This window comes from Bacillus sp. CH140a_4T (genome assembly GCF_008923725.1).
Classification (GTDB): domain Bacteria; phylum Bacillota; class Bacilli; order Bacillales; family Bacillaceae_G; genus Bacillus_A.
This window is the reverse complement of the sequence record NZ_WBPF01000014.1, coordinates 25372-81419: the sequence shown is the minus strand read 5'-3', so window position 1 is coordinate 81419 and position 56048 is coordinate 25372. Positions and strand designations below refer to the sequence as shown.

At 36.3% G+C, this 56048-nt stretch carries 53 protein-coding genes and 3 riboswitches; of the genes, 20 read left to right on the top strand and 33 right to left on the bottom strand.

From position 1 onward, the window contains the following. On the bottom strand, nt 1-436 hold a 436-nt coding region (locus tag F8162_RS15345; protein ID WP_192797631.1), incomplete at its 3' end, for a fatty acid desaturase family protein. A gap of 582 nt (nt 437-1018) precedes the next feature. On the opposite strand from F8162_RS15345, the gene F8162_RS15340 reads away from it, so the two are divergent. After that, nucleotides 1019-2545, top strand: coding sequence for an FAD-dependent oxidoreductase (locus tag F8162_RS15340; protein WP_151633983.1), 1527 nt, complete (start codon nt 1019-1021; stop codon nt 2543-2545). 143 nt (nt 2546-2688) lie between these two features. Then, nucleotides 2689-3990, top strand: coding sequence for an MFS transporter (locus F8162_RS15335; RefSeq protein WP_151633981.1), 1302 nt, complete (start codon nt 2689-2691; stop codon nt 3988-3990). 15 nt (nt 3991-4005) lie between these two features. Here F8162_RS15335 and F8162_RS15330 read toward each other — a convergent pair whose 3' ends face one another. Further along, a complete protein-coding gene (locus F8162_RS15330; RefSeq protein ID WP_151633979.1) occupies nt 4006-4788 on the bottom strand; it encodes a nucleotidyltransferase domain-containing protein in 783 nt (260 codons plus the stop codon). Between the two features lie 120 nt (nt 4789-4908). Continuing rightward, complete coding sequence (locus tag F8162_RS15325; protein ID WP_151633977.1) at nt 4909-6018, bottom strand: PRK06851 family protein; 1110 nt, start codon at nt 6016-6018, stop codon at nt 4909-4911. Nucleotides 6019-6168: 150 nt separating this feature from the next. Next, a riboswitch (SAM riboswitch) is annotated at nt 6169-6281 on the top strand. Between the two features lie 85 nt (nt 6282-6366). Between F8162_RS15325 and F8162_RS15320 the strand changes: the two genes are divergently transcribed. Beyond that, a complete protein-coding gene (locus F8162_RS15320; protein ID WP_151633975.1) occupies nt 6367-6999 on the top strand; it encodes a cyclase family protein in 633 nt (210 codons plus the stop codon). Nucleotides 7000-7026: 27 nt separating this feature from the next. Here F8162_RS15320 and F8162_RS15315 read toward each other — a convergent pair whose 3' ends face one another. Together F8162_RS15315 and F8162_RS15310 are read right to left on the bottom strand one after the other, a co-directional pair. Continuing rightward, nucleotides 7027-7407: a hypothetical protein gene (locus F8162_RS15315; protein ID WP_151633973.1), complete on the bottom strand. Its 381-nt coding sequence runs from the start codon at nt 7405-7407 to the stop codon at nt 7027-7029. Between the two features lie 353 nt (nt 7408-7760). Next, on the bottom strand, nt 7761-8000 hold the full coding sequence (locus tag F8162_RS15310) for a helix-turn-helix domain-containing protein (RefSeq protein WP_192797630.1): 240 nt from the start codon (nt 7998-8000) through the stop codon (nt 7761-7763). 181 nt (nt 8001-8181) lie between these two features. On the opposite strand from F8162_RS15310, the gene F8162_RS15305 reads away from it, so the two are divergent. Then, entirely contained in the window at nt 8182-8550 is a 369-nt protein-coding gene (locus F8162_RS15305; protein ID WP_151633969.1) for a hypothetical protein, read from the top strand. A 195-nt stretch (nt 8551-8745) separates the two neighbouring features. Here F8162_RS15305 and F8162_RS15295 read toward each other — a convergent pair whose 3' ends face one another. Next, nucleotides 8746-9795 carry an NAD(P)/FAD-dependent oxidoreductase gene (locus F8162_RS15295; RefSeq protein WP_151633967.1) on the bottom strand — a complete coding sequence of 350 codons (1050 nt, stop codon included), beginning with the start codon at nt 9793-9795 and terminating at the stop codon, nt 8746-8748. A 332-nt stretch (nt 9796-10127) separates the two neighbouring features. Between F8162_RS15295 and F8162_RS15285 the strand changes: the two genes are divergently transcribed. Genes F8162_RS15285 through F8162_RS15275 form a run of 3 tightly spaced genes read left to right on the top strand, consistent with a single transcriptional unit; the run spans nt 10128 to nt 13138 of the window. Beyond that, nucleotides 10128-11045, top strand: coding sequence for an iron-hydroxamate ABC transporter substrate-binding protein (locus tag F8162_RS15285; RefSeq protein WP_000732569.1), 918 nt, complete (start codon nt 10128-10130; stop codon nt 11043-11045). Between the two features lie 48 nt (nt 11046-11093). Continuing rightward, nucleotides 11094-12134: a FecCD family ABC transporter permease gene (locus F8162_RS15280; protein ID WP_151633965.1), complete on the top strand. Its 1041-nt coding sequence runs from the start codon at nt 11094-11096 to the stop codon at nt 12132-12134. Continuing rightward, the gene (locus tag F8162_RS15275) at nt 12131-13138 is read left to right on the top strand and encodes a FecCD family ABC transporter permease (protein ID WP_151633963.1); all 1008 of its coding nucleotides are present in this window, start codon (nt 12131-12133) and stop codon (nt 13136-13138) included. Before F8162_RS15280 ends, F8162_RS15275 begins: the two co-directional genes overlap by 4 nt. A 41-nt stretch (nt 13139-13179) precedes the next feature. Here F8162_RS15275 and F8162_RS15270 read toward each other — a convergent pair whose 3' ends face one another. Genes F8162_RS15270 through mtnK form a run of 3 tightly spaced genes read right to left on the bottom strand, consistent with a single transcriptional unit; the run spans nt 13180 to nt 16161 of the window. Further along, on the bottom strand, nt 13180-13821 hold the full coding sequence (locus F8162_RS15270; protein ID WP_000926561.1) for an L-fuculose-phosphate aldolase: 642 nt from the start codon (nt 13819-13821) through the stop codon (nt 13180-13182). A gap of 54 nt (nt 13822-13875) precedes the next feature. Beyond that, nucleotides 13876-14919, bottom strand: coding sequence for an S-methyl-5-thioribose-1-phosphate isomerase (gene mtnA / locus F8162_RS15265; RefSeq protein ID WP_151633961.1), 1044 nt, complete (start codon nt 14917-14919; stop codon nt 13876-13878). Nucleotides 14920-14931: 12 nt separating this feature from the next. Next, complete coding sequence (gene mtnK, locus F8162_RS15260; protein WP_151633959.1) at nt 14932-16161, bottom strand: S-methyl-5-thioribose kinase; 1230 nt, start codon at nt 16159-16161, stop codon at nt 14932-14934. A 580-nt stretch (nt 16162-16741) separates the two neighbouring features. On the opposite strand from mtnK, the gene ahpC reads away from it, so the two are divergent. Further along, entirely contained in the window at nt 16742-17305 is a 564-nt protein-coding gene (gene ahpC, locus F8162_RS15255) for an alkyl hydroperoxide reductase subunit C (protein WP_097840583.1), read from the top strand. 14 nt (nt 17306-17319) lie between these two features. After that, nucleotides 17320-18846, top strand: coding sequence for an alkyl hydroperoxide reductase subunit F (gene ahpF, locus F8162_RS15250; protein ID WP_151633957.1), 1527 nt, complete (start codon nt 17320-17322; stop codon nt 18844-18846). Between the two features lie 40 nt (nt 18847-18886). Here the strand turns inward: ahpF and F8162_RS15245 are convergent, their stop codons facing one another. The 3 genes from F8162_RS15245 to F8162_RS15235 all read right to left on the bottom strand — a co-directional run bounded on the left by F8162_RS15245 (nt 18887) and on the right by F8162_RS15235 (nt 21575). Continuing rightward, nucleotides 18887-19633: a hypothetical protein gene (locus F8162_RS15245; protein ID WP_151633955.1), complete on the bottom strand. Its 747-nt coding sequence runs from the start codon at nt 19631-19633 to the stop codon at nt 18887-18889. A 3-nt stretch (nt 19634-19636) separates the two neighbouring features. Continuing rightward, entirely contained in the window at nt 19637-20245 is a 609-nt protein-coding gene (locus F8162_RS15240; RefSeq protein ID WP_151633953.1) for an SAM-dependent methyltransferase, read from the bottom strand. 214 nt (nt 20246-20459) lie between these two features. Continuing rightward, nucleotides 20460-21575 (bottom strand): M20 peptidase aminoacylase family protein, encoded by a 1116-nt coding sequence (locus tag F8162_RS15235; protein ID WP_151633951.1) that lies wholly within the window; start codon nt 21573-21575, stop codon nt 20460-20462. A gap of 278 nt (nt 21576-21853) precedes the next feature. Between F8162_RS15235 and nhaC the strand changes: the two genes are divergently transcribed. Next, the gene (gene nhaC, locus F8162_RS15230; RefSeq protein WP_151633949.1) at nt 21854-23275 is read left to right on the top strand and encodes a Na+/H+ antiporter NhaC; all 1422 of its coding nucleotides are present in this window, start codon (nt 21854-21856) and stop codon (nt 23273-23275) included. Here nhaC and F8162_RS15225 read toward each other — a convergent pair. After that, complete coding sequence (locus F8162_RS15225; protein WP_151633947.1) at nt 23264-24535, bottom strand: transcriptional regulator; 1272 nt, start codon at nt 24533-24535, stop codon at nt 23264-23266. The genes nhaC and F8162_RS15225 overlap by 12 nt on opposite strands. A gap of 92 nt (nt 24536-24627) precedes the next feature. Here F8162_RS15225 and F8162_RS15220 point away from each other — a divergent pair, with 92 nt between their 5' ends. Then, nucleotides 24628-25737: a mandelate racemase/muconate lactonizing enzyme family protein gene (locus F8162_RS15220; RefSeq protein WP_151633945.1), complete on the top strand. Its 1110-nt coding sequence runs from the start codon at nt 24628-24630 to the stop codon at nt 25735-25737. 14 nt (nt 25738-25751) lie between these two features. Beyond that, complete coding sequence (locus F8162_RS15215; protein ID WP_151633944.1) at nt 25752-26447, top strand: GNAT family N-acetyltransferase; 696 nt, start codon at nt 25752-25754, stop codon at nt 26445-26447. 162 nt (nt 26448-26609) lie between these two features. Here F8162_RS15215 and F8162_RS15210 read toward each other — a convergent pair whose 3' ends face one another. The 5 genes from F8162_RS15210 to rlmD all read right to left on the bottom strand — a co-directional run bounded on the left by F8162_RS15210 (nt 26610) and on the right by rlmD (nt 32972). Next, a complete protein-coding gene (locus F8162_RS15210) occupies nt 26610-27317 on the bottom strand; it encodes a M48 family metallopeptidase (protein ID WP_151633943.1) in 708 nt (235 codons plus the stop codon). 94 nt (nt 27318-27411) lie between these two features. Continuing rightward, complete coding sequence (locus tag F8162_RS15205) at nt 27412-27930, bottom strand: DUF1456 family protein (RefSeq protein ID WP_151633942.1); 519 nt, start codon at nt 27928-27930, stop codon at nt 27412-27414. 385 nt (nt 27931-28315) lie between these two features. Next, nucleotides 28316-30331 carry an ATP-binding protein gene (locus tag F8162_RS15200; RefSeq protein WP_151633941.1) on the bottom strand — a complete coding sequence of 672 codons (2016 nt, stop codon included), beginning with the start codon at nt 30329-30331 and terminating at the stop codon, nt 28316-28318. A gap of 178 nt (nt 30332-30509) precedes the next feature. Beyond that, entirely contained in the window at nt 30510-31499 is a 990-nt protein-coding gene (locus tag F8162_RS15195; protein WP_000566688.1) for a tRNA dihydrouridine synthase, read from the bottom strand. 96 nt (nt 31500-31595) lie between these two features. Next, nucleotides 31596-32972: a 23S rRNA (uracil(1939)-C(5))-methyltransferase RlmD gene (gene rlmD / locus F8162_RS15190; RefSeq protein ID WP_151633939.1), complete on the bottom strand. Its 1377-nt coding sequence runs from the start codon at nt 32970-32972 to the stop codon at nt 31596-31598. A gap of 121 nt (nt 32973-33093) precedes the next feature. After that, a riboswitch (purine riboswitch) is annotated at nt 33094-33195 on the top strand. A 202-nt stretch (nt 33196-33397) separates the two neighbouring features. Between rlmD and F8162_RS15185 the strand changes: the two genes are divergently transcribed. Continuing rightward, nucleotides 33398-34594, top strand: coding sequence for a NupC/NupG family nucleoside CNT transporter (locus tag F8162_RS15185; RefSeq protein WP_151633937.1), 1197 nt, complete (start codon nt 33398-33400; stop codon nt 34592-34594). Between the two features lie 46 nt (nt 34595-34640). Here the strand turns inward: F8162_RS15185 and F8162_RS15180 are convergent, their stop codons facing one another. After that, nucleotides 34641-35348: a hypothetical protein gene (locus F8162_RS15180; RefSeq protein WP_151633935.1), complete on the bottom strand. Its 708-nt coding sequence runs from the start codon at nt 35346-35348 to the stop codon at nt 34641-34643. A gap of 541 nt (nt 35349-35889) precedes the next feature. On the opposite strand from F8162_RS15180, the gene F8162_RS15175 reads away from it, so the two are divergent. Next, nucleotides 35890-36972, top strand: a complete 1083-nt coding sequence (locus F8162_RS15175; protein ID WP_151633933.1) for a polysaccharide deacetylase family protein — start codon at nt 35890-35892, stop codon at nt 36970-36972. Between the two features lie 116 nt (nt 36973-37088). Then, nucleotides 37089-38318 carry an aminopeptidase gene (locus F8162_RS15170; protein WP_151633931.1) on the top strand — a complete coding sequence of 410 codons (1230 nt, stop codon included), beginning with the start codon at nt 37089-37091 and terminating at the stop codon, nt 38316-38318. Nucleotides 38319-38358: 40 nt separating this feature from the next. Here F8162_RS15170 and F8162_RS15165 read toward each other — a convergent pair whose 3' ends face one another. The 10 genes from F8162_RS15165 to F8162_RS15120 all read right to left on the bottom strand — a co-directional run bounded on the left by F8162_RS15165 (nt 38359) and on the right by F8162_RS15120 (nt 49023). Beyond that, a complete protein-coding gene (locus F8162_RS15165) occupies nt 38359-38682 on the bottom strand; it encodes a DMT family transporter (RefSeq protein ID WP_048529395.1) in 324 nt (107 codons plus the stop codon). Between the two features lie 47 nt (nt 38683-38729). Further along, nucleotides 38730-40181, bottom strand: coding sequence for an NADP-dependent succinate-semialdehyde dehydrogenase (gabD, locus tag F8162_RS15160; protein WP_151633929.1), 1452 nt, complete (start codon nt 40179-40181; stop codon nt 38730-38732). After that, nucleotides 40174-41541 carry a sigma-54 interaction domain-containing protein gene (locus F8162_RS15155; protein WP_151633927.1) on the bottom strand — a complete coding sequence of 456 codons (1368 nt, stop codon included), beginning with the start codon at nt 41539-41541 and terminating at the stop codon, nt 40174-40176. The genes gabD and F8162_RS15155 overlap by 8 nt, the downstream gene beginning before the upstream one ends. A gap of 115 nt (nt 41542-41656) precedes the next feature. Beyond that, nucleotides 41657-43021 (bottom strand): 4-aminobutyrate--2-oxoglutarate transaminase, encoded by a 1365-nt coding sequence (gene gabT, locus F8162_RS15150; protein WP_192797629.1) that lies wholly within the window; start codon nt 43019-43021, stop codon nt 41657-41659. A 154-nt stretch (nt 43022-43175) separates the two neighbouring features. Then, nucleotides 43176-43922 (bottom strand): HAD family hydrolase, encoded by a 747-nt coding sequence (locus F8162_RS15145; RefSeq protein WP_151633924.1) that lies wholly within the window; start codon nt 43920-43922, stop codon nt 43176-43178. Between the two features lie 138 nt (nt 43923-44060). Next, nucleotides 44061-44966 carry a diacylglycerol kinase gene (locus tag F8162_RS15140; protein WP_000977668.1) on the bottom strand — a complete coding sequence of 302 codons (906 nt, stop codon included), beginning with the start codon at nt 44964-44966 and terminating at the stop codon, nt 44061-44063. A gap of 473 nt (nt 44967-45439) precedes the next feature. Continuing rightward, the gene (gene gatB, locus F8162_RS15135; RefSeq protein WP_046958896.1) at nt 45440-46867 is read right to left on the bottom strand and encodes an Asp-tRNA(Asn)/Glu-tRNA(Gln) amidotransferase subunit GatB; all 1428 of its coding nucleotides are present in this window, start codon (nt 46865-46867) and stop codon (nt 45440-45442) included. A gap of 14 nt (nt 46868-46881) precedes the next feature. Further along, a complete protein-coding gene (gene gatA, locus F8162_RS15130; protein WP_000051449.1) occupies nt 46882-48339 on the bottom strand; it encodes an Asp-tRNA(Asn)/Glu-tRNA(Gln) amidotransferase subunit GatA in 1458 nt (485 codons plus the stop codon). Between the two features lie 15 nt (nt 48340-48354). Further along, nucleotides 48355-48645 carry an Asp-tRNA(Asn)/Glu-tRNA(Gln) amidotransferase subunit GatC gene (gene gatC, locus F8162_RS15125; protein WP_000086999.1) on the bottom strand — a complete coding sequence of 97 codons (291 nt, stop codon included), beginning with the start codon at nt 48643-48645 and terminating at the stop codon, nt 48355-48357. Nucleotides 48646-48786: 141 nt separating this feature from the next. Beyond that, nucleotides 48787-49023 carry a YiaA/YiaB family inner membrane protein gene (locus F8162_RS15120; RefSeq protein ID WP_076541991.1) on the bottom strand — a complete coding sequence of 79 codons (237 nt, stop codon included), beginning with the start codon at nt 49021-49023 and terminating at the stop codon, nt 48787-48789. A 231-nt stretch (nt 49024-49254) separates the two neighbouring features. Between F8162_RS15120 and F8162_RS15115 the strand changes: the two genes are divergently transcribed. The 4 genes from F8162_RS15115 to F8162_RS15100 all read left to right on the top strand — a co-directional run bounded on the left by F8162_RS15115 (nt 49255) and on the right by F8162_RS15100 (nt 51707). After that, nucleotides 49255-49737, top strand: a complete 483-nt coding sequence (locus tag F8162_RS15115) for a MarR family winged helix-turn-helix transcriptional regulator (RefSeq protein WP_151633923.1) — start codon at nt 49255-49257, stop codon at nt 49735-49737. A gap of 75 nt (nt 49738-49812) precedes the next feature. Further along, nucleotides 49813-50994: an ArsA family ATPase gene (locus F8162_RS15110; RefSeq protein WP_192797628.1), complete on the top strand. Its 1182-nt coding sequence runs from the start codon at nt 49813-49815 to the stop codon at nt 50992-50994. Further along, complete coding sequence (locus F8162_RS15105; RefSeq protein WP_151633922.1) at nt 50987-51178, top strand: DUF3926 domain-containing protein; 192 nt, start codon at nt 50987-50989, stop codon at nt 51176-51178. Before F8162_RS15110 ends, F8162_RS15105 begins: the two co-directional genes overlap by 8 nt. A 58-nt stretch (nt 51179-51236) precedes the next feature. Beyond that, a complete protein-coding gene (locus tag F8162_RS15100) occupies nt 51237-51707 on the top strand; it encodes an HXXEE domain-containing protein (RefSeq protein ID WP_192797627.1) in 471 nt (156 codons plus the stop codon). 167 nt (nt 51708-51874) lie between these two features. Here F8162_RS15100 and F8162_RS15095 read toward each other — a convergent pair whose 3' ends face one another. The 3 genes from F8162_RS15095 to F8162_RS15085 are packed head-to-tail and all read right to left on the bottom strand — an operon-like array spanning nt 51875 to nt 54425. Beyond that, nucleotides 51875-52729, bottom strand: coding sequence for a MetQ/NlpA family ABC transporter substrate-binding protein (locus F8162_RS15095; RefSeq protein ID WP_151633921.1), 855 nt, complete (start codon nt 52727-52729; stop codon nt 51875-51877). A 21-nt stretch (nt 52730-52750) separates the two neighbouring features. Further along, a complete protein-coding gene (locus F8162_RS15090) occupies nt 52751-53416 on the bottom strand; it encodes a methionine ABC transporter permease (RefSeq protein WP_151633920.1) in 666 nt (221 codons plus the stop codon). Beyond that, a complete protein-coding gene (locus F8162_RS15085) occupies nt 53406-54425 on the bottom strand; it encodes a methionine ABC transporter ATP-binding protein (RefSeq protein WP_151633918.1) in 1020 nt (339 codons plus the stop codon). Before F8162_RS15085 ends, F8162_RS15090 begins: the two co-directional genes overlap by 11 nt. Before the next feature lie 123 nt (nt 54426-54548). Next, nucleotides 54549-54653, bottom strand: a riboswitch (SAM riboswitch). 392 nt (nt 54654-55045) lie between these two features. On the opposite strand from F8162_RS15085, the gene F8162_RS15075 reads away from it, so the two are divergent. Then, a complete protein-coding gene (locus F8162_RS15075; RefSeq protein WP_151633916.1) occupies nt 55046-55609 on the top strand; it encodes a cysteine hydrolase family protein in 564 nt (187 codons plus the stop codon). 232 nt (nt 55610-55841) lie between these two features. Here the strand turns inward: F8162_RS15075 and F8162_RS28735 are convergent, their stop codons facing one another. After that, the gene (locus F8162_RS28735) at nt 55842-55991 is read right to left on the bottom strand and encodes a hypothetical protein (protein ID WP_192797626.1); all 150 of its coding nucleotides are present in this window, start codon (nt 55989-55991) and stop codon (nt 55842-55844) included. Nucleotides 55992-56048: the final 57 nt, after the last annotated feature.

Genomic DNA, 56048 nt, shown 5'->3' with positions numbered 1-56048 from the left:
ATACCCAGCTCAAAAACTTACTCTTTTTAAGCTTCTCAAGTGTCGGCCATGCATCTGGATCATTCTCTTCATGTTGTGTATGAACGTGATGCGTTGCATTGTGCCACTTTCTCCAAAGTTTAGGTCCTGTTGATAATGGCATAAACGCAATTGCTCCTAAGAAATCTCGAAGCCATGCCTTTCTTACAACAGTTCCATGTAAAATTTCATGCCCTAAAAACCCAAGTGAAGCAAAACATAATCCAAGAACAATCGCAATTCCTAGATTCGCCCACACATTCAATTCAAATACACCAATCGATATTAACCCCGCCAATGCCACAAGCAAATAAGCCAGTCCACCAAATAAACGAGTAGGAACTGGTTTAAATGCTTTTTTCGGCAAATGTGGTGATACACGTGCTGCATACCACCCAAACGTATGAAGCTCCTTCATCCTTTTGCCCCTTTCTTATGCCGCGCCTTGCGCAACTTACATACATCAATTCTTGCTTCCAGATTGATTTTACTAGGTGATCAAAAAAGCATCTATTATAAGGAAAATATACTCACTCTATCGTCACTTATTTTTTCGCTTTTATTATCAATGAAAAACATTTCTCTTTTTACTCTCTATCAACCTTTCCACATGATGAATCATATCAATAGAATTTCTATATTGTCAACAACTTTTATGACCTAGTAATAAAAGTTGGTTATATTTTTATAATCATACTTTATTTCACTAAAGAAAAAACATAGGATTTATAAGGTTTCGCCCATTATGCATCTACATACACTGACATACTATAGACTCTAACTTATTCAAGAATTCTCTATGTAAACAACAAATAAACTCACCTTGATCTAGCTTTACACAACTCCTACCTCTTCATACCGACGACATTAAATAATTATATTAAAATAATTTTATCTTTCTTTTAATAAAAATAGACTCCTTCTAAAACAGCACACATGAAATTCCTATCATATGGAAATATTAAAAGAAAAATTGTTCTAAAATCGGGAGGTTTCTATAATGACAAGCGATACATTTCCACAATTCCCATTATCTTATTGGATTGAATCTACTCAAATCCCTGCTTTTCCCCATTTATCTGAAAATATAAAGACGAAAGTTGCTGTTATCGGTGCTGGTATTACAGGTATTACTACTGCCTATTTACTTGCGAAAGAAGGAATCGATGTTGCTTTAATTGATTCTGGTCTTATTTTAAATGGAACGACTGGGCATACAACTGCAAAAGTAACAGCGCAACATGATCTTATTTATGATGAATTAATCAATCATTTCGGTTTGGAAAAAGCGAGGCTTTACTATGAATCAAATAATCATGCTCTACAATTCATCAATGAGACTGTGCAAACATATAAAATCGACTGTAATTTCTCAAGTGAAGATTCATATTTATATACAACTACTGATAATGGATTAAGAAATTTATCGAAAGAATATGAAGCCTATCAAAAATTAAATATACCTTGTGACTATGTTCAATCTCTATCGATTCCGATTCCCATACAATCCGCACTTGTCATGAAAAATCAAGCACAATTCCATCCCATCCTTTATTTGAAAACACTTTTAGAAAAGTTTGTTGAGATGGGCGGAAGAGTTTATGAACAAACAACAGCTATTGATGTGGAAAAAGGGGATGATCCACAAGTCATTACAAAGGGCGGACATCGCATCACTTGTGAATATGTTGTCTCTTGTTCACATTTCCCCTTTTATGATGCGAATAGCTTTTTCTTTACGCGAATGTATGCAGAACGCTCTTATGCTCTTGCAATCAAAGCAAAAACGAATTATCCAGGTGGCATGTATTTAAGTATTGATGATCCAAAACGCTCCTTACGCTATACAACAAACAATGGTGAAAAGTTAATTTTAATTGGCGGAGAAAGTCATAAAACAGGACAAGGAATAAACACGATGCTTCATTACGAAGCACTGTATTCTTTTGCGGAAGCAACGTTTGGAGTAGATGAAGTTCCTTATAGATGGTCAGCACAAGATTTAATCACGCTAGATAAGCTACCTTATATCGGACATATTAACGAAAGAAATCCAAATATATTTGTTGCAACTGGATATCGTAAATGGGGAATGACAACTGGAACTGCTGCTGCTCATTTACTGAAAGATTCCATTCTAAAAGTACACAGTCCATATAAAGAACTGTATGCACCATCACGCTTCCATGCAAATCCAGATATAAAAACGTTCTTCTCCCAAAACATTGATGTTGCGAAACATTTAATTGAAGGAAAGATTGAAACCGCATTACGCAAGCCAGAAGATCTCGAAGTTGGCGAAGGATCTGTCGTACATGTTAACGGGAAACGAGCAGGTGCTTATAAGGACAAAGATGGAAAATTACATCTTGTCGATACAACTTGTACACATCTCGGCTGCGAAGTTGAATGGAATAATGGCGATTGTACTTGGGATTGTCCTTGCCACGGTTCCCGCTTTTCAATTGAGGGCGATGTTATGGAAGGTCCAGCAGATCAACCGTTAAAACGAGTTGATAATGAGTAAACAAATAAAGAAGTTCACCAGGTTTCCTGTTGAACTTCTTTATTTGTTATAAAACCTTTTCAGATAAATTTCGATACAAGAAGGAAAATATTAACATAAAATAAAATAATATATTCATCTACAAATTAAAAGGGGGGAATATTATGCAACCTTCAGCTCCACCTCATCTAGAATCTACAGAAACTATCTTTTCAAGCTCTATTACAAAACTTGTTGTTTTTATTTGTTGGCTAGCCATTCTAGCTGATGGATATGATTTAGGTATTTACGGTGCCGTTCTGCCAAAGCTCCTAGAAGACAAAAGCTGGGCACTTTCACCGGCACACGCTGGTACAATTGCTAGCTATGCTTTATTTGGGATGTTTATTGGCGCTATTCTAGTTGGAACCATTACAGATCTAATTGGGCGAAAATGGACACTTATATGCTGTTTAGCACTTTTTTCTATCACAATGGGTCTAGCTGCACTTGCGCCTTCTCCCGAATTATTTGGTTTATCTCGGTTTATCGGAGGAATCGGATTAGGCGGTGTTATTCCAACAGCTTCAGCACTTACCGTTGAATATTCACCAAAAAAGCGGCAATCTTTTATTTATGCCCTTATGTTTACTGGCTATCCTTTAGGTATCGTATTAGGCGCTATTTTGTCTATGTTTATGTTAGAAGATTTCGGATGGAGAACTATGTTTGGCATCGGAATGATTCCACTGCTCCTCATTCCTTTCATTATCCGTTATTTACCTGAATCCATTCAATTTTTATTATCACGTAATCGCCAAGAAGAAGTAGACAAAATCCTTCATCGTTTTCAAATTGAATTCCATAAAAACGATGAAACTCATCAACCCCCACCTAATATACGAAAGAAAAATGGATTCCTTACTTTATTCTCAAAAGAATACATAAAAGCAACGCTACTTTTTTGGATCACTTATATAATGGGAATGTTTTTAATATATGGTTTAAATACTTGGTTACCTCAGATGATGCGCCAAGCAGGATACCCTCTTGGATCTAGCTTATCATTTCTACTTATGCTAAACATTACTGCCGCTATCGGTGCATTATTTGCTGGAGCAATCGCGGATCGTATTGGAGCTAAAATTGTTATTAGCATCTCTTATCTTATGGCAGCAATATGTATTGGACTATTAACAATTAAACCATCTGTTACAATTATCTATCTTTTAATTGGTCTTGCTGGAATTGGATCAGTCGGCATTACTCAAATATTAAATGCATATGTAACACAATACTTCCCATCCCATATTCGGGCTACTTCCTTAGGCTGGGGACTTGGACTTGGCCGAGTTGGTGCAATTGCTGGTCCTATTCTTGTCGGTATTATTATGACAATGCAATACGACTTAGCATGGAATTTTTACTTATTCTCATTTGCCGGTCTTCTTGCAGCAATATCTGTTTTTTTTATTCCTACAAAATAAAAAAAGAGCACAAACTTACTTGTGCTCTTTTTCATATACTGCAAACAACATATCTCGAAACAATGTATTTAAACTCTCAATCTCGATCCCTGATCCCTTTTCAATTCCTTTTACATATTGCTTATAGTAATGAATTTGTTCTTCTAAAAATTGATTCAAAACCTCAATTTTTAATCCAATATCTAATTCAGTACCTGCCTTTTTCTTTATTAACAACTGTTCAATTTCATCTAATACGCTACGTTCTAACGATAATTCTGTAATCAATCGATTGAATTCTACAGGAGGCAAAGTTGTTTTTTCCTTTAGCCACTTACAAGCTAAAATAGGACGTAATACGTAGAAGTACTTTTTCAGCTTTACATTCTCACCTTGCAAAAATTCCCGATAATTTTTTGATGCCATATGTAAGTAATGATATATCGTTGCTTTTGGATCAAAATCCTTTTCACTCATTTGTTGAAGTTGCTCTGGAAAATTAGAGTTTTTTGAATAAAAAATTGGTGATCGAATCCATTCAAGTAAAGCTGGGTTTGACTTCGTGAATAGTTGTAATGCCTTTTTAATATCCCATCCGCTTATATCTAAATCATCACTAATCGGATATTCAATTACATCTCGTTTATCATGAATTGATAAATACCATTCGACCGGGTGCATATAAACGAATCTAACATCATAATCACTATCTTTCGATGGAAATCCCCAAGCACGACTCCCTGATTCCACTGCAAATAAAATTTTCACTTCATTCTCTTTTTCAATTCTTTCTAGCTCTGCTCTAATTTTCTCTCTCATTTCATACCCTCTCCATTTTTTGATTATTTCCTTGGAAATTCGACAAATATACTACTAAGTTTACTACATACTAAAATAGCTGTCAGAAAATTCCCGACAGCTTGCCACCCCTCCTTATTTTTACTTATTCTTTTCTGTTACACTAACCGCAATTCGTTCAAACTCCTTTTGAATCTCCTCTTTATATGCGTCTACTTTTGAAAAATCCATAGCAGCAATATAAATTCGTTCTAATTTATCACGAACTGATTTTGCTTTCGCTAAGAAAGACATCGCCTCATTCATTTTTGCTTTATATTGAATGGAGACGTCGCGAATTTCCGCCTCGTACTTCTCATCTGTCCCTGGTGTCACGATCAGGGCATACATATCTATAATCTCATCACCTTCGCGGCTCGGAAAATATTCATGTGGCGCAGTGCTATCAAAAATTGCAAACCCTAATTCTCTTACGATAACCATATCAAGACTATTTGGATCAAATCCACAATGATATACTTCAACTTCAAATCCTTTTTCTTCTGCTGCCTTAGCTAATTTTTTGAGCATTGTTGATTTCCCAGAGCCTGGGCGTCCTTTTATAAAATAACGATGTGGTAATCCTTCTGTTAAATTCGGAACAAAATCAACTGCTCCTTTCGGTGTAGCTGCTCCTAAAAACCGATGTTTCACAAGCGATTGTTTCCCGCCTTTATCTGTAAATAACTTCTGAATTAGCTGATTGGTTAGTTCATTCGCTTTATTAAAATCAATATTACTAATATATATTTTCTCCCACTCATCATGTATAATCAGCGCCTCATGGAAACGAGCGTAAGCCGCTTGAAAAGCTTTGCTTGCTTCTGAAACAAATCGTTCAATTTCCACCTTCTGCTTTCTTAATTTATCTGAGTCCCAGGCAACTCCTAAATTGATATACTCCTCGACAACTCCTGGCATTTTCGGCTCAATAACATGCGGTGATGTTCCATCAACAATTCCTACTTTTAACTTCGGGATAATGACACCATCAACCGATTTATTATCAGAAGAACAGTGTAAAAATTCAATATCATATCCTTTTTCAACCCACTCACGACCTATTGACTTGATTAAAGAAGATTTCCCGGTTCCAGGCCCCCCTTTTAAAATAAATAATCTGTTGAGTCCTTTTAAGTTCTCTTCGTATAAATTATGAAACCCTCTAGCTGTATTTCCACCAGCATAATAATTCAGTACATTCCCTTTCACTGCACTCACTCCTTCGCAGCATTCTATTTACATAAGCTACAATATGCGAGTAGCTTTATTTGGGTGAATACCTATTTGTTATTGCACAAAAAAAGGAAATTAATTACAATTTTATTGTAATGAATATTCAGAATACAAAAACTTAATATATCTTTATCAAGAGAGGCAGAGGGACCGGCCCTTTGAAGCCCAGCAACCTCAGTTTATATAAACTGAATAGGTGCTAATTCCTGCAAAATGCACTGCATTTTGAAAGATACAACGTAACTATTGTGTACAAAACTCATCTGTCTTGATTATGAAAGGTGAGTTTTTTATATTTCAAAACATATATTGGAGGTATTTAAAGTGAAAGTAATTGACCTATCACAAACATTTGAAAACAATATGTCTCAATTTCCTGGCACACCAAAAATCAATTTAGAAGCCATTACAAGTGTTAAAGAAACAGGTTATCAAGTTACAGATTTTCATTCTGTCGTTCATGTTGGTACGCATTGCGATGCTCCTGCCCATTTCATTTCAGGCGCAACGACTATTGATCAATTACCCCTAGATCAATTTGTAGGTGAAGCTGTTCTTATCGATGTAACTCATATTCAAGAACGAAAGTTACCTAAAGAAGTATTGCACAGTGCTGACATAAAAGAAGGTGATATTGTCATTTTCCATTCCAATCTATCTACTAAATGGAATACAGAGGCGTATGAGAAAGAAGCATTTTATCTTTCTGAAGAATTAGCTGAAGAACTAGTTCACTTAAAAGTAAAATCAGTCGGTTTAGATTTCATCTCTCCTGATGAGGTAACGACAGTAACATCACCGATTCATCACATACTACTTGGGAATAATATTTATTTAATCGAAAATTTAACAAACTTAGATGCCATACACACGAAGCGTTTCTTTTTCTCAGCGGCACCTTTAAAAATTAAAGATAGCGACGGTGCTTTCGCAAGAGCATTCGCTGTAATTTTTTAAACAAGCTATACAAAAAAGCAAAGATCATCATTGACCTTTGCTTCTATTTTTTTTATTTAAATTAAGAAAGAATTGCTCAACACGAGGACGTAACCAAGCTAAATAATCTTTCTCTTTCTTCTTTGTACAAGCTATTTCTTCCCCATCTACCATTTCGACAAGCTCTAGCTCTAACAGTTGCCTCGTAAATGCTAACATATTTATTTCTTCGTCAGGATACTCTTCTTTTAATTTCTCCTCAATTTCCCCCAATAAAAAACCGTCACGCATCATTGCCAATGCATCAATCCAAAGTGGCGGCATTTCATATTTTTCTCCTGTAATTGTATCTTTTACAATATAATTCTTTTGCTCTTTTCTAAATTGAATCGTGTGTAAACATACAGTCGAATTTAATGTTAATTCCATCAATACCACCTCTTTTATAATATCTGCATAGAAAAAAGGATGCGTGTGCACCCCTTCTTTTTCTAACACTACCGAACCGTTACATGAATAACAAATCTCATGTCGATATTTTCCTCCATTATAAACGAAGTATTTTATAAAAAAAACCCTTCTTGAAACATTTTATAAAATGTTTATATTTACACAACAAGAACACTTTTCTGAAAAATATTTTCTTCTAGCCCATTATACTTTCGGTAAAAAAATCTCTACTTTCGTTCCTATTTCCATCTACTTGCAAATGAAATCGTACTCTATATTTTACTGCATAACTTTCCATTAGTTGTACAACATATAAAAGGATTTCCCATCGTTTAATCTTCGTCTTTAACATCCATATCTTCTGGAATTGGTTCGTTTAATATTTCTTCCACTAATTGCTTATATTTCTCCATTTGTTCTAAATGTGTATTGAATTGTTCTTTATTTAATAAATATTGCTCTCCATCAAATATTGCGCGAACTTTCTTTTGCTGAATTAGTTCTTCAATATACGACTTTGGTAAATTCAAATAATCCGCAGCTTCTTCTATTGTTATATACAACGCGTTCATTCCTTTATTATTTTTTCCTATATACTGTATCTTACTTTATTTTTGTAAACAAATAAAAAAGATTTTGTAAATGCAGCTTAAAAAGCAGGTAGATGCATTCCATATATTGTATACTAATATATAGTAAGAATTTTTTAAATATAGAATGGTATTACCCATTTACACAAAGGAGAGTTAACATATGGCTACTCGTCACATCATTACAATGTTAGAAAAAACATTACAGGTTGAAACAGCAACCACAATGTCTCATTTAACTACATCTTTATCTGATCGCATTCTTTCTCAAAGCGCAGCAATACATGAAAACAATTGTTACCATACAATTGGGGAATGGTACAGAAATCACTTTTTATTCCAACAAGATGATTTCCTTTGGGCTAAATACGCTTTCTATGACGCATATTGTGAAGCTATAAAGGAACAAGGACATCTTACAAAACGCGTCCGTCAAATATTAGAATCATTAGCTCGAATGCATGGAAAACAGTACATTGCTTCTATATTAAATATGCCATTTCCTAACGAACGAGCTAAAGGGACAGCATAATGTACTACTGCTCTGCGGCAGCAAAACATAGATTCATTGTTTTATAGATAGATTTACAAATAAAACGTTCATATTACATGAACTGATGAAACCGGTGTCATTATAATGATTGAAAATATAGTAAACAGGAAAACCCCCATTTACCTCTCTCGTCACTCGAATAGAGAAGTAAATGGGGGTATACTTGTTCCTTTCTTATTTCATCATCTGCTTAATCAATTCACGATTTCTCTTCTTAAATACTTCATTATGCGAAGAAACCATTCCGTACTCACTTGCATCTGGTTGAATAAATTGTTTCGCTTTATTTACAGCATTTCCAGCATCTTGGAATGCCCCCGCAATTAAGTGTAATTTCCCTTCATGCTTTAAAATATCTCCCGCAGCATATAATCCATCTACAGAAGACTCACTATTCGCATTACCTGCAATATAATAATTATCTATAATCGCAACGTCTAACTCACTATTTTCTAATAACGTAATGTCACGTTCATATCCATGATTAATAATAACTTCATCGATAGCTAACTGAGAAACCTCTCCTGTTTCGTGATTTGTTAATTCTACATATTCAATCGCTTCATGATTATCGCCAGCAATTAATGTTGTAATCGATGTATTAAAGAAACATTCTGCTGAACTGTTCATAAGTTGTTTTACTTGTGCCTCATGACCGGATAATTCTTCTTTTCTATATGTTAAATAAACTTTTTTCGCAATTGGTTCTAACTCATTTGCCCAATCAATTGCAGAGTTACCTCCGCCTGAGATAATGACCGTTTTATCTTTGAAACGTTTCAAAGATTTAACTGTATAATTTAAGTTTGATACTTCAAATCGCTCCGCACCTTCAATTGATAACTTTTGTGGATTCAATATACCACTTCCAGTTGCAACGATCACTGTTTTTGAAAAGTGTTCTTCTCCAGTGCTTGTTTTTAACGTAAAAATACCATCTTTATTACGAATAATTGATTCTATTTTTGTATTCAATACAACTTCCGGCTGAAAAGTTAACCCTTGTTGTACAAGTTGCTCAATTAACTTTTCACCAGTAACCGGTAATAATCCGCCAATATCCCAAATCATTTTCTCCGGATAAACATGTATTTTTCCACCTAACTGTGGTTGAAATTCGATTATTTTTGTTTTCATCTCTCTGAGTCCACTATAAAAAGCTGAATAAAGCCCTGCAGGTCCCCCGCCTATCACGGTTACATCAAACAATTCTTCTCTATTCATCCACCTTCACTCCTCAGCTACTAATCATTGATTATCATTCTCAATAAAATATAACCTGTTTCTGCAAAATTTACAATTAAAATTACTATTGACAATACAACTAGATAAAATTATATTATTTAATGAATCAGTAGTGATAATCATTATCAATTTGTTAATAATTAGCAAATTTGAGATTACATCTTCTTTTATTAATATGGTTAATACTATATTGTAGAATCTCATATTCAAGATTTTCAATAAGCATTTTGCATTACCACTACTCTCTCAAAAAGATTACAGTTAAACAAATTATTGTATACACATATCATCTATGTTAAAGGAGAAAGACAATGAAAAAGTTATTTATTTCACTAACAGTTCTTTTCGTTCTTGTTATGAGCGCTTGTAGCAATGGCTCTACAGACAAAAAGAACGATGCAAAAGGTAGTAAATCAGAAACAATTACATACCAATCTGAAAATGGTAAAGTAGAGGTTCCTGCAAATCCAAAACGCGTTGTTGTTTTATCATCATTCGCTGGTAACGTAATGTCATTAGATGTAAATCTTGTTGGGGTAGATTCATGGTCTAAACAAAACCCACGTTTTGATAGCAAACTGAAAGATGTTGCTGAAGTATCAGATGAAAACGTTGAAAAAATCGCTGAACTAAACCCAGATTTAATCATTGGATTATCAAATATTAAAAATGTTGATAAGTTAAAGAAAATCGCTCCTACTGTAACATACACTTACGGAAAAGTTGATTACTTAACACAGCATTTAGAAATCGGTAAGTTATTAAACAAAGAAAAAGAAGCAAAAACTTGGGTTGATGACTTCAAGAAACGTGCACAAGATGCTGGTAAAGAAATTAAAGCAAAAATCGGTGAAGATGCAACAGTTTCTGTTGTAGAAAACTTCAACAAACAGCTTTATGTATACGGCGAGAACTGGGGCCGTGGAACAGAAATTCTGTACCAAGAAATGAAATTAAAAATGCCTGAAAAAGTAAAAGAAAAAGCATTAAAAGAAGGTTACTACGCATTATCTACTGAAGTATTACCTGAATTTGCTGGTGATTACTTAATCGTAAGTAAGAACAAAGATACTGATAACTCATTCCAAGAGACAGAATCATATAAAAACATCCCAGCAGTAAAAAATAATCGCGTATACGAAGCAAACATGATGGAATTCTATTTCAATGATCCACTTACATTAGATTTCCAACTAGACTTCTTCAAGAAGAGCTTTCTTGGTAAATAATACAAACATGAGGAATTCTTAATTTAAGAATTCCTCTTCCTTTATTCTATGAACAGAAAAGATGTGAAACGAATGACAAAAAATCACGACAATCCACGTTCTATAGCTTTTACATACAAACTCATGTTGAGCATAATTGCATTCTTTCTTATTTTTATGGTGGCAATGGTATTAGGTGCTGCAGATACTTCAATAAAAGACGTATGGTTAGCGCTCACATCCTCCGCTAAAGGAGACAAAATATCTATTATTCGCGAAATTCGTTTACCACGTGAAGTAGCTGCTATTTTTGTAGGAGCTGGACTTGCTGTTTCTGGAGCAATTATGCAAGGATTAACACGAAATCCACTTGCAGATCCTGGATTATTAGGATTATCTGGTGGAGCAAATGCTGCACTTGCGTTAACGCTAGCCTTCAACCCCTCCATCAGCTATCTTTACTTAACATTTGCTTGCTTTATTGGTGCTGCAATTGGCGCGATTATGGTATTTGGCATTGGTATGGTGAAAAAAGGTGGGCTGTCCCCCCTTCGAATTGTATTAGCTGGTGCTGCCGTTTCAGCATTTCTCCTTGCAATTTCAGAAGGCGTCGGCATTTACTTTAAAATTTCACAAGAGGTATCACTTTGGACTGCTGGCGGCGTAATTGGAACAACTTGGGGCCAATTGAAAATTATTATTCCAGTCATTTCAATTAGTATCTTTATCGCTATCTTACTAGCGAAAAAATTGACAGTTCTTAGTTTCAGTGAAGAAGTGGCTATTGGGCTAGGTCAAAAAATTATTGTTATTAAAACCATTCTATTTATCATTATTATCTTACTTGCAGGTGCTTCTGTAGCGCTTGTCGGAAATATGGCATTTATCGGTTTAATGGTACCTCACATGGTACGCCCAATTGTCGGTCCAGATTACCGATTTGTTATACCGATGTCAGCAATTGCTGGAGCTTCCTTTATGCTACTTGCAGATACAATCGGACGTACTATTAACGCTCCGTATGAAACACCAGTTGCCGCTATTGTCGCAATTGTAGGGCTACCATTCTTCCTATTCGTTGTACGTAAAGGAGGAAAAACATTCTCATGATGCAATCTATTCTAAGAAAACAACGTCTTATTATACTCGCTTTACTAATACTGACCATCACCACCATTGTAGTTGGAATGGGACTTGGTGCAGCATCTTTATCTTATGATCGACTACTCCCAACCTTAATGGGACAAGGGACTTTTAAAGAGGAGTTTGTTTTATACTCTTTAAGACTACCTAGAATTGTTATTACATTATTAGCTGGTATGGCTCTCGCTTTATCAGGGGCTATCTTCCAAGGGATTACCCGAAATGATTTAGCAGAACCTGGTATTCTCGGTATCAACTCTGGGGCCGGTGTTGCTGTCGCTATTTTCTTTTTATACTTTCCAATAGATGTAGGTTCATTTCTTTACTTACTACCTGTCGTTGGATTTGTCGGAGCATTTCTGACAGCTGTTCTAATTTACGTATTTTCATATAGCAAATCAACTGGGCTTCAGCCAATTCGACTAACATTAACTGGTATTGGTTTTTCATTTGCACTATCTGGAATGATGATTGTCCTTATTTCATCCGCTGATCGTATGAAAGTGGACTTTATCGCCAAGTGGATTGCCGGAAACATTTGGGGAGATGACTGGGTCTTCGTTTTAGCAATGCTGCCATGGTTAATCGTATTAATTCCGTTCGTTTTCTATAAAGCAAATCGATTAAACATTCTAGCATTAAACGAACCAGTCGCAATCGGTGTTGGAATTGAAATTGAAAAAGAACGCAGATACTTATTAGTTGCAGCCGTTGCGCTTGCTGCTGCAGCAGTTTCCGTAACAGGAGGAATTAGCTTTATCGGGCTAATGGCTCCTCATATCGCGAAATCTTTAGTAGGTCCAAGACATCAAATCTTCATGCCTATCGCCCTTTTAATCGGCGGATGGCTATTGCTATTAGCAGACACAATCGGACGAAACATCGTTGAACCTAATGGCATCCCCGCAGGTATTGTCGTTGCTTTAATTGGCGCTCCTTACTTTATGTATTTGTTGCTTAAAAAGGCGTAAGAAACACCCTCAAGAGTCAAATCTTGAGGGTGTTTTTTCATTTACTGCTGCCCATACCCTTCAAACTTCTTCGCCAAATTCGCCATCTCATCTTCTGGCAATAGCTTCGGCTCTCCGACGCTTTTTGTTTGATAATAAATTTGCGCACAAAACTCAATTTCTTCCGCAACAGTAAACGCCATTTTTATGTTATTTGCACCTGCAATTAAACCGTGGTTCTCAAGTAAAACGGCACGACGATCAATCATGCCTTCAAAAGCAGCATCTGCTAATTGCTTCGTACCAAATGTTTCATACGGTGCACAGCGAACATTCGGGCCTGCAAAAGCAATTAAATATGAAACGGCAGGAAGCTCCCATCCTAATGACGCAATCGTCTTCGCATAAGGTGAATGTGTATGCACAAGCGCATTTATATCTTCACGATTTCTATAATAAATAAGATGCATATCTAGTTCGCTTGATGGTTTTCTCTCTCCCTCTACCACTTCACCATCTAAGTTTAATATAACTACATCTTCAGGTTTTGTTTCATAATACTCTAAACCACTTGGGCTAATTGCAACAAGACCTTGCTCGCGATTGAAAATACTAATATTGCCGCCTGTCCCCTTTGTTAAACCGCTAGAAATCATTTTCTTTCCATACGCTACAATTTCTTCTCTTTCTTTTTGTAATAACATATACATCCCCCTAAGTATGAAGCTTATGATGACTGACTTTTTAAATCTATCTACTTATTGAAATAGCTTTTTTAAGTTCTCCGTAAACGGTGCTTTTACAATCCCTTTTTCCGTAATAATCGCTGTTACATTTTCATGTGGCGTGACATCAAATGCCGGATTATATACTTTACTTTCTTTCGGAGCAGAATATTGCCCGAAGCGATTAATCACTTCAGAGGCATCTCTTTCCTCGATCGGAATTTCTTTTCCTGTCGATGTTTTTAAATCGATTGTCGGTGTTGGTGCTGCTACATAAAACGGAATGTTGTAGTATTTCGCTAAAATAGATACGCCTAATGTCCCAATTTTATTTGCTACATCACCATTTGCTGCCACACGGTCGCATCCAACAATTACCGCATCAATTTTCCCTTGTGACATGACCATAGCGGCCATATTATCCGTAATGACAGTAACATCAATTCCCGCTCGTTTTAGTTCTAATGCTGTTAACGTTGAACCTTGTAATCTAGGGCGTGTTTCATCCGAAAAGATTTTTAAGTCCCATCCTTTTTCTTTCGCTAAGTACATTGGAGCTGTTGCGGTACCATACTTAGTCGTCGCTAACGCACCTGCATTACAATGTGTTAATACTCCCATTCCATCATGGAATAACGTTAATGCATGCTCTCCAATTTGACGGTTAATTTCTTCATCTTCTCTATGAATCTCTTTTGCCTCTTCTAGTAATCTATCTTTCAACTGAGCGATTGATAAGTGTGCGTTCTCTGTCGCGACTGCCTCCATTCTTTCAAGTGCCCAAAATAAGTTTACTGCTGTCGGTCTTGATGTTGCTAAGTATGCACATACCTTTTTTACTTCCTCTATCAATTCTTCCACCGTATTTTGAGTAACTTCCTTGGCTCCTAAATACACACCATAAGCTGCCGAAACACCAATCGCTGGCGCCCCTCTTACTTTCATTACTTGAATGGCATCCCACACACTTTCAGCTGTCTTGAAAGATTCATAAACAACCTCATTCGGTAGTAATGTTTGATCTAATAAAACTAAAGCATCATCTTTCCACTGAATTGGTATTAATTGTTCTTCCATCATCTTCTCCCCTTACTTCGCATAGTGCATGGACTGTTCTTTTAACGTTTCTACAAAGCTTGTGCCTGTTTTATATTGATTCGCCTGTAAAATAAATTTCTTCGCTACTTGAAGACAAATGCGTTCCGCTCTAGCACGTGCTTCCTCGTTCTCGATACAAGTCATATCTTTTACTTTTGCTAGCCCAACAATACGACGAATTAACTCAAGGCCCGTCACTGCAGCCGTATCCTCTAATACAGATTGTAAATATACTTCGTTAAAGCCTTCTTCCTTTGCCATAATCTCGGTAACATGAATATTCCAAGCATCTAAAAACTTCTTCTTAAATAAATCAATTACCTCTACCATTGTCGATTGTAGCCAATCCATATACGTATCTTTCTCAGCACCGGGCGGCATGGTTGCATCTGCATTTACCCAAGCAAACATTAAATTCGCCATTATATTCCCAACGTCATATCCCATCGGTCCATAAAAAGCAAACTCAGGATCAATAACTTTTGTGGAATCATTTTTCACAAAAACAGAACCAGTATGCAGATCACCGTGAATAAGCGCCTGTGCATTCGTCATAAAAGAAAACTTAAGTTTTACTACTTCCATACGAAGCTCTTTATCACTATAAATATGCTCTCTAATCCATCCTTCATTTAACAGAAACAACTCATTACGCTTATTATGATTTGTAAATGGCTCAGCGTATACGAGGTCTTCTGTAATCTCACATAATTCAGGATTAATATAATTCTTCACAAGTTCCTTCTTCTTTTTATGGTTCATTACAACATCCGATGTTAATAAGAGTGTATTTACCAAAAAGGTCGTTAAATCATCTGCAAGCTTTGGAAACATTTGATGATTTATAAGTGCTGTACGTAATATTGTGTGGTCTGATAAATCTTCCATTACGCAGCAATTCATCACACTATCAAACAAATATACATTTGGAACAAGCCCAGGTGCTAACTCCTCCTCTAACTGCAAAACATCTGATTCTATACGAATACGATTCGTCGACAACTTAAACTCATCTGAAATACGTGCTGTATCCCCAGCTTGCTTTACAATGACAGAAATATTCTTTTGTTCATCCCAAACGCGGAATACATAATTTAAATTACCATCGCCTATTTCTTTACACTGTAACCCCTTTGCATCCTCAAACTTGGAGAATTTCTCTTGCACATATGCAATCACATCGTTAGCTTCCATTAAAAAATACTTCGTGAACTTAGACATGGTTTCCCCTCCACACTAATTGTAAGCGTTTTCTAAAAGCTATAAAAAATAATAGGTTAAACAGCCTATATTATATCTTCTTTTTGAAAGGTATATCTAGGTTTTATTATATCTTGTTTGCCCTTTGAGTCAATGCTTCTATATCCACTGCAATATACTTCCTAGTTGTATATTTGAGATGACAAAAATTGTTCAAAAAGATTTTAATTCATTTTATTTTATTTATCACACAATTCTTTGTAAAATAGAAATAAGCAATCCCTTTTCAAATCCACAACTTCTAAGAATTATTCCCTTCCTATCAATTTATACTTACAACATATCTCTAACATACACACTACTCTTTTACATACTCATTGAAAATCTATTATATGAAAACTACCTTTTCATTCCTTAACAACCTTAATTGAGAATAAATATTAATTAAATCGATATAAAGTTGGTTTATTCTCTTGACAAAATAACCAATTCTATATGATAATTAATATCGAATTAGAATTATTATAGTTAATTAAAAAATATATTTTATGAGCACACTATTTTTTGATGCTCAAAACCAACATTTAGGAGGAATTTTAATATGTTATTAATCGGCACAGAAGTAAAACCGTTTAAAGCTAATGCTTACCATAATGGAGAATTTATCCAAGTTACTGACGAAAGTTTAAAAGGAAAATGGAGTGTAGTTTGTTTCTACCCAGCTGACTTCACATTCGTTTGTCCAACTGAACTTGAAGACTTACAAAACCAATACGCAGCTCTTAAAGAGTTAGGCGTTGAAGTATACTCTGTATCTACAGACACTCACTTCACTCACAAAGCATGGCATGATAGCTCAGAAACTATCGGCAAAATCGAATACATTATGATTGGTGACCCAACTCGCACAATCACTACAAACTTCAACGTTTTAATGGAAGAAGAAGGTCTTGCTGCTCGTGGTACATTCATCATCGATCCAGACGGCGTTATCCAATCTATGGAAATCAATGCTGACGGTATCGGCCGTGACGCAAGCATTCTTGTTAACAAAATTAAAGCAGCTCAATACGTACGTAACAATCCAGGTGAAGTTTGCCCAGCTAAATGGCAAGAGGGTTCTGCAACACTTAAACCAAGCCTTGACCTTGTAGGCAAAATCTAAGGAGTTCGATCAAAATGATACTAGATGCAGATATAAAAACACAATTATCCCAATACCTTCAGTTAATGGAGAACGATATTTTACTTAAAGTAAGCGCTGGAGACAACGACGTATCTAAAGATATGTTAGCTCTAGTAGACGAATTAGCTACTATGTCATCTAAGATTACAGTAGAAAAAGTTGAATTAGAGAGAACACCAAGCTTTAGCGTAAATCGCCCTGGTGAAGACACTGGTGTTGTATTCGCTGGTATTCCATTAGGACACGAATTTACTTCATTAGTGTTAGCTTTACTACAAGTAAGTGGACGCGCTCCAAAAGTTGAACAAAAATTAATCGATCAAATTAAAAACATTCAAGGCGAATATCATTTTGAATCTTATATCAGCCTAAGTTGTCATAACTGTCCTGATGTTGTACAAGCTCTTAACGTAATGAGCGTTCTAAACTCTGGTATTACACATACTATGATTGATGGCGCTGCATTCAAAGAGGAAGTAGAAAGCAAAGACATCATGGCAGTACCAACAGTTTTCCTAAACGGCGAATCTTTCGGAAGCGGTCGTATGACACTTGAAGAAATTTTAGCTAAAATGGGTAACGGTCCAGATGCATCAGAGCTTTCTGATAAAGATCCATACGATGTTCTTGTTGTTGGTGGCGGCCCTGCTGGTGCAAGTGCAGCGATTTATGCAGCACGTAAAGGCATCCGTACTGGTATCGTTGCTGAGCGCTTCGGTGGTCAAGTAATGGATACTATGGGTATTGAGAACTTCATCAGCGTAAAACGTACTGAAGGTCCTAAGCTAGTAGCAAGTCTTGAAGAGCACGTAAAAGAATACGACATCGATGTAATGAATCTACAACGTGCAAAACGTTTAGAGAAAAAAGAACTTATTGAAGTGGAACTTGAAAACGGCGCTATTCTGAAAAGTAAGAGCGTAATCGTTTCAACAGGTGCTCGCTGGCGTAACGTTGGCGTACCAGGTGAAGCTGAGTTCAAAAATAAAGGTGTCGCATACTGCCCACACTGTGACGGTCCATTATTCATTGGAAAAGACGTAGCAGTTATCGGCGGAGGTAACTCTGGTATTGAAGCGGCTATCGACTTAGCAGGTATTGTTAAGCACGTAACTGTTCTTGAATTTATGCCAGAATTAAAAGCTGATGCCGTATTACAAGAGCGTCTTAACAGCTTACCAAACGTAACTGTTCTGAAAAACGTTCAAACGAAAGAAATCACTGGTACTGATAAAGTAAACGGTATTTCTTACATCGATCGTGAAACTGAAGAAGTTCATCACGTTGAATTACAAGGTGTATTCGTACAAATCGGTCTTGTTCCAAACACAGATTGGTTAGGCGAAACAGTTGAACGCGCTCGCGGTGAAATCGTAACAGACAAGCACGGCGCTACAAACGTACCAGGAGTGTTTGCTGCAGGTGACTGTACAAATAATCCGTACAAACAAATCATCATCTCTATGGGGTCAGGTGCAAACGCAGCTTTAGGTGCATTTGATTACTTAATCCGTAACTAATAAAAAAGACGCGCTACCAATAGGTAGCGCGTCTTTTTTATTATATTTCATGTAAATAGTTATCAAGTTCCTTCCCACTCATTACTGTATAAGGTGTTCCTATATTCAATACTACTTTTACATTTTCTGCTACTACTTGCATTCTCTTAGTTGGATTATCTCTTTTTCCTGAAGGATAAATAGCAAGTTTCATCATTTCTTGCTTTCCACCTTCATAAATCCTTTTCTTTAAACCGAATTGGTTAATTTGTTCCTTTGAAGGAACTTCTCTTCCTTCCCAGTCACATATTTCAAATAGAGGATACCGATCTCCGTGCCATTCCTCAATAATCTCAATGACTTTAAGAATAATATAACTCCCTGATACTAATTCATAACTAACAGCATCACCTGCTTTTAAAGAAGTATTAGCTATAAATCTCTTCGGCACTTTTTTAGCTTCTGGCTGCGGAGAATGTAACTGTTCTCTTAGTTTATTTAAAACTACTTCACGTTTCTTCTGTAATTTAGGTTCTTCTTCCCAGCTGGCTAAATCTGCACCACTCTCTATTATTTGCAATGCCTCCTGCTTAACATTCTCTTGAAGTCTCCCTAACTTCCATTGTATGGAAGAAAATACTAACCAAAAAACAATAATCTCTTCATCATCTAATTCATTCTTGTATTCCTCAATTACAATCCTACTTGCGTCCTCATTTGAATATTCATTTGCTAACAAATCCTTATACAGTAACTTAATATCTTCAGCAATATCGTCTGATAATATTGCTACTCCCCAAGCCCCCATACATTAACACTCCAATCTATATACTAAAAATCTCTCATTCCCATTCTTCTCATAAGCCCCAGGCAACCTTACTTCTCTCTTCAGCTCAAACGCAGTCTGATTCTCCAAGAAGAAAATATAATCTTCAGAAGGATAATATAAAATAATATCCACTTCTCTCTCCCTCTCTTCTACCGAAAGTAAAATATTATTTACTACGTTCATAAACACTTGTACAGAAAATGGATTGAAGAAATAAAACCGGTTATCACGTGGATCAATTTCATATTCCTGCGCTAAACAGCATTCAAACCCAATTTTATCTTTGCTGTTTCTTACCTTTCGCGCATAACGATCAAGATTATCCAACGCGTCTTTATAAAACTCTTCATTCATTTCAATTCCAACCGCTGAAGCACCACACTTATGGTGCATGTAAAAATTTAATCGTCCTTTTCCGCATCCAAAGTCTACAACCCGGTCGCTACTTCTTATTTCATATTGATTCAATAGCTCATCTAATCCGCTATACGGCGTCGGTTCATAACGGTGATAATGCATAGACTTGTTAAACCCTTTTTGCTCACCGACTGTTTTTATGTTTAAAACTGCATCATAATATTGTTCGTTCATTGATTTTCTCCTATTAAGAAATGGTACTTATTATTATACACCATGTACAGGAGACTCATTTTTCATCAAGTTAACTGGTACGTGAAATTATATAAACGATTTTCTGAATATATCTATCGTAATTTCAAATATTTCAACGTTTGTTTCAATATATCGACGTTTCGAAAAAGAATATCGATTTACCGACAATTCACCATAAAAAAACAGGAGCTCTCTAGCCCCTGTCTTCTAACACTTTCAATACAGTTTGTTTCAATATTTCTACCCCATCCATAATACAACTATGATCGAACTTCATATACGGATGGTGTAATCCAGGTTGTAGGTTAGCCCCTAGTCCAAGCATGACAGCTTTTAAATGTGGTCTCTTCACTGTGTAGTAATGGAAATCATCGCTTCCTGTCGTATACAGCGGTCCAGTGCACCCCTCTTCCCCGTATACTTCAAGAATGCCTTTTCGCATAAAGCGCTCAGCTTCTTCTGAAACTTCAGCTCCTGGTGCGAGATCAATCCATTTGTATGAAGTTTCAGATGCCATCGATGCGGCTGATTCTATTACATGTTCTATTTTTTTCTTTAGTTCTTCTAATAATGTATTACTCTCTGCCCTAACATCTAAGCTAAAATGGCCGTTCCCCGGAATAATATTTAAATTATCTCCACCAGCTTGGCACCTTGTCATCTTCACTGAATATGAACTTTGCGGCGATAGCCATATATTTTTCAAACCGATATTGATCATAGAAATGACATCAATTGCATTTATCCCTTGATGCGGGCGTGCCCCATGTGCATCATCTCCATGAATCGTTCCTTCTAAAAATCCTGCTGCTCCGTGACGAATAGATGGGGCTGCTTGTTTCAAAGGCAGTTCTTCAATTGGTCTTAAATGAACACCAAACAAGAAGTCAGCATCATCCACAGCACCCTTCTCTACCATCTTTAAAGAGCCATTTCCCTTTTCTTCTGCCGGCTGAAAAATAAATCTAACCGTTCCACTATCCCATCTCATATTTTTCAATTGTAAAATAAGCCCCATCACAATTGTCATATGAGCATCGTGACCACATGAATGATTCGCTTTAAATTCTCCGTCTACTTCTTGCCATAGTGCATCCATATCGGCACGAATTGCAACAACTGGATTTCCGCTTCCGATTTCCGCAATCACGCCTGGACAATCATCAAATATTTTATATGAAATTCCTTCTTCTTTTAAAAAGTTAGTAATATACGCTGTCGTTTCATACTCTTTCCAACTCACTTCAGGGTTTTCATGTAAATGCTGAAAAATTTCAGTTAAACGCTCTTGTAGTTCTAATGTTTTCAAAGCAACATTCTCCTTCCCAAATTCCAAAACCATTCAGGTTAATTATACTTATGAAAAACAGATGTTTTTATGAACATATTGAATTTTAAGAAAAAAGTCAATTGTTTATTTTCAAATGTAATCGACAACTTATTCCTACTCATTTTATAACGATAGAACATTCGTTATTTTCTGTTTTTTATTGACGCTTATATAACTTTTTAGTTATTATAACTTAATAGCGTCTATTTTGCGACAATTCTAAAAATAGAAAAACATACATAATGAGGAGGCAGTTTATGAAAAAAGAAATACCTTTTGGCGTAGCAATAATCCCTATTATCATTACAGTTGCAGTTATGATGGTTACAATTGTTGTATTAAAACAAAGCCCTCACGTCCCACTTATTATCGGTACAACCGTTGCTTCTATCGTCGCTTGGCGTTACGGTTACAAATGGCACGATATTGAAGAAGCAATGTATAAAGGAATTCGCCTCGCATTACCCGCTATCGTTATCATTATTCTAGTAGGTTTAACGATCGGTGCTTGGATTGGCGGCGGAATCGTCGCAACAATGATTTATTACGGTTTGAATCTTTTAACTCCATCACTATTTTTAGTTTCAATTACAATTATTTGTTCTATTGTTGCATTAGCGATCGGTAGCTCTTGGTCTACAATGGGAACAATTGGTGTTGCAGGAATGGGTATTGGCCTAAGTATGGGAATCCCAGCTCCGATGGTTGCCGGTGCTATCATTTCCGGTTCTTATTTCGGCGATAAAATGTCACCGCTTTCAGACACAACAAACTTGGCCGCAGGATTAACAAATACAGATTTATTCGCGCATATTCGTCATATGTTATTTACTACGATTCCAGGTTTAATTATTACTCTTATCGTCTATGCACTCTTAGGAAGAAGCTTCGGCGCTAACAATATTGATGCAAAAAGTATCGATCAAACGTTACAAGTATTGCAACAAAACTTTGTTATCTCGCCTTTCCTATTAATCATACCTGTAGTCGTTATGGTATTGGTCGCTAAAAAAGTCCCTGCTATACCAGCTATTCTTGTAGGTATTATTTTAGGATTTTTATCACAAGTCTTTATTCAAGGTGGTTCTGTCTCAGCCTCTGTCGGTGCACTCCAAGCTGGATTTGTCATAGATACTGGAAACAAGCTAGTAGACGAACTATTTAACCGCGGTGGCTTAGATTCGATGATGAATACTGTTTCTATGACAATTGTCGCTATGACTTTTGGCGGAGTACTAGAACATACTGGTATTCTTCGCTCCATTGTAAATCAAATTTTAAAATTAGCGACATCAGCAAAAGGGCTTATCGCTTCTACTATCGCATCTTGCTTTGCAACCAATCTTACTTGCTCTGAACAATATATTTCGATTGTTGTTCCTTCAAGAATGTACGCAAATGCATACACAGAAAAGGGACTACATTCTAAAAATTTATCCAGAGCATTAGAAGATGGCGGAACATTAACTTCTGTGTTCGTACCTTGGAATACATGTGGTGTATTTATACTCGCAACACTTGGAGTTGGCGCATTCGAATATGCTCCCTATGCTATATTGAATTTCATCGTACCTATTATCTCGATCATTTATGGTATAACTGGTCTCACAATTACAAAACTATCTGATATTGAAAAAGCAGAACTACTAAAAAAACAAAAAGCTCAATTAGAAGCTTAAAGATAACGGTAAATTCAGTTCATATATTGCGCGAGGGCGTCCTTGTTGATAAGGCATTTCCTCGCCGCAAATATGAGCATATCCATAATCAACTAGTTTCTTTAATAACCTTTCTGTTGATCGGCGAGTCACTTGTAAGTATGCAGAAAGATCTGCTGCAGTAAACTTCAATGAAGAATGTGATTGACTAAATTGAATAATTTTTGATAAATTTGCTGGACTAAGTTTCGTTTCTTTCGCTATTTTCATGAGTTCTGGGTTGTCATTCTTCAAACTTTGTACTCTCTGTTCTTTCGGGAACGGACCAAATAGTTCTTTATCACTTGTTAGTATATAAAAGCAGTGGTCTATTGGATTATTCTTCGCGAAACTTTGAGCGATTTTAGCATTTTGCTCCGCTTCCTTCACAGTTTTTCCGTAACCAAATCCAATAGCTATCGCACCTTCTATACTCGCAAATAAATGATTTATCATATTTGTTTTTATAGTCGATTCAATATCACCACGAGTCGTATACAAAATGAACGTCATTTCATCAACTTTTTTAAATGAACCACGTAGTTCTTTTGAAATGACATCTAATTGCTCAAGCAAACCTTCTCGTAATTCTAAAGAAGTAATCATACAAGCACCGACAGTAGCTGAATGGCTTTTGGCTAACTCAGCTTTTATTTTTGCATCTTTTAACCCATGTATAATCGATTGCTTCGGATCTATCATACGCTCTGAAGGAATACCTATTTTTTGAAGTTCATCATAGACAGCATGAATACTAGTTAAAGCTAAATGAGCTTCTCCTGATTGATATTTAGCTATATGAAAATCCGTAACTCTATTTATTTCTTCTTTACTCCACAGCATATTTTCATAATCTAACACTTGTGGATTTTCTTTTATACCAATATCATGGAACACATTTGTAATGAATGAGCGGTCTACTAAATCAATTGAAATTTTATGTGGTTGAATTCCTCGGTGATACATGACAGAAAGAATGGAAGATGCGACAGTTGTCTCGTCTTGTTGCAAGTACGTACTCGGAATTCGTAATTGTTCTCTTATTTCTTTTGCCATATAATAAGGTAAAGCACCTGAGAAAAAGATGAAATCACAAGGCTTTAAACGCTTCAATAGTTCAGAAGATTCTGCCGGATGAAGGTAAATATATGGATCAATCTCTATTTCTTCTAGTTTATGAGCAACAGGTAAAAGTGTCTCCATAAACTCTTTTGAACCGACAACTGCAATTTTTATCATCATTTCTCTAACTCCTTATCATTAATTAACGACTATTTAACGTCAACTATATCAAATGTACAAAACTATTGTAAACAGGAAGGGGTCTCTACCCAATGAAAATTACAGCTATTCATCTTTACGCAATTCGTTTACCACTTCGCAATCCGTTTGTTATTAGTTATGGTTCTTATTCTGATATGCCTTCTATTATCGTCAAAATGGAAACAGATGAAGGCATGATCGGTTACGGAGAAGGCGTTGCTGATGATCACGTTACAGGCGAATCATGGGAAAGTACTTTTCATACTTTAAAACATACACTTGCTCCTGCTCTTATTGGGCAAAATCCAATGAATATCGAGAAAATACACGATATGATGGACAATACAATTTACGGTGTGCCTACTGCGAAGGCCGCGATTGATATTGCTTGTTTTGATATAATGGGCAAAAAACTAAATCAACCTGTATATCAATTAATTGGCGGACGCTACCATAAAGACTTCCCTGTCACTCACGTCTTAAGTATCGCAGCCCCAGAAGACATGGCTGAAGAAGCTGCTTCCATGATTCAAAAAGGTTACCAATCTTTCAAAATGAAAGTCGGTACAAATGTAATAGAAGATGTAAAACGAATTGAAGCGGTACGTGAACGTGTAGGAAATGATATCGCTATTCGCGTTGATGTAAACCAAGGTTGGAAAAATAGCGCAAACACATTAACGGCACTTCGTTCATTAGGTCATGTAAACATCGACTGGATTGAACAGCCTGTTGTCGCAGACGATATTGACGCAATGGCTCACATTCGTTCTAAAACAGACCTTCCGCTTATGATTGATGAAGGATTAAAAGGTTCTCGTGAAATGCGCCAAATCATTAAATTAGACGCGGCTGATAAAGTGAACATAAAACTAATGAAATGCGGCGGCATATATCCCGCTGTAAAACTCGCTCATCAAGCAGAAATGGCAGGCATTGAATGCCAAGTTGGATCCATGGTCGAATCATCTGTTGCCTCTTCCGCAGGATTCCATGTTGCTTTTTCGAAAAAAATCATTACGAGCGTTGAACTTACAGGTCCATTAAAGTTCACGAAAGACATCGGAAACTTACATTACGACGTACCATTTATTCGCTTAAACGAAAAGCCAGGACTCGGCATTGAAATAAATGAAGATACATTACAAGAACTAACCGTCTTTCAAGACGTTGTACGCTAAAGGAGGACTAACACATGACAGTTCTATACAAAGGACCATTAAAACAAAATAACGAGACATTTCACGTTACATTACTATCACTAGAGAACATCGAGCAAATCTTATCACTACAAAACGTTGTAGTTGAAGCGCTAGAAGATAAAAGTCGCTTACAACCACTCTCTTTAGAAGAATTTCAATACATTCTAGAAGGAAACGGCATGATGATTGGTGCTTTTATCGAAAACGAACTCATCGCATTTCGTGCCCTACTCGTCCCTCCTATCGACGAAGAACATTTAGGGCTTGATATTGGCATACTAGAAAGCGAACTACATCGCGTCATCTATCAAGAAATCTCAAATGTTCACCCGAACAGCCGAGGAAATGGGATGCAAAAAATATTAGCTACAGTTATTATGGATGAATTACAAAAAGAAGATAGCAAATACGACTATGTTTGCTGCACCGTTGCCCCTTTTAACATTCCAAGTTTGAAGGATAAATTTGCGCAAGGAATGGAGATTGCTGCATTGAAAGAGAAATATGGTGGGAGTATGCGGTATATTTTTGTGAAGGAATTACGCGAGGACAAGGAAAGAGATTGGACGGATGTTAAGAGCGTTCCGATAAATGATGCTGTTGGACAGCAAGCTTTACTTTCGGACGGTTATCGTGGGTATGAAATGGAGAAAGTAGACGAAGATTTTGTTGTGAAATTTGGACGATAATTGCTACGCCAAAAAAGGAGATGTCTGCTGTGACATCTCCTTTTACTTTTCTTCATTGGATATATCGATTGCAATTGCAATTCCAATTATATCAACGATTTTTGAGATATATCGGCGCAATTCCAAATATATTAGCGATTTTCGAGATATATCGGCGCACCACTAAACCGTCATCTTCCAACTAGATAACGCTAACCAATTCTCCATTTCCTTATAATCAGGCATTATCTTCCCGACAAGACGCCAAAAAGAGCGATCATGATTTAAATGAACCATATGACACATTTCATGGACAACTACATAATCAATTACTCGCTGTGGTGCCATCGCTAGTTTCCAATTGAATGTTAGCTGTAAATTTGAATCGCAAGTTCCCCACGTACGACTACTATCTGTAATACGAATAGAACGAGGTTTTGTTTTGAAGTTACTTTGATACACTTTAATACTCTTCTCTACTAATGACTTACACTGCTTATAGTAAAATCGTTTTAACGCTTGTTGTATTTTCTCATCCTTAAGCTCTTTCACATAAATATGTAGCTTATTCCCTTCAAACACTGCATTGTCTTGCGTAATACTTGCATCTTGGGAGATTTGTATCGGATACGTATTTCCTAAATACAGAAAGCCCTCTCCTTGATCATAATCCTTTTCCTGTGGTCCAAGCTCTCGCTCTTGCATTTCCTTACGTGTTTTCTGAATCCAATCCCATTTCTCCTCTAGCAACTGGACTAAGTATTCAACAGGTGTTCCCTTTGGAGCCTGCACTTCCACATTTCCGTACGAATCTACAAAAAGACGCACCGACTTTTTCTTTTTATAAGTTATATGAAAATTAATCGTTTCACCTAAATATGTATGTACCATTTCATCACCTAGTGTATTATTTTACAAATAAAAAAGAATAGGACACGAACGCCCTACTCTACCTATTATATCATTTACCGCTTTAACGGACCCATTACCCTCTATACTTTACACCTAATCCCTTAATGAAATTCCTTGCGTATCTATCGCCGCACTCTTTATAATTTTTATGGCCTTTTTTTCTTAACAGAGCGCCTAGTTCTCCCTTAGTCACCGTAACGCCTACGCTATCTAATATATCAAGTACATCCTCACTCGTTAATGATAGTGCGATTTTCATTTTCTTTAGAAGAAGGTTGTTAGCACTCTCTTTGCTTTGTACAGGTGCCGGTTGTCCTGGTTTCGGATCTTGCTTCCCTCTTTTTAAAGTAATAAATCCATTGAAAAATACTTCTAACATCATCATATCGCATGTTAATACGTACTCATCTTCAGCTACCTCATCATTTTCAGCTTCATGCTGAGGCGCTCTCTTTATTTTTGTAAGCATATCAACTACGTCTTCTTTCGTTACTTCCATTCCGCCAAGTTTAAAGATTTCTACCATATCTATATCTCTTATATCTAAAGCGTATCTTACTCTTTTTAATATATCGTTGTTGCTCATTGCCATTGTTTTGCCTCCTGAAATGTTGATTATCGTAATGCTTTTAGCATGTGTAAATGAATGTCGTTAAGTTACTACTTTAACATTTTAAGGGCATGTTTTGTAGTCTTAGGTGGATTAATGCTTGTGGGGGAATTTTAAAACAGCAACATATGTTGTTTGGGCACTTTAAACCAAGTGAATTATAATAATACTAGAGTTACTATGAAAGGAAACCAATATTGAATTATCTGATTGGTTATAAAGATGATGAACGAAACCTCTGGAATAATTCACTATTAATTATCACATTTAAAAAATGGACGAACCTGATATAGGTTTGTCCATTTCTTTTTATGCAACTTAAACATAAATATTTATGGAACGGTTCACCGTAACTGGTATGAGGTTATTATTCATTATTTTCATAATTAAATTTAACAAAAAAGGTAGTGCCTTCGGATCCCGTTTGAATTTCTATTTTTGCATTATGACGGGCAGCAATGGCATAACATATCCCTAATCCCAATCCAGTTCCATTATCTTTAGTCGTGAAAAATGGCGTACCCAGTTTCTCTAATACTTCTGGCCTGATACCTTTTCCTTGATCTTGTACTGCAAGCACCACACAATTTTGACCTTCCTTGTAGGTGCTAATGGTTAGAAATTTTTCTGTGCTCATCGCTTCTAAGCCATTACGATATAGGTTTATTAATAATTGCCGTATCTCATTACGATTTAAAAGTAATTCCGGAATGTCATTTGTATCGATTTGAATATATTTATTTTGATTATACGTATCAATCTTTATTAAAGGGGTAATATCGTGGATAATTGAATTTAAATCTAACATCTGCAAATCTGATTTCCTTGTATTACCCATTGAGAGAAATTCAGTAATAATAGAATTGGCACGATCCAGTTCTTCAATCATTAAATTAAAGTACTTATTATGTTTCTCATAGGTGGGCTCTTCTTTTAATAACTGCAAAAATCCTCGTACTGTTGTCATTGGATTTCTAATCTCATGGCTAATACCTGCTGCCATTTGCCCTATTAAATCTATGTTGGCTAACCTTTTCAATTCCTGCTCATATTGCTTTTTTTCCGTTATGTTTTTAAAAATACAACAAATACCATCATCATACGGGTATGCAATAACTTCGTGCCAATATTCATCAGCGGTAGAAAAAAACTCGAAATAAACTGTAGTTCGCTCTGACATTGCACGATGAAGTTCCTTATACATAACTTCTTCGACGCTATTCGGGAAAACCTCCCATATATTCTTACCTAATACATCTTTTGCTGTTTTTCTTTGCGGAAAATATTGATGCTTATTTACGTACGTAAATTCCCATGTATTATTCAAAGTAAAGAATCCATCTGTAATACTTTCAATCACACTTGTAATTTTTTCATTAGCAACAGCTAGTTCTCTCGTTCGTTCTTCCACCATGCTTTCAAGTTGACCCATATATAACAAGTTTGAAAACGTAGGAGCTGTGGCATCAACGATAGATTTTGCCAGTTGCATTTGGGAATTATCGTAATTGTGAGCTTCTCCCTCTTTACCAACAACAATCACCCCTAATACTTCTCCCATTGAAACCAATGGAATCATCAGTAGACCCTTACTATCTATATTTTTTGTTTGAATAACCTCTTGGATCTTGGATTCATAGCTTTTCTCCATCCAATCCGTTTCTGTCCAATCACAATCCTTGCTTAACTTCGTTGTTTTAATCATTGTTTTGTCTAGCGGGTCTAAAAGGTGGGCAGCCATGTTTTTACTATCTAAAATCTGTCCTAAGTAAAAAAAACATTTATCAAAACTCTCCTGTACCGAGGAACACATTGATAAATCACGGGTAGCATTTAGTAACAGCTGCTTCTCGGCAATAAGGTTTTCCTTTTGTGTTAAATTATTTGCGTTTTGAATTGCGACCGCAGCCATATTTACATAAGCTTCAACACTTTGAATTTCTGAATCTGTTAAGTTCATTGGAACTCCATAATCAAATAAAAAAACCAAACCAAATAACTCTTGCTCAAATGAGATGGGCAAAGCTAATAAGGATTTAATTTTGAACGCAGCAACTGGTCTCGGATCTGGCCGGTGATCCTTTGAGGTATCAGGAATATAAATAGTTTTTTTTGTTTCAATAACTTCTTTTGCCAGTAAGTCTATTTCAGGATCAATTACCTGCGTATCGAGCGTTACGCCATTTATAGTCTCTGGTTTTCCTGCAAACCCTCTAAATGTTCCATCTTCCTGAGGCAAATAAATTCCAACAGCGTTGCACTTAACAATCTCCTCTGATATCGCTATTGTTACACGCTGTAACACTTCACGTAGTTCTAATTTTGTATTTATTATTTTTGTTATATTCGCGAGCCTAGAATATCTCGCCTGATCACTTAACATTCACATGGCCTCCAATTATAGGCATAATAAAATAAACATGATACTATCATTGAAAATCAAGACCAACCATTTTCACTTTTCTCCTGTATTCTTTTCTTACCCTTCTTTACATAGAATACCTCACTTACTTATGATACGGTTTACCTTAATTAAAATGAAACAGTGTAACTTTCAAAAGTTACACTGTTTCACTACCTTCTACCACATTAACACTCGCCTCAAACTTATTAAGTAATGCGCGTACTTCATCAGTTGATTTTGTGCTCATCAATTGATTTCTTAGTTCAGCAGCTCCAGGGAAGCCCTTTACATAAATTTTGAAGAAGCGATGAAGCCCAGTGATGGAGCGTGGCAGTACTTCTGCATATTGATCTTGAAGATCAAGTTGTAGTCTTAAAAGATCTAAATGTTCTTTACTGCTATGCTCTCTTGGTTCTTTTTCGAAAGCAAATGGATTTTTAAAGATCCCTCGTCCAATCATTACGCCATCAATGCCGTATTTTTCAGCAAGTTCCAGCCCGGTTTTACGGTCAGGAATGTCACCATTTATTGTTAGGAGCGTATTTGGTGCAATACGATCACGTAATTTTTTAATTTCCGGAATTAGCTCCCAGTGCGCATCCACTTGGCTCATTTCTTCTCTTGTACGTAAGTGAATAGAAAGGTTCGCAATATCTTGTTTGAAAATGTGCGTTAACCAATCTTCCCACTCGCTTAACTCTTTAAAGCCAAGTCTTGTTTTTACGCTGACAGGTAGTCCTCCCGCTTTTGCTGCTTGAATAAGTTCTGCCGCAACGTCTGGACGTAGAATAAGGCCACTACCTTTTCCTCTTGATGCTACGTTCGGTACTGGGCAACCCATATTAATATCGATGCCTTTAAATCCTAACTCTGCCATACCAATACTCATTTGACGGAAATATTCAGGATTATCTCCCCAAATATGCGCCACCATTGGCTGTTCATCTTCAGTAAAAATTAAACGGCCACGTACACTTTTCATACCTTCTGGATGACAATAGCTATCCGAATTTGTGAACTCTGTGAAGAATACGTCTGGGCGACCAGCCTCACTTACTACGTGACGGAAAACAACGTCTGTCACATCTTCCATTGGTGCAAGTACGAAAAATGGTCGTGGTAAATCACGCCAAAAATTATCTATCATTTCAAATTCAAATCCTCTCACTATGAATACAATTTCAAACTCTCAATAAACCAAAAAGCAGATGGTATAGATTTTCCTATATCAACTGCTTTCCTATTATACCAACTTAAGCCAAGCTACACACTCTACATGAGTCGTATGCGGGAACATATCAACAGGTTGTACTTCTTGCGTTTTATATCCGCCTTCTTCTAGTACTTTTAAGTCTCGTGCTAATGTTGCTGGGTTACATGATACGTATACGACGCGTTTTGGTTTCATGTCGATGATTGTGTTTAGTAGTGCCTCATCACAACCTTTACGTGGTGGATCTACGACCATTGTGTCAGCGATTACGCCTTCTTTGTACCATTTTGGAATGACTACTTCTGCTTCTCCTACGCCAAATTCAGCGTTTGTCATGTTGTTTAGTGCTGCGTTTCGGTTTGCGTCTTCGATTGCTTCTGGGACGATTTCAACGCCGTACACTTTTTTCGCTTTTTGTGCTAGGAATAAGGAGATTGATCCAATTCCGCAATAGGCATCAATTACTGTTTCGTTGCCATCTAATTTTGCATATTCTAACGTTTTATCGTATAGCACTTTCGTTTGTTCTGGGTTTACTTGATAGAATGAACGTGCTGAAATCGCAAATTTAATGTCACCGATAAAGTCATAAATATATTCTGATCCGTACAGTACTGTCGTTGTGTCTCCGAAGATTACGTTTGTACGTTTCTTGTTTACGTTTTGAACAATCGATTTTACTTCTGGGAATTTTGCAGCAATTTCTTCAATGATTGCTTTTTTGTTTGGTAATTCTGCTGTACGAGTAATGAAGACAAGCATAATTTCCCCTGTTACTTGTCCATAGCGTGCCATTACGTGGCGAAGTGTTCCTTTGTTACGCTCTTCGTTGTACGCTGGAATACCGTATTTTTCACAAATACGTTTTACTTCCTGGATTAATGTATCGTTTTCTTCTGCCTGAATTAAACATGATTCCATATTAATGATGTCATGTGTTCCTTGGCGATAGAAACCAGCTACAAGTCCGCCTTCACGTTCTCCAATTGGTACTTGTGCTTTGTTACGGTATACCCACGGATTTTTCATGCCAAGTACAGGGTACACAGGAACATCGCTTAATCCGCCGATGCGCTGCATAACGTCACGTACTTGTTTTTCTTTCGCTTGTAATTGTCCTTCATATGTTAAGTGCTGAAGCTGACAACCGCCGCACTGATTGTACACTGGGCATTCTGCATCTTTACGATAGGGGCTCTCTGTATGAAGCTTCATTACACGACCGAATGCGAAGTTTTTCTTCACTTTAATAATTTTAATTTGTGCTTCTTCACCTGGTAATCCGTTTTTAACGAAAATAGGATAGCCTTTTACTTTCGCAACACCGGCACCATCATGTGTTAAATCTTCAAATACTACATCTATAAACTCGTTTTTCTCAACTGGTGGCGTCATTTTTGTACTCATTTTCCGACCTCTCTTTTTCATAACACTGCGTTACATTTTATCATACTTATATGGTCTATTTCTATCGGAAGAAAAAAAGCTATTGACGATAGTTCTCTGTTAATGTTACGCTACTACTAATTTAATACGGACGATGTTACCTCATATATACTCGATAATATGGATTGAGAGTTTCTACCCGGCAACCTTAAATTGCTGGACTATGGGGAAAACTAATGAATATTAGCCTATGTGCAAAAAAGGACTCATATTGATTAGCTTTCTCTCATAGATGAAAGTGAATCCATATGGGTCTTTTTTTATTTTCATTTTTCTAAAAGGTCAGACATCTTACGTATGACATAAAACCTCTTTGTTTTATTTTTAGTAATATAACGAGCGTTTTATGTACAAACTTTATACGAACTTCTGAAAGGGGCAACTACATGCAATATGTAATGAGCATTATCGGTATTCTTGTCGTTTTAGGTTTATGCTTTGCTTTGTCAAACAATAGAAGTAAAATCAACTTCCGTGCAATTGCTATTATGATTGGTTTTCAAATTTTAATCGGTTGGTTTATGTTTGGCACAAAGATTGGTCAACAAATCATTATTTTCATTGGTAAAGTTTTCAACAAACTAATTAAACTTGGTACGACAGGTGTCGATTTTCTCTTTAATGGAATTCAAAGAGATTTTGTCTTTTTCTTAAACGTACTATTAATTATCGTATTTTTCTCAGCACTACTTTCTATCTTTAGTTATTTAGGTGTTTTACCATTCATCGTTCGCGTTGTCGGCGGTGCAATTTCAAAAATTACTGGTTTACCACGCGTCGAGTCATTCCACGCAGTAAACTCTGTATTCTTCGGTTCAAGTGAAGCGTTAATCGTTATTAAAAACGATTTACAACATTTTAACAAAAATCGTATGTTTATCATTTGTTGTTCTGCAATGAGTTCCGTTTCTGCTTCTGTTACAGCATCATACGTAATGATGTTAGATGCGAAATATGTACTAGCAGCTCTTCCGCTAAACTTATTCTCAAGCTTGATCGTTTGTTCGCTATTAACACCAGTTGATACGAAGAAAGAAGATGAAGTGATTCAAAAATTTGATAGAACTTTATTCGGAGACAGCTTTATCGGCGCAATGATTAACGGTGCGCTTGATGGTTTAAAAGTAGCTGGTATCGTTGCCGCATTAATGATCGCCTTCATCGGTGTGATGGAAGTTGTAAACTACGTAATTAGCGCAGCTTCAGGTGCAATGGGATATGCTGTTACTTTACAACAAATCTTCGGTTATATACTTGCTCCATTCGTATTCTTAATGGGTATTCCAACTCAAGATATTATCCCAGCTGGTGGAATTATGGGTACGAAGATTGTATTAAACGAGTTTGTAGCAATCCTTGATTTAAAAGATGTTGCAACAACATTATCTCCGCGTACAGTTGGCATCGTTACAGTATTCTTAATTAGCTTCGCAAGTATTAGCCAAATTGGTGCGATCGTTGGGACAATCCGCGCCCTTTCTGAAAAACAAGGAAGCATCGTATCGAAATTTGGTTGGAAAATGCTATTTGCATCAACACTTGCTTCTATTTTATCTGCAACAATCGCTGGATTGTTTATTTAATAAAAAACCACCTTACTTGTTTAAGTAAGGTGGTTTTTTTGATTCTTTATGAAACCGAACGAAATTCAACTACTTCCTCTTTACTAATAAGCTTTCCTTCGTGTATACCTTTTACTGAAATATCAATAATGGATTTATTCTCTCCTTCAAGTTTACCCAAAGAAAATAAGTAAATTAAATTTTGTTCTTTTAGCATCCATTGCTTGCCATGCCAGGGGCCCGTTATCTTTTGTTTCAAAGGTGTTTTCTCTTCTCCAACATACTGACATTCTCCAAACGAAGTTTTTACTATATTTTTCTCCGTATCAATTACTATATTTCGAAATAGCTCTAGATTTTTACTTGAAACGATTTCTATCTCATGGTTACTTTTTTGTTTAAATAGTAGTTTTCCGTCACTTGTATTAGATAAACTACTATTCTCAACGGCGTTCCTAAAAAAGTTATATTCTTCTTCCGTAACCCCAAAATTAGGATGATACGGTTTCACCTGTTTATCTATATGCCCCGATATATAGTTTACATACCATTCTTGATCATTTTCCACATGATTTCTCACTTTTTTAGTAATAGCCTCTACTTTTTTACGGGTATCACGATCCATCTCAATCGTCATAATATCCGCCGTAACTTCCGCATTCATAAGGTGCGGTGGAATATACTCCTCTACACTATTCGCCTTACTCATTTCACTTTGACAACCAACTATGAATAGCGATACGAGAAGAATATATACTATTTTTTTATATTTCATTTCTGTTCTCCACTCCGTACATCATTCTTGCTTACATTTATATCGGTTCTTATTATAGTCCAAAATCCTGATATTTCAATAAAAACTACTTTATATATGCAGCATTTCATATTAATAGACCTTTCTCTTACTTTAAAATTAACTTAAATCATTTACCAAAATATACAAATCACAAATAAAAAATGTTATAATTTGCAAAAAATACATTGGAGGATATTATGAAAGCCCACGCCCTTTTCGACTTCTTACATTTACTAGTTTTAAGCATGAAAAGCTATTATGTATGGGGAATACCTATCTATGTCTTTATTATTCCTCTCATTTTTGTAGTAGGTTATATTATTAGCAATTCCAATAAGAAACGAAAGAATACATCGATTCAAAGTCATTAATCTAGCGCCCTAATAGCTCCTCCTAAAAATCATATTCCCCTCATTTTCTTCAAATGATATGATAAACAAGGGTAAATCCCCACCGCTCTTACAGCTGTGGGGATTTTAAATATAAGTATGCAACATAATACACAATAGAAGGTGATTTTATGAGAAAATACGCAGCCATCGCTTTATGCACGTCTGCTATTCTAGCAGGTTGTACTACTAGCAATGTAAGTCAAGAGCCTAAAAAAGAGAAAAAGGTTCAAGAAACTAAGAAACAGGAAGTGACCGTACAAGAACAAGGGAAAATTGCTTATAACCCAATTACATATGAATCTACTAACACTACTATTCACATGGCAGATATAAAAGATCCTTTAACTGAGGTACAATATAAAATTTGGCGCACTGCTGACGGAAAGGAAACTGCTAAATCTTTGTCTTCTAAAGAAAAAGAAAAGCAATTTTCACTTCCTTTTGACATAAAAGAATTTGAAGGAAAACGCGGTGAGTTCCAAATTGAAGCAATAGGAATAAAAGAAGATGGGAAAACCATTCCGCTCACAAAATCTACTATTACTTTCGAGCAAAAGGTTCCCGTTCTTATGTATCATGCAATCGATGATTATCACGGACAAGGCATTAAAGATTTATTCGTCTCACCTGCTAACTTTGAAGCCCAAATGAAATATTTAAAGGACAACGGCTATACATTACTAACTTTTGAACGCTGGGGCGATATTAATAAAGTAAATAAACCTATCTTCGTTACATTTGATGACGGTATGAAAAATAATATGAATGCATTTCATGTTTTACAAAAACTAAAAGACGATACGTTTAAACCTACAGCAACAGAATATATGATTGTTGATAACGTTGATGTAGAAGGATCACTTTCTACATCTGACATAAAAGAAATGGTTGATTCCGGCATTTTCTCTATGCAATCTCATACTGCAACACATGCAGACTTACCGAAGATTACAAACTATGAAGAAGAATTAAAGGAATCGAAAGAAAAGCTAGAAAAAATAACAGGTAAGCCTGTTATCGCAGTTGCTTATCCATTCGGCCATGTAGATGATAAAGTCGTTGCAGAAACGAAGAAATATTATCAATTTGCGACGACAACAAAACCCGGAAAGTTCATCACAAAAGGTGAACCCGATGAGTTGTTAAAAATGAAACGTGTTCGCATACACAATTCGACGACTGTAGAACAATTTGCTTCTTCGATTAAATAACGATGAGAGCTCAATATATTTTGAGCTCTCTTTTTACGCTATATTTATATATATTTTTTGAATTTTCTTGTATTATATATAGTAAGAAATCTTTCAAATTAAAGGAGATTATACATATGTCATTTGAACAAACGTTAGAGAAATATGCTGCTCTTGCAGTCAATGTTGGTGTTAATATTCAACCAGGGCAAACATTATCAATTAGTGCACCTCTTGAAGCTGTACAATTTGTACGCCTCGTTACAGAAAAAGCATATAAATCTGGTGCAAAACACGTATATGTGGATTGGAATGATGAGACGTTAACACGCTTAAAGTTCGATCTAGCTCCTGAAGAAGCATTCGCTGAGTTCCCATCTTGGAAGGCACACGCTCGTGAAGAATTAGCAAAAGAAGGCGCTGCATTTATGTCTATTTATGCAGAAAACCCTGATTTATTAAAAGGTGTAGAAGCAACGCGTATCGCAACAGCTCATAAAGTAGCTGGTGAAGCAATGAAAGTATACCGTGATTACGTACAAGCTGATAAAGTAAGCTGGTGTGTCATTTCTGTTCCTACGAAAGAATGGGCTGCGAAAGTATTCCCTGACGTTGCACCAGAAGAACAAGAAGCAAAACTATGGGATGCTATTTTCAAAGCTACTCGTGCTGACTTAGAAAACCCTGTGGAAGCATGGAAAGAACACGATGAAACGTTACATACAAAAGTTGATTACTTAAACGAAAAACATTATAAAGCTCTTTACTATACAGGCCCTGGAACAGATTTAACGATCGAACTTCCAGAAAAGCATGTATGGGCTGGTGCTGGTAGCTTAAATGAAAAGAACGTACCATTTATGGCGAACATTCCAACTGAAGAAGTATTTACAATGCCGCTTAAAACAGGTGTAAACGGTCAAGTATCTAGCACAAAACCGTTAGCATTTGCAGGTAACATTATCGATAACTTCACGTTAACATTTGAAAACGGACGTATCGTAGACTATAAAGCTGAAACTGGTGGAGAGGCTTTAAAACATTTAGTAGAAACAGATGAAGGTTCTCACTTCTTAGGAGAAGTGGCGTTAGTACCTCATGACTCACCAATTTCAAACACAAATATTTTATTCTACAATACGCTATTTGATGAAAACGCATCTTGCCACCTTGCAATCGGAAGTGCTTATGCTTTCAACTTAGTTGGTGGAAAAACAATGTCTAAAGAAGAACTTGCTGAAAACGGAGCAAACAATAGTATTACACATAACGACTTCATGATCGGATCAGCCGAGCTTGATATCGATGGTATTACAGATGATGGAAGACATGAACCAATCTTCCGTAAAGGTAACTGGGCATTTTAATACAAATAAAAGGCTATCTTCCACACCGGAAGATAGCCTTTTATGATGCCGATGAAACCTTAAGTCCAATTACTCCTAAAACGATAAAGAGAATACAAAACGCTTGGAATAAGCTAATGTGCTCTTTAAAAAAATATACGCTAATGATTGTAATAAGTAATGTTCCTACTCCAGACCAAATAGCATAAGCGATACTTAAATGAATCTTTTTGACAACGATAGCAAATACGCTGAAACAAATTCCATAAAATACGAAAATAAGTACACTTGGAACGAGCTTTGTTAAACCATTCGATAATTTCATCGCAATTGTTCCAGCTACTTCAAAAATAATTGTTACGAGTAATAATAGCCAATATATCATACTAGAATCTCCTTCTCTGTTACCTTATAGAGATTCTAGTATACTACTTATAGTCCTAATGAAATATATTTAATTTCTAAATATTCCTCGATACCGAAATGGCCTCCTTCACGGCCAATACCACTCTCTTTAAAGCCACCGAACGGTGCTTGTGCAACCGATGGAAGCCCATCATTTAAACCGATAATTCCGTACTCTAACGCTTCGCTAATTTGGAATGCTTGACTAATATCTTTTGTGAAGATATAAGCAGCCAATCCATATGGTGTCTGATTTGCACGTTCGATTACTTCTTCAACTGTTGTGAATTTCGCAACTGGCGCAACTGGTCCAAATGTTTCTTCATTCATACAAAGCATCGTATCGTTCGCCAATCCAATTACAGTTGGTTGCATAAAGTGTCCATCTAGCTCTGCAACCTTTTGGCCACCATATAAAACTGTTCCACCTTGTTTAATAGCATCTTCGATATGTTCCTGTACTTTCGAAACTGCATTCTCGTCAATAAGTGGTCCTACAGTCGTTCCGTCACCGAAACCGTCTCCTACTTTCAACTGCCCTACTGCCTTTTGGAACTTCTCTACAAACGCTTCATACACTTCTTCCTGAACAAATACTCGGTTTGTACATATACACGTTTGTCCTGCGTTACGGAATTTCGAACCGATTACCGCCTCTACCGCTTTATCTAAGTCCGCATCATTCATAACAATAAACGGCGCGTGACCACCTAACTCAAGTGAAACCTTTTTCATCGTTTGTGCAGCACTGGCCATTAATTCTTTCCCAATTTCCGTTGATCCTGTAAAGGAAACCTTTCGAACACGTCCATCTTCCATCCACGTATCAGCAATTGCTTTCGCACTACCTGTTACAATATTTATTACGCCCTTTGGAATATCTGCTTCATGAGCTAATTCAGCTAATTTTAACGCAGTTAACGGCGTTTGACTTGCAGGTTTTACAACCGCTGTACATCCTGCTGCAAGCGCCGGCGCTACCTTTCTCGTAATCATAGCAGCCGGGAAGTTCCAAGGTGTAATAGCGGCCATAACTCCAACTGGTTGCTTCATAACTAAAATACGTTTATTCGGATGAGAAGCAGGAATCATTTCGCCATATACGCGTTTACCTTCTTCTGCATACCATTCAACAAAGCTATTTGCATAATTCACTTCACCAAGTGCTTCTGCAAATGGCTTTCCTTGTTCTCTCGTCATGATTGCTGCAATCTCTTCTTTATTTTCATCAATAAGTGTGAACCATTTTTTCAACTTCACTGCACGGTCTGCTGCTGTTAACTTAGACCATGATTTAAAAGCTTCATGGGCAGCATCAACAGCTTGCTTTGCCTCTGTTATCCCGCCTTTAGGTACCGTCGCAAATATTTCCTTCGTTGCTGGATTATTTACTTCGATTTGTTCTTGCAATGTAATCCACTCACCATTTATATACATCGCCTTTTTCTCTACATTTACAAACATCGCTTTTTTATCCAATGTTTTCTTCCTCCTCTATAAGTTTCTTTATTTTCCTCGTGGCAGCAGATTGACTTATTTTTAAAAACTCCGCTACTTTATAGCTCGACCCATATGTTTTATATGCTTTCAAAATAATATTCCGTTCTACTTCTTCTAACATTTTATAGAGACTTTGGCCGGACTGTTCAACCGTTGATTCTTGCATCGCTATCGGCAAATCTTCTATCGTAACGATATCGTCAGCAGTTATAACAATTCGCTCAATCACATTTTCAATTTCTCTATTATTTCCTTCCCAAGGGTAACTAACAAACATTTGTAATGTGCTAGGCGCTAATTTTACATTCCGGCCATATTTCTCGTTAAAGTGCTGTAAATAATGATAAATGAGCGGTAAAATGTCTTCAGTTCTTTCCCTGAGTGGTGGAATTACAATTGGAATGACATTCAGACGATAATATAAATCTTTCCTGAATGTCCCTTTTTTCACCATCATACTTAAATCTCGATTTGTTGCCGCTACAATTCTAACGTCCACCTTTTTTAATTCTCTTCCGCCTATAGGTCGAAACGTTTTTTCCTGCAACACTTGCAAAAGCTTCGCTTGAATTTCAAGCGGCATTTCGCCAATTTCATCTAAGAAAAGAGTTCCTTTATGCGCGGATTCTAATAATCCCTTTTTCCCCTCACGATTCGCACCTGTAAAAGATCCACCTGAGTATCCAAAAAGCTCTGATTCAATTAAATTCGTTGGCAATGCCGCACAGTTAATTTCATAGAAACTTTCGTTTTTCCGGTTACTCACTTCATGTAAATGGCGTACTAATCGACTCTTCCCTACTCCTGTCTCACCTAATACGAGAACTGTACTATCTACCACGGACACTTTCTTGATTGTTTCGACTATTTTTTGCATAGCGATACTTTTAAAAATAAGTCCTTCATGTTCATATGTTTCTCTTAATTCTTTTTTATATGTTTTTAACTGATTATCCATTTCCTCTACCTTTTGACGTAATTGGTAGAGTTCTGTAAGATCACGAGAATAACTAATTACTCTTCTTAAATTTCCCTCATTATCAAAAACAGGCCTTGTACGAACGTGTAAATACTCTCCTGATTTTGTCGTTTGGACGAGTTCAATTGGTCTCTTTTTTTCAATTACTTCTAACGTTGCCGATGGATAAAAGATACCATCCTTCTGCAACTCTTTTACATGCTTACCTACTAACTCTTTAGCAGCTAATTGATAGTGCCTTTCACATGTACTATTTACACGCACAACGATTCCCTTTTCATCAGTCACAAAAATTTCGTCAAACGCATATTCAAATACATCTTGTAAATCCATTAACACTCGTTCCTTTTCTGCAACCATCCTAGCCACCCCTAACTTCCAATCCATCGATTCACTTCACTACCTTTATTATAAAGTGAATTTTCTGCATTTTATATAGAGTCAGCTAGAATGTTTGCGATTTATTATTTAGCTTTTAAACACGAGCAGTATTTGCTTTCTCATAACAGACTTGCAATGATTCTTCAATGATTGTTAATCCTTCTTCAAGTTGCTCATCTGTAATCACTAATGGCATGAGCACACGAATAACATTTCCATATGTTCCTGCTGATAGTAGAAGTAATCCGCGTTTATTTGCTTCTGCACATAAATTAGACGCTAATGTTTTATCTGGCGCTTTCGTCTTACGGTCTTGAACGAGCTCGAATGCACACATTGCCCCTAAACCGCGCACATCACCGATGCAATTATATTTATTTTTCATCTCTTCAAATCGGTTCATTACGACTTTTCCTAATTCTATCGCTCTATCATTTAAATTCTCTTTTTCTATTACATCAAGTACCGCTAATGCTGCCGCACATCCTAGTGGGCTTCCTGCATACGTTCCCCCAAGCTCTCCTGGTGCAGACTCATTCATAATTTCCTTACGCCCAATAACACCACTAATCGGTACACCAGCGCCTAATGATTTAGATACTGTAATTAAATCTGGAACGACATCATAATGATCAATGGCAAAATACTTTCCTGTACGGCTAAATCCTGTTTGAATTTCATCCGCTACAAATAAGATGCCGTGTTCTGAACAAATATTGCGTACTGCTTGCACAAACTTCTTACTTGGAACGATAAATCCGCCTTCCCCTTGAACAGGTTCCATTACAACAGCTGCAATTGTTTCTGGCGCTACTTCTGATATGAAGAAATTCTTAAACTCTTCAATCATAAAGTCATCATACTGCTCTTCAGTTAATCCTTCTGGGCGACGGTATTCATACGGGAATGGCGCTTTATATACCTCTGGAGCAAATGGACCAAATCCAAATTTATATGGTTTTACTTTACTTGTCATCGTCATTGTCATTAACGTACGCCCGTGGAAACCTTTAGAAAATGCGATAATACCAGGTCTTTTTGTATATTTACGAGCGATTTTCACCGCGTTCTCAACTGCTTCTGCACCACTATTTAAAAATAGTACTTGCTTATCAAAACTTCCTGGCGCTAATGCCGCAAGTTTTTCCGCCAATTCAATATATGGCTCATACATCATGACATTAAATCCAGTATGAATGTATTGATCTACTTGTTTATGAAGCGCTTCTTTCACAGTTGGATGACAATGTCCTACGTTAATTGTTCCAATTGCTCCCGCGAAATCAATGTACTGATTGCCATCAACATCTGTTACAAGAGCACCATTTGCAGATTGTACAAACGTTGGGATGCCGTTACTTACTCCTTTTGGTACTATATTTTGGCGGCGTTCTAATAAAGACGCTGCTTTCGGTCCAGGAATTTTTTCATTTACTTTAGCAAATTTTTTTGTGTTCATTACGTACCCCATCCTTTTCTTTACATTGTTTTCTCTTTTCATTGCAAAATGTATGCCAACATTCTTTTCCAGCATTCATCCTACCTACCTTCTATGTCGACATAAAAAATAAGTCTATAAAGACTCATTGAGAGTCCTTATAGACTTATTTTTCCTACACATTAGACTTTCCTTGTTCCCAAATTAACTCACCCGAATGAGAAATAAACTCCCCAACAGATTGTACTACTAAATCAGCAAGTGGTTCTAATGTTTGACGATCTCCCGTACCAGATAGTACTCCAATTGCATAGCAATCGCCGCCATTTCTCGCTAAATATAAATCAGTTGGTGTATCTCCAACGACCGCTACTTCACACGCCTCTAGATGAAACCTTTCACAAAACGATTCTACAATTTTTTTATCTGGTTTTTGTGCTGGAAACGTATCTGACGCTACAACATAATCAAAATAAGACTCTAATTGATATTGTTTTAAAAATAATTCTGTCGGTGCGAAATCATCAGCTGTAACAACACCTAAAATAAATCCTTTATCCTTTAAACCTTGTAAAATTCTCGGTAAATCCGCAGTCATTCTCATATAGGAACGATGCTCGTACATAAGAGAAAATAACTTTTCACTTACCCACTCATGCATCTCCTCTTCCTTAGATGACGTAATATACTTACAAAGCCCCTTTGCAACATCAAGGCTTGTTCCTGCCGCTATTGCGCTACGAGGGTTCACAAATACCCCATCTACACCGATTTCTTTTAATAAATCCTGCTGCATTGACTGTGGGAGTTGATATAATTTTATACATTCAGCGACAAGTTCTTCAGCTACTTTTATCCAAATTGAATGAAAATCCATTAATGTCCCATCTTTATCAAATAATATTGCTTTTACCTTCTCCATAGCACACTACCTCTCGTTTCTTATCTCCTCCAGTGTATCAATAAAGTATGGATATAAAATAAACGAATTGTAAAAATACCATAAAAATCAAACTAACTTCCAATTTACAATTCCTCTATATAATAAAAAAGGATGCCTTTACAGGGCATCCTCTTGATGTTCAGGAACAAATAGTTCAAGACAATGATATATATTTTCGAATTCCATCGGTGCATCTCCACCGTATTCACCATCTAAATTAATCATTAGTTTATCTGGTGAATGTACTTTAATTCGATTTGCTTGTGTGTATAGCACTTTTGGATTGTTAATATGTTCACCACGCTGCGCTTGTGTTGCTGCTTTAATTAAGTCAGCGATAGAACCTTTTTTCAGCACTAATAAATCAAATAAGCCATCGTTAATTGATGCATATGGTGCTACCTTTTCAAAGCCGCCTACTGAACGAGTATTCGTAATTAAAAACATCGTAATTTCTTCTTGTAGTAACTTTCCATCATACTCGATTTCAACATATGTTGGATGTAATGATGGTAACATTTCGATTCCTTTTAAATAGTAAGCAAGTTGGCCTAATACCGTTTTTAGCTTGCTTGGCACTTCATATGTTAATTCTGTAATACGGCCGCCACCAGCGATATTAATGAAATATGTATCATTCGCTCTACCAAGATCTAACGGAACTGTTTTCCCTTCACAAATAATATCCGCAGCCTCTTCAATAGCACGAGGTACACCGATCGCACGCGCAAAATCATTTGTCGTTCCAACTGGAATAATTCCAAACTTTGGACGATGTTCATGTCCTACTAAACCGTTCACCACTTCATTTAATGTACCATCACCACCAGCTGCGATAACAACATCAAACTTACGATCCGCAGCTTGCCTAGCTGCCACAGTCGCATCCCCAGGACCAGTTGTCGCATGACAAGACGCTTCATATCCAGCTTGTTCTAATTTTTGTAATACTTCCGGTAAGCTCTTCTTAAATAGCTCGCGCCCAGAAGTAGGATTATAAATAATTCTTGCTCGTTTCATCATTTATTAGCACAGGAAATTTCTTTATATATCAAAAAGAACATACCGAACTTCTATTCAGTATTCCTATGCCTACCTCCTCTCATCTTCCTATCCTTCTTTTATCCCGCTCAAACAGGCAGTAAGAACCCGATTCGTGTAGTCCATCAAAAGTAAATATTCATTTCAATGGTTTTGTTTTATTTGACAAAAAATTTATGTCTATCTATTTCCTCACAACAATTTACATATAACGAATAATAATTATCTATTATTTCATGAGATGAAAAAAAAACCTCTATGTCTAGATTTATCATTATTCCCACCTTTTTGCAACTATCATACCATAGTTGCTATACAAACATTTTTCCACTTTTGACAGTTAATCAAACGTTTGTTTAAACGATTTTGTCTCATTTAAACAAACGTTTGATTAACCTAGAAAAACACCCATGTACGGGTGTTTTTCTGCTTAATCTTTAAAAGTTACTACTATTTTATCGCTTATTAATCTCTTCAAGTAAGATTTTGTTAACAAGCGGCGGATTTGCTTGTCCTTTTGTAGCTTTCATAATTTGACCAACTAAGAAGCCAATTGCACGGTCTTTACCGTTTTTAAAGTCTTCGATAGATTGCTCATTATTATCAAGAATTTCTGTTACAACCTTACGAAGTGTACCTTCGTCAGAAATTTGAACAAGACCTTTTGCTTTAACGATTTCCTCTGGGTCTCCACCTTTTTCAATTAATTCGTTAAATACTTTCTTCGCAATTTTAGAAGAAATTGTACCTTTTTCAATTAATTGAACCATTTTAGATAAACCAGCAGGCGTTAATGCAACGTCTTTTAATTCTTTTTGTTGTTTGTTTAAGTATGCAAGCACTTCCCCCATTAACCAGTTTGATGTTAATTTCGCATCAGCACCGTCCGCAACAGTTGCTTCAAAGAAATCAGACATTTCTTTCGTTAATGTTAATACGTGTGCATCATAAGCTGGTAAGCCAATTTCTGCAACGTAGCGAGCTTTACGTGCATCTGGAAGTTCTGGAATCGAAGCACGAATTTCTTCTTTCCACTCATCATCGATGTAAAGTTCAACTAAGTCTGGCTCTGGGAAGTAACGGTAATCGTCAGATCCCTCTTTCACACGCATTAAGATTGTTTTCTTCGTTGCTTCATCATAACGACGTGTTTCTTGTTGGATGATACCACCAGATAACAATTCTTTCTCTTGGCGCACTTGCTCGTGCTCAAGACCTTTTTGTACGTAAGTGAATGAGTTTAAGTTTTTCAGTTCCGCTTTTGTACCGAACTTCTCTTGTCCAACTGGACGAAGGGAAATGTTCGCATCACAACGCAAGGAACCTTCTTCCATCTTACAATCAGATACGCCCGTGTATTGAATGATTGATTTTAACTTCTCTAAGTATGCATATGCTTCTTCTGGCGTACGCATATCTGGCTCAGATACGATCTCGATTAAAGGCATACCTTGACGGTTGTAATCTACTAATGAACCATCAGCTGTATGCGTTGATTTACCAGCATCTTCTTCTAAATGAAGACGTGTAATACCGATACGTTTCTTTTTACCGTCTACTTCAATTTCAATCCAACCATTTTCACCAATTGGCTTATCGAATTGAGAAATTTGGTAAGCTTTCGGATTATCTGGGTAGAAATAGTTTTTACGGTCGAACTTCGTTTCCGTTGCGATTTCACAGTTTAATGCCATTGCAGCTTTCATTGCAAAGTTAACTGCTTCTTTATTTAAAGTAGGAAGTACCCCTGGGTATCCTAGGTCAATTACACTTGTTTGTGTATTTGGCTCCGCTCCGAATTCTGTTGGACTCGCAGAGAAAATTTTCGAATTTGTTTTTAACTCAACGTGAACCTCTAAACCAATAATTGTTTCTAAATTCATCTATGCTCGCCTCCTTACAGACTTGCTTTTTTTGTATGATAGTCTGTTGCTTGCTCAAACGCATGTGCAACGCGGTAAATTGTCGCTTCATCGAAGTGTTTACCAATGATTTGTAAACCAAGTGGCATGTTGTTAGCACCGAATCCACATGGAACAGAAATCGCTGGAACACCCGCTAAGTTTACTGGGATTGTTAAAATGTCGTTTGCATACATTGTCATTGGATCATCAACTTTTTCGCCCACTTTAAATGCCGGAGTTGGCGTTGTTGGTCCAATAATAACATCGTAGTTAGCAAATACATTTTCAAAGTCGTTTTTAATTAATGTACGTACTTGTTGTGCTTTCTTGTAGTATGCATCATAGTAACCAGAGCTAAGTGCAAATGTACCAAGCATAATACGGCGTTTTACTTCATCACCGAAACCTTCGCTACGTGTGTTTTTGTAAAGGTCTAATAAATTATTTACATTATCAGAACGAACACCGTAACGTACGCCATCAAAGCGTGACAGGTTAGCAGATGCTTCAGAAGAAGATAATAAGTAATACGTTGCTAGAGCGTATTTAGAGTGTGGAAGAGATACTTCCTCCCAAGTTGCGCCCATACCTTCTAATACTTTTAAAGCAGCTAGTACTGACTCACGAGCTTCTTCGCCAACACCTTCTCCTAAGTATTCTTTCGGTACAGCAATACGTAAACCTTTAACGTCGCCTGTTAAACCAGCTAAGTAGTTTCCTACTTCAACGTTTGCAGAAGTTGCATCCATACGGTCAATACCTGAAATAGCTTGTAATAAGTATGCATTATCTTCTACTGTACGTGTAATCGGTCCGATTTGGTCAAGTGAAGATGCGAATGCAACTAATCCGTAACGAGATACACGTCCGTATGTTGGTTTTAAACCTACAACACCGCAATATGCAGCTGGCTGACGGATAGAACCACCCGTATCAGAACCTAGAGAGAATAATACTTCTCCTGCTGCTACAGCTGCTGCAGAACCACCACTAGATCCACCTGGAACGTAATCTAAGTTCCATGGATTTTTCGTAGCGTAGAAACCTGAGTTTTCATTCGAAGAACCCATTGCGAACTCGTCCATATTTAACTTACCGATTGTAACTGTGTCAGCAGCTTTTAGCTTTTGCACAACTGTTGCATCATAAATTGGATCAAAGTTTGCTAACATTTTGCTCGCACAAGTTGTACGAAGACCATTAGTTACAATGTTATCTTTTACACCAATTGGCATACCGAATAATAAACCATTATCTTCAGCACCAATTTTTGCGTCTAATTCTTTCGCTTTCGCGCGTGCGTTTTCTTCATCTAATGTAAGAAAAGCTTTTACGTTATCTTCAACATCCGCAATACGTTTGTAAGATTCTTCTACTAAATCCGTAACGGAAATTTCTTTGTTGTTTAATTTCTTATGTAACTCTGATACTGAATGATCAAATAATGACATCGAAATTCCCCTCCTCTATTCTAATACTGCTGGAACACGGATTTGATTATCTTTGTGATCCGGTGCATTTTTTAATACTTCTTCAACTGGTAAACCTTTTTCTGGTACATCTTCACGCATAACATTTTTCATAGTTAATACATGAGTTGTTGGTTTTACATCAGTTGTATCTAATTCATTTAACTGTTCTGCAAATGTAACAATTGCATCTAGTTGTTTTTGAAATTTTTCTGCTTCTTGATCAGTAATTGCAAGACGTGCTAAATGTGCTACGTGCTTTACATTCTCAACGGAAATTCTTGACACGGCTAGGCCACCTCCATAATATATCGTTCAATCTACAATACTATTGATGATACCAAATTTTCAGTACTTCAAGCAAGTCAACACACGGCACTTACGGCATTTTTACATAAAAAAAGAAAGGCAAATGCCTTTCTTTACAATTTAATCTTTATCTAGTGGTTCATTTTTTGGAAATCTCTCGTTATCCTCTTCATTATCACGAATTGTTTTTTGTAATACAAAACAAGACATCGTTAAAAATAATGTTCCTAATAAATAGTATCCTTTTACACTAAGCGTTGCATCTAACGTATAAATTCCAATTAGCATACCTGAAAGTGCGCAAACAAATGAAGTCCATGCTAAAAACGTGAACGCTTGCGTATTACGTCTTCTCATCGTTCTCCCCCTCATTAGCTGTACATCCATTATAGATAAGTATATTTACCATGATGGATTTTTATGTAAATTCTAGTTTTATATTTATAAATCTATCACAAAAGAATAGTATTTTAAAGTTAGTTTTCTGTCTAGTCTGAAAAAACAATTAAAATAATTGACATTTATTTTAATTCCACATAAACTAAAAATAAATATTACGAACTTCGAAATATACGGGAGTGGAAATAATTGTTGCAATATGAACATTTTTTAGACTTACTGCTAGATAACGCCAAGAAACTTTTCTATCCTGAGGAATGGGTAAGCCTAGATTTAACACTTTCTAAAACAGAAGTATTTTGTTTACTTTGGATGGAGCGAAATACAGATATTACAATGACAAAAATTGCTGACCTTCTTGATATACCGATGAGTACAACGACAGGTGTTGTAAATCGCCTTGTAAAAAAGGGATGTATTGAAAGGTACCGTCATGAAAACGACCGACGCATTGTATTAATTCGTTTAACAGAAAACGGCGTAATGCTCGTTCAAGAAGTAAAACAAAATGCAGCCCATTACTTTAACCTAGTGACAGAAGCATTATCGGAAGAAGAAAAAGCATTCTTACTGCAAATCTTCCAAAAGATTATGAATCACATTGCTACGTCACAGCAAAATACAGAAGAAAAGGTTTCTACACCTAAAATGAAAAACATTCCGATTGAATAAAACCCTAGTTGGGTTTTTATTCAATATTTTATTTCGGAACTCGTAATATTCGAAACTCGAAACAAAGGGGATAGAATGATGAGAATTATTTTGTATACAGGTAAAGGCGGCGTAGGAAAAACTAGCATTTCAGCAGCAACAGCACTTCAAAGCGCAAAACAAGGCTTAAAAACTTTAGTGATGAGTACAGATCCTGCTCATAGTTTAGGAGATTCATTTAGTATAAAACTTTCTTCTGAGCCATTAGAAATTCGTGAAAATTTGTGGGCACAAGAGATTAATACGATTTATGAGATGGAAAAAGGCTGGGGAAAGTTACAGAAATACATTACCTTGTTATTCACTTCCAAAGCAGCTGATGATATTACAACAGAAGAATTAACAATGTTCCCTGGTATGGAAGATTTAATTAGCTTACTTCGCGTACTCGATTATTATAAACAAAACACATTTGATGTTATTATCATTGATTGCGCTCCAACAGGAGAAACATTAGCCATGCTCAGTTTTCCAGACATGCTCGGCTGGTGGATGGAAAAACTCTTTCCTATTAAAAGAAAAGTTTTAAAAGTTGTTCGCCCTGTAGCTCAACCACTTCTTGGTGTCCCCCTTCCAACCGATGATATTATGGACGAATTAACAAGTACACTTGAACAGCTCGGAGAAATGAGAGATATTTTATCAAACCGAGACGTAACAAGTATCCGCATCGTTGTAAATCCCGAAAAAATGGTCATTAAAGAGGCTCAGCGTAGCTTTACTTATTTAAACTTATACGATTATAACGTAGATGCCATTATGATTAACCGCGTCATCCCTAACACTGTCACCGATCCTTATTTTCAAGCATGGAAAGATACGCAAAAGAAATATAAAACATTAATTCAAGATAGTTTTCAGCCCCTTCCTATTTATGAAGCTCCAATGTTTGAACAAGAGGTTGTCGGTCTATCTATGTTAGAACGTGTAGGAGACGCTTTATTTAAATCTGACTCTGCTCCTACAGAAGTGAAATTTAACGGCCGTACTCAATATGTAAAAAAAGATGGCGATGAGTATATTTTCGTTCTGTCCATTCCTTTCTCAAGCAAAAGTGAACTTTCATTAAATCAAAAAGGTGATGAGCTTATCATTCGAGCTGGGTCTGTTAAGCGGAACATCACATTACCAAAAACGTTAACACACCTTTCTATTCAAGGAGCAAAATTCGAAGATGATGTACTCAACATTCGATTTGGAGGTGTAGTGCATGCGTGAGGAACTACTAAGGAAGGTAATTCGTACAAAAATAAAAGTCGGCATGAATATATTAGAAGAGTTACCTGCCCCAATCCAGCAATCAGCTAAGCAAATGTTAAATATTTTACAAGAAGAGCTAGCTGCTTCTCCGAAAGAACAAGAGCATCATGAAGATAATTTAAAAAGTATCATAATTGAATGAACATCTCTGGATAGAGGGCCTTTGTAGGCTTTCTATCTCCATATTGGAGTGATCTAAGTTGTTGAAAAAACATTCCACTATTATGCTTTGGGTTATTCCCTTGTTATTTTTCATTCATAACCTAGAAGAATCTTTCCAAATGCCACAATATCTCGCTAATCAATTTTCAATTCATTTTATAACAAGCCAACAATTTTTCATTGCTATTTCCGCATTAACAATCTTTGTCTTACTTATCGTCTTTCTATATCAACTAAACTTCTTGTCTTCTATATACTGGGTTATTTTTATACAAGGGGCTATATTCTTCAACTCCGTTCAACATATTATTTTATTTTTCATTTACCGTTCCTATAACCCTGGCGTAATATCGGCAGCTTTCATTTTCATCTTTTCGATTTTCTTTTTTTCATCCCAAAAACACTTAATTTATCAAAAGAAATTCGTAATTACACTCATTTTCAGCTTATTTTCTTATCCTATTATAATTTGGATTACCTTACTATTCGCTAACTACTTTCATTCATAAAAAAAGACCAGGAAAACTCCTGGTCCATCACTCTACTTAACAAACATTGGATTCTACGTTATACAGAATTGGAAGGTACAGAATTAGGGTTTTGTTTGTTAAGTAGATTATATGTTGAACGAACTAACAGCGGAGGGGTTCCTACTGTTAATCGTTAAACCCGATAGTTATTTTACGATTTTTTCAAGCTCATCAAGTGAAAGGTCTACTGAAATGGAACCATCATTTGTTTCTTTCTTAATTGCATCAGTTACTTCTTTTGAATGATAGAGTTCAATTACTTTTTTCAGTGTTGGATCATCTTTATCTTTCGTACGAGCTGCAAAAATATTAATATATGGCTTCGAATTTTCATTCTTTGGATCTTCTAAGAAAATTGGATCCTTCGCTGGATCTAATCCAGCTTGACCAGCAACACCGTTATTAATAACTGAAGCTGCAACATCTTTTAATACACGAGGTGTTTGCTGTGCGATAACCGGTGTAATTTTTAACTTCTTCGGATTTTCAGCAATGCCGTCTGGATCTCCGAATAAGCCAAAGTCTTTCTTAAGCTTTAATAATCCAGCTGCATCAAGAAGTTTTAATGCACGAGCTTGGTTCGTTGGATCATTTGGAATCGCAATTTCTGAGCCATCTGGAATTTCACTTGCTTTCTTATATTTTTCAGAGTATAAGCCCATTGGTGCAATTTGCGTTGTACCAACAGCTGTAATATCTAGCTTATGCTCTTTTTTAAATTGCTCTAAGAAAGCAATATGCTGGAATGAGTTTAATTCAATATCCCCATCAGCCAACGCTTTATTTGGCGTTGTGTAATCAGAGAACTCAACCAGTTTAATTTTAATTCCCTCTTTTTCAGCTTTTTTCTTTAAAATTTCCCAAGCGTCTCCATCTGTGCCGGTTACACCTACACGAACTGTTTTCTCTTTCGCTCCTGCTCCCGTGTCCCCACTTGAGCAGCCACTTAACGCTGAAATCCCTACAATCGCTGATAATGCAAATGCTAAAATTTTCTTCATTTCCTTTTCCCCTCTTCCTTTTTATGATCTGCGTAAAAAGACTTTCGCAAAGTAGTTTCCTAAGTTTTGAGCTACCTGTACGAGAATAATCAGTAAAACGACCGTTACGAACATAACTGATGTATCAAAGCGTAGATAACCATATGTCATCGCTAAGTCACCAAGACCACCACCACCGACAAGCCCAGCAACTGCAGAAAATTCGATTAAACCAACTGTCATAAATGTAACCCCTAAAATCAATGGCGCTAACGCTTCTGGGACAAGAATTTCAAAAACAATTCTAATTGGTGAAGCACCCATCGCTTGAGCTGCTTCAATTACCCCTTTCGGAACAGAAACAAGATTTGTTTCAACCATTCTCGCAATACCAATTGATGCAACTAACGTCATTGGGAAAATTGCTGCTGCTGTTCCAATCGTCGTTCCAATAATACTTCTTGTTAGTGGGCTTAAAGCTACTAAGAAGATGATGAATGGAATCGGACGGATTGTATTAATAATGATATTAAGAATAGAAAAGACCCATTTATTTTCTAAAAAGTTTCCTTTTCTCGTTATATATAAAAGTAAACCTAGGGGTATACCAAGAATTGTAGCAAATATAAGGGTTACAATTACCATTAAGAGGGTATCCCCCGTCGCATCTATTATGCGGGGCCAAAATATACTCCAATCAACTCGCATGAGCTTCTACCTCCTTCAGCTGCACTTGTAGTCTTAGATGTTGTAATGCTTTTTGAATTTCTTTCTGCTCACCTTGCAGTTCTACAAGTAGATTTCCAAATAGCACATTTTGAAGTTCAATAATATTTCCATACAGTACGTTTACATCGACGTTATAGTTTTTCGCGATATATGATAGCACTGGCTGTCCTGTCTCTTCACCAGTAAATGTTAAGCGATAAATCTGTCCACCATTTTGAATTTTCGCTAGAACACTTTCTGGTAAATGATCATTAATAATAGAACGTACAAAGTTTTGAGTTGTCTTTGTTTTTGGTTGTGTGAAAACGTCAAACAGTTTTCCTTCTTCAATAACCTTTCCTTTCTCCATTACAGCTACACGGTGACAAATTTCTTTCACAACATGCATTTCATGTGTAATAAGAAGAATTGTTACATTGTATTCTCGATTTACTTTCTTTAATAAGTTTAATATCTCTGTCGTTGTTTCTGGATCTAAAGCTGATGTTGCCTCATCACATATAAGAATATCTGGCGATGTTGCAAGTGCTCTTGCAATACCAACACGCTGCTTTTGTCCGCCTGATAGCTGCTCTGGATAATAGTTTGCTTTATCTTCTAACCCTACAAACTTCAGCAGTTCATTTACTCTTTCTTTTATCTCATTCTTTGGTACTTTCGCTAACTTTAATGGATAAGCAATATTCCCAAACACTGTTCTTGAATTAAATAAATTAAAACTTTGAAAAATCATTCCGATTCTTTGTCTTAGCTTCCGTAATTCTTTCGTCGATAGTGATGTAATATCTTTATCATCTATTGAAATCGTTCCCGCCGTCGGTCTCTCTAACATATTTACTAGGCGTAACAATGTACTCTTTCCAGCGCCACTAAAACCGATAATGCCAAAAATTTCGCCCTTCTCAACGGATAATGTTACATCTTCCACCGCATGAACAGATTGCCCACCTGATTCATATACTTTACTTACGTTGTTAAAAGAAATCATTTTCTTCCCTCCTATATGCTGTAAAGACTTGAAGTAGAGCTTTCGAGGTAAAATAAAAAGTGCTCTCCTTCTTATCAACCATAAAGATAAGAAGGAGAGCACTTATATGTACTCGTTCACATCTTCTCATCTTCCAAGCCTTTATAGGCTTGCTGGAGTTAGCACGGTATTAAAAAACCCGTTGCTGAGGTATCGTAGGGCCAGTCCCTCCACCTCTCTGGATAAGAATGTATCGATTTAATTGTCGTTTAATTAATTCTCATTATAGAACTCAGAATAATAGGGGTCAATACATTTTTTAGAAAAATATTAATTATTTTTCTATTAAAATTTTCAAATAAAAAATCACATACAATAATAATTTTTAAAGTTATGTTAAATTCTCCTCCTTCATATTTTTTAAAAGGAGAATCCTCTCTATAAAGTGAAACTATAATCAGTGGGGGGGTTGTTCATCCCCCACTGATTATTAGTTGAACCAATCGGACATTTACGGACAGTTGATCTCCCACCTAACTTCTTTGCTCCAGCCGAATTTTGAGGTGGGAGTTTTACTGCCCGTTAATGTCGGATAAATTGAATACCATTATTTGAATATGAAATCGGAGGAAGATAAATATATGAAAACAGCTCTTTTACTCGTTGATATTCAAAATGATTATTTTCCACATGGAAAGATGGAATTGCGTAATCCAGTAGAAGCAAGCGAATATGCTAGTCAGCTGCTACAACTCTTTAGAAAGAAAAACGAACCTATTTTTCATATCCAACATGTAGCAATAAAAGATGACGCTACTTTTTTCCTGCCCAATACAGAAGGTGTACATATTCATGAAAGCGTACGTCCACTTAGAGAAGAAACCGTTATACTCAAACATTATCCAAATAGTTTTCGCGAAACTGATCTTCTAGAACAATTACAACGTTTAGACATTGAGCACGTCGTCATATGCGGGATGATGACTCATATGTGTATCGATGCTACCGTAAGGGCTGCTTTTGATTTCGGCTTTCCATGTACCGTTATACATGATGCTTGTGCTACAAAAGATCTTTCTTTTAAGAATGCTACTATACCAGCCGTTTATATTCATAACACAATTTTGGCTAGTTTAGATGGCGTATATGCAACTGTAATGAGTACAGCGGAGTTTGTAGCTACAAAAAAACACTCCCTTCAGTGAGCAAAACCGAAAGGAGTGTTTCTTGTCAAACCATAGATTTTCTTTCAAATTGTATTATACAGGAAATCCTTAAAATGAATACTAAAAAATGTGACTAATAAGTCAACTTTTCTCGTTGCTTTGTTTCTATTTACATGTTTATCCCGATCTTAATAGGGTTTAGCTAGTTCTAATTAACGAATAGTAATATATGGTAATTAGAACTAGTTTCTCCTATCAAAAACGTAACATATTATTTATCTGTTTGTTTTTGCTTCTTTTTCAAATACTCCGCACGCAAATTTTCAATTTGCTGCTTTTTATCAAATTTGACAGGCGTCTGTTTTTCATGAAACTTTGCCACAGCTACCTGACTTTTGTAATCCAATTGATATTTTCCCACTTTGTTCACCTACTTTTCTTGTCTTTAAAGAGAATCTATTCAACAAATATAATATAC

Bases quoted from the DNA above. Each gene is read 5' to 3' on its own strand.
- F8162_RS15145 (WP_151633924.1), bottom strand. From the start codon at position 43,922: ATGGAGAAGGTAAAAGCAATATTATTTGATAAAGATGGGACATTAATG.
- F8162_RS15315 (WP_151633973.1), bottom strand. From the start codon at position 7,407: ATGGAATTAACATTAAATTCGACTGTATGTTTACACACGATTCAATTT.
- F8162_RS15280 (WP_151633965.1), top strand. From the start codon at position 11,094: ATGAACAGAAAAGATGTGAAACGAATGACAAAAAATCACGACAATCCA.
- F8162_RS15120 (WP_076541991.1), bottom strand. From the start codon at position 49,023: ATGAGAAGACGTAATACGCAAGCGTTCACGTTTTTAGCATGGACTTCA.
- F8162_RS15185 (WP_151633937.1), top strand. From the start codon at position 33,398: ATGCAATATGTAATGAGCATTATCGGTATTCTTGTCGTTTTAGGTTTA.
- F8162_RS15200 (WP_151633941.1), bottom strand. From the start codon at position 30,331: ATGTTAAGTGATCAGGCGAGATATTCTAGGCTCGCGAATATAACAAAA.
- F8162_RS15225 (WP_151633947.1), bottom strand. From the start codon at position 24,535: ATGATGATAAAAATTGCAGTTGTCGGTTCAAAAGAGTTTATGGAGACA.
- F8162_RS15165 (WP_048529395.1), bottom strand. From the start codon at position 38,682: ATGATATATTGGCTATTATTACTCGTAACAATTATTTTTGAAGTAGCT.
- F8162_RS15170 (WP_151633931.1), top strand. From the start codon at position 37,089: ATGTCATTTGAACAAACGTTAGAGAAATATGCTGCTCTTGCAGTCAAT.
- F8162_RS15140 (WP_000977668.1), bottom strand. From the start codon at position 44,966: ATGATGAAACGAGCAAGAATTATTTATAATCCTACTTCTGGGCGCGAG.
- F8162_RS15085 (WP_151633918.1), bottom strand. From the start codon at position 54,425: ATGATTTCTTTTAACAACGTAAGTAAAGTATATGAATCAGGTGGGCAA.
- F8162_RS15220 (WP_151633945.1), top strand. From the start codon at position 24,628: ATGAAAATTACAGCTATTCATCTTTACGCAATTCGTTTACCACTTCGC.
- F8162_RS15310 (WP_192797630.1), bottom strand. From the start codon at position 8,000: ATGAACGCGTTGTATATAACAATAGAAGAAGCTGCGGATTATTTGAAT.
- ahpC (WP_097840583.1), top strand. From the start codon at position 16,742: ATGTTATTAATCGGCACAGAAGTAAAACCGTTTAAAGCTAATGCTTAC.
- rlmD (WP_151633939.1), bottom strand. From the start codon at position 32,972: ATGAGTACAAAAATGACGCCACCAGTTGAGAAAAACGAGTTTATAGAT.
- F8162_RS15105 (WP_151633922.1), top strand. From the start codon at position 50,987: ATGCGTGAGGAACTACTAAGGAAGGTAATTCGTACAAAAATAAAAGTC.
- nhaC (WP_151633949.1), top strand. From the start codon at position 21,854: ATGAAAAAAGAAATACCTTTTGGCGTAGCAATAATCCCTATTATCATT.
- F8162_RS15240 (WP_151633953.1), bottom strand. From the start codon at position 20,245: ATGAACGAACAATATTATGATGCAGTTTTAAACATAAAAACAGTCGGT.
- F8162_RS15335 (WP_151633981.1), top strand. From the start codon at position 2,689: ATGCAACCTTCAGCTCCACCTCATCTAGAATCTACAGAAACTATCTTT.
- F8162_RS15155 (WP_151633927.1), bottom strand. From the start codon at position 41,541: ATGGTTGCAGAAAAGGAACGAGTGTTAATGGATTTACAAGATGTATTT.
- F8162_RS15285 (WP_000732569.1), top strand. From the start codon at position 10,128: ATGAAAAAGTTATTTATTTCACTAACAGTTCTTTTCGTTCTTGTTATG.
- F8162_RS15090 (WP_151633920.1), bottom strand. From the start codon at position 53,416: ATGCGAGTTGATTGGAGTATATTTTGGCCCCGCATAATAGATGCGACG.
- gatA (WP_000051449.1), bottom strand. From the start codon at position 48,339: ATGTCATTATTTGATCATTCAGTATCAGAGTTACATAAGAAATTAAAC.
- F8162_RS15180 (WP_151633935.1), bottom strand. From the start codon at position 35,348: ATGAAATATAAAAAAATAGTATATATTCTTCTCGTATCGCTATTCATA.
- F8162_RS15195 (WP_000566688.1), bottom strand. From the start codon at position 31,499: ATGATAGATAATTTTTGGCGTGATTTACCACGACCATTTTTCGTACTT.
- F8162_RS15215 (WP_151633944.1), top strand. From the start codon at position 25,752: ATGACAGTTCTATACAAAGGACCATTAAAACAAAATAACGAGACATTT.
- F8162_RS15295 (WP_151633967.1), bottom strand. From the start codon at position 9,795: ATGAATAGAGAAGAATTGTTTGATGTAACCGTGATAGGCGGGGGACCT.
- F8162_RS15330 (WP_151633979.1), bottom strand. From the start codon at position 4,788: ATGAGAGAGAAAATTAGAGCAGAGCTAGAAAGAATTGAAAAAGAGAAT.
- gabT (WP_192797629.1), bottom strand. From the start codon at position 43,021: ATGAACACAAAAAAATTTGCTAAAGTAAATGAAAAAATTCCTGGACCG.
- gatB (WP_046958896.1), bottom strand. From the start codon at position 46,867: ATGAATTTAGAAACAATTATTGGTTTAGAGGTTCACGTTGAGTTAAAA.
- F8162_RS15210 (WP_151633943.1), bottom strand. From the start codon at position 27,317: ATGGTACATACATATTTAGGTGAAACGATTAATTTTCATATAACTTAT.
- F8162_RS15075 (WP_151633916.1), top strand. From the start codon at position 55,046: ATGAAAACAGCTCTTTTACTCGTTGATATTCAAAATGATTATTTTCCA.
- F8162_RS15270 (WP_000926561.1), bottom strand. From the start codon at position 13,821: ATGTTATTACAAAAAGAAAGAGAAGAAATTGTAGCGTATGGAAAGAAA.
- F8162_RS15245 (WP_151633955.1), bottom strand. From the start codon at position 19,633: ATGGGGGCTTGGGGAGTAGCAATATTATCAGACGATATTGCTGAAGAT.
- mtnA (WP_151633961.1), bottom strand. From the start codon at position 14,919: ATGGAAGAACAATTAATACCAATTCAGTGGAAAGATGATGCTTTAGTT.
- F8162_RS15305 (WP_151633969.1), top strand. From the start codon at position 8,182: ATGGCTACTCGTCACATCATTACAATGTTAGAAAAAACATTACAGGTT.
- F8162_RS15275 (WP_151633963.1), top strand. From the start codon at position 12,131: ATGATGCAATCTATTCTAAGAAAACAACGTCTTATTATACTCGCTTTA.
- ahpF (WP_151633957.1), top strand. From the start codon at position 17,320: ATGATACTAGATGCAGATATAAAAACACAATTATCCCAATACCTTCAG.
- F8162_RS15175 (WP_151633933.1), top strand. From the start codon at position 35,890: ATGAGAAAATACGCAGCCATCGCTTTATGCACGTCTGCTATTCTAGCA.
- mtnK (WP_151633959.1), bottom strand. From the start codon at position 16,161: ATGTCTAAGTTCACGAAGTATTTTTTAATGGAAGCTAACGATGTGATT.
- F8162_RS15205 (WP_151633942.1), bottom strand. From the start codon at position 27,930: ATGGCAATGAGCAACAACGATATATTAAAAAGAGTAAGATACGCTTTA.
- F8162_RS15340 (WP_151633983.1), top strand. From the start codon at position 1,019: ATGACAAGCGATACATTTCCACAATTCCCATTATCTTATTGGATTGAA.
- F8162_RS15110 (WP_192797628.1), top strand. From the start codon at position 49,813: ATGATGAGAATTATTTTGTATACAGGTAAAGGCGGCGTAGGAAAAACT.
- F8162_RS15095 (WP_151633921.1), bottom strand. From the start codon at position 52,729: ATGAAGAAAATTTTAGCATTTGCATTATCAGCGATTGTAGGGATTTCA.